The organism is Aliiroseovarius marinus, assembly GCF_004360145.1.
Lineage (GTDB): Bacteria > Pseudomonadota > Alphaproteobacteria > Rhodobacterales > Rhodobacteraceae > Aliiroseovarius > Aliiroseovarius marinus.
Genome location: NZ_SAIT01000011.1, coordinates 167966 through 223659, shown reverse-complemented (window position 1 = coordinate 223659; position 55694 = coordinate 167966). Strand labels below are relative to the sequence as shown.

Annotated in this window: 56 protein-coding genes, 1 tRNA gene and 1 riboswitch (2 of these 58 running past the window's edge); of the genes, 27 read left to right on the top strand and 30 right to left on the bottom strand. The window is 61.3% G+C overall.

The annotated features are described in order from the left end of the window. The 8 genes from aroA to miaB form a co-directional block, all read right to left on the bottom strand. Window positions 1-1153, bottom strand: the 5' portion of a protein-coding gene (aroA, locus tag EOL43_RS13090; RefSeq protein ID WP_133489315.1) for a 3-phosphoshikimate 1-carboxyvinyltransferase. Its footprint begins 200 nt before the window's first position; the window shows 1153 of its 1353 coding nt (coding positions 1-1153); it begins with the start codon at window positions 1151-1153; the stop codon falls past the left edge of the window. A gap of 126 nt (window positions 1154-1279) precedes the next feature. Continuing rightward, window positions 1280-2008, bottom strand: a complete 729-nt coding sequence (gene trmB / locus EOL43_RS13085) for a tRNA (guanine(46)-N(7))-methyltransferase TrmB (RefSeq protein WP_133489313.1) — start codon at window positions 2006-2008, stop codon at window positions 1280-1282. Window positions 2009-2081: 73 nt separating this feature from the next. Further along, window positions 2082-3248 (bottom strand): methionine adenosyltransferase, encoded by a 1167-nt coding sequence (gene metK, locus EOL43_RS13080; protein ID WP_133489311.1) that lies wholly within the window; start codon window positions 3246-3248, stop codon window positions 2082-2084. A 6-nt stretch (window positions 3249-3254) separates the two neighbouring features. Continuing rightward, a riboswitch (SAM-SAH riboswitch) is annotated at window positions 3255-3303 on the bottom strand. A gap of 39 nt (window positions 3304-3342) precedes the next feature. Next, entirely contained in the window at window positions 3343-4860 is a 1518-nt protein-coding gene (gene lnt / locus EOL43_RS13075) for an apolipoprotein N-acyltransferase (RefSeq protein WP_133489309.1), read from the bottom strand. Further along, entirely contained in the window at window positions 4853-5809 is a 957-nt protein-coding gene (locus EOL43_RS13070) for a hemolysin family protein (protein ID WP_133489307.1), read from the bottom strand. Before EOL43_RS13070 ends, lnt begins: the two co-directional genes overlap by 8 nt. A 32-nt stretch (window positions 5810-5841) precedes the next feature. Further along, window positions 5842-6336, bottom strand: coding sequence for an rRNA maturation RNase YbeY (ybeY, locus tag EOL43_RS13065; RefSeq protein ID WP_133489305.1), 495 nt, complete (start codon window positions 6334-6336; stop codon window positions 5842-5844). A gap of 1 nt (window position 6337) precedes the next feature. Beyond that, complete coding sequence (locus EOL43_RS13060; RefSeq protein ID WP_133489302.1) at window positions 6338-7387, bottom strand: PhoH family protein; 1050 nt, start codon at window positions 7385-7387, stop codon at window positions 6338-6340. Window positions 7388-7505: 118 nt separating this feature from the next. After that, window positions 7506-8831, bottom strand: a complete 1326-nt coding sequence (gene miaB, locus EOL43_RS13055; RefSeq protein WP_133489300.1) for a tRNA (N6-isopentenyl adenosine(37)-C2)-methylthiotransferase MiaB — start codon at window positions 8829-8831, stop codon at window positions 7506-7508. Window positions 8832-8992: 161 nt separating this feature from the next. Here miaB and EOL43_RS13050 point away from each other — a divergent pair, with 161 nt between their 5' ends. Both EOL43_RS13050 and EOL43_RS13045 read left to right on the top strand, forming a co-directional pair. Then, a complete protein-coding gene (locus tag EOL43_RS13050; protein ID WP_133489298.1) occupies window positions 8993-9853 on the top strand; it encodes a hypothetical protein in 861 nt (286 codons plus the stop codon). A gap of 111 nt (window positions 9854-9964) precedes the next feature. Further along, window positions 9965-10393 carry an FKBP-type peptidyl-prolyl cis-trans isomerase gene (locus tag EOL43_RS13045; protein WP_133489296.1) on the top strand — a complete coding sequence of 143 codons (429 nt, stop codon included), beginning with the start codon at window positions 9965-9967 and terminating at the stop codon, window positions 10391-10393. A 277-nt stretch (window positions 10394-10670) separates the two neighbouring features. Here EOL43_RS13045 and irrA read toward each other — a convergent pair whose 3' ends face one another. Continuing rightward, the gene (gene irrA / locus EOL43_RS13040; protein ID WP_133489295.1) at window positions 10671-11087 is read right to left on the bottom strand and encodes an iron response transcriptional regulator IrrA; all 417 of its coding nucleotides are present in this window, start codon (window positions 11085-11087) and stop codon (window positions 10671-10673) included. Window positions 11088-11273: 186 nt separating this feature from the next. Here irrA and fabA point away from each other — a divergent pair, with 186 nt between their 5' ends. From fabA to EOL43_RS12995, 9 genes are all read left to right on the top strand, one after another. Beyond that, complete coding sequence (fabA, locus tag EOL43_RS13035) at window positions 11274-11783, top strand: bifunctional 3-hydroxydecanoyl-ACP dehydratase/trans-2-decenoyl-ACP isomerase (RefSeq protein WP_133489293.1); 510 nt, start codon at window positions 11274-11276, stop codon at window positions 11781-11783. A gap of 216 nt (window positions 11784-11999) precedes the next feature. Further along, complete coding sequence (gene fabB / locus EOL43_RS13030) at window positions 12000-13229, top strand: beta-ketoacyl-ACP synthase I (RefSeq protein ID WP_133489291.1); 1230 nt, start codon at window positions 12000-12002, stop codon at window positions 13227-13229. Window positions 13230-13238: 9 nt separating this feature from the next. Next, entirely contained in the window at window positions 13239-14027 is a 789-nt protein-coding gene (locus tag EOL43_RS13025) for an enoyl-ACP reductase FabI (protein ID WP_133489289.1), read from the top strand. Between the two features lie 184 nt (window positions 14028-14211). Then, entirely contained in the window at window positions 14212-15039 is an 828-nt protein-coding gene (locus tag EOL43_RS13020) for an alpha/beta fold hydrolase (protein ID WP_133489287.1), read from the top strand. Next, a complete protein-coding gene (locus EOL43_RS13015) occupies window positions 15018-16007 on the top strand; it encodes a threonine ammonia-lyase (RefSeq protein WP_133489285.1) in 990 nt (329 codons plus the stop codon). Before EOL43_RS13020 ends, EOL43_RS13015 begins: the two co-directional genes overlap by 22 nt. A 12-nt stretch (window positions 16008-16019) precedes the next feature. After that, entirely contained in the window at window positions 16020-17225 is a 1206-nt protein-coding gene (locus EOL43_RS13010) for an endonuclease/exonuclease/phosphatase family protein (protein WP_133489283.1), read from the top strand. Beyond that, entirely contained in the window at window positions 17222-18019 is a 798-nt protein-coding gene (gene pcaD, locus EOL43_RS13005) for a 3-oxoadipate enol-lactonase (RefSeq protein ID WP_133489281.1), read from the top strand. Before EOL43_RS13010 ends, pcaD begins: the two co-directional genes overlap by 4 nt. Window positions 18020-18120: 101 nt before the next feature. Further along, window positions 18121-19212, top strand: coding sequence for a zinc-binding dehydrogenase (locus EOL43_RS13000; RefSeq protein WP_133489279.1), 1092 nt, complete (start codon window positions 18121-18123; stop codon window positions 19210-19212). A 4-nt stretch (window positions 19213-19216) separates the two neighbouring features. Next, window positions 19217-20461 (top strand): mandelate racemase/muconate lactonizing enzyme family protein, encoded by a 1245-nt coding sequence (locus EOL43_RS12995; RefSeq protein ID WP_133489277.1) that lies wholly within the window; start codon window positions 19217-19219, stop codon window positions 20459-20461. Here EOL43_RS12995 and EOL43_RS12990 read toward each other — a convergent pair whose 3' ends face one another. Then, on the bottom strand, window positions 20462-21451 hold the full coding sequence (locus EOL43_RS12990) for a Hint domain-containing protein (RefSeq protein WP_133489275.1): 990 nt from the start codon (window positions 21449-21451) through the stop codon (window positions 20462-20464). Between the two features lie 326 nt (window positions 21452-21777). On the opposite strand from EOL43_RS12990, the gene EOL43_RS12985 reads away from it, so the two are divergent. The 4 genes from EOL43_RS12985 (at window position 21778) to EOL43_RS12970 (ending at window position 26123) form a co-directional block, all read left to right on the top strand. After that, entirely contained in the window at window positions 21778-22737 is a 960-nt protein-coding gene (locus EOL43_RS12985; protein WP_133489273.1) for a dihydrodipicolinate synthase family protein, read from the top strand. A gap of 25 nt (window positions 22738-22762) precedes the next feature. Beyond that, a complete protein-coding gene (locus EOL43_RS12980) occupies window positions 22763-23785 on the top strand; it encodes a trans-3-hydroxy-L-proline dehydratase (RefSeq protein WP_133489271.1) in 1023 nt (340 codons plus the stop codon). Window positions 23786-23851: 66 nt separating this feature from the next. Beyond that, window positions 23852-24532, top strand: coding sequence for a GntR family transcriptional regulator (locus EOL43_RS12975; RefSeq protein WP_133489269.1), 681 nt, complete (start codon window positions 23852-23854; stop codon window positions 24530-24532). Window positions 24533-24614: 82 nt separating this feature from the next. Further along, window positions 24615-26123 carry an aldehyde dehydrogenase (NADP(+)) gene (locus EOL43_RS12970; protein WP_133489267.1) on the top strand — a complete coding sequence of 503 codons (1509 nt, stop codon included), beginning with the start codon at window positions 24615-24617 and terminating at the stop codon, window positions 26121-26123. Window positions 26124-26172: 49 nt separating this feature from the next. Here the strand turns inward: EOL43_RS12970 and EOL43_RS12965 are convergent, their stop codons facing one another. From EOL43_RS12965 to EOL43_RS12945, 5 genes are read right to left on the bottom strand one after another with little or no spacing between them, the layout of a single operon-like run. Then, complete coding sequence (locus tag EOL43_RS12965) at window positions 26173-27450, bottom strand: aspartate aminotransferase family protein (RefSeq protein WP_133489265.1); 1278 nt, start codon at window positions 27448-27450, stop codon at window positions 26173-26175. 3 nt (window positions 27451-27453) lie between these two features. Further along, a complete protein-coding gene (locus EOL43_RS12960) occupies window positions 27454-28557 on the bottom strand; it encodes a mandelate racemase/muconate lactonizing enzyme family protein (protein ID WP_133489263.1) in 1104 nt (367 codons plus the stop codon). Next, window positions 28554-29660, bottom strand: a complete 1107-nt coding sequence (locus EOL43_RS12955; protein WP_133489262.1) for a mandelate racemase/muconate lactonizing enzyme family protein — start codon at window positions 29658-29660, stop codon at window positions 28554-28556. Before EOL43_RS12955 ends, EOL43_RS12960 begins: the two co-directional genes overlap by 4 nt. Further along, entirely contained in the window at window positions 29657-30739 is a 1083-nt protein-coding gene (locus EOL43_RS12950) for an alcohol dehydrogenase family protein (protein WP_166636250.1), read from the bottom strand. Before EOL43_RS12950 ends, EOL43_RS12955 begins: the two co-directional genes overlap by 4 nt. Continuing rightward, window positions 30736-33171, bottom strand: a complete 2436-nt coding sequence (locus EOL43_RS12945) for an FAD-dependent oxidoreductase (RefSeq protein ID WP_166636249.1) — start codon at window positions 33169-33171, stop codon at window positions 30736-30738. Before EOL43_RS12945 ends, EOL43_RS12950 begins: the two co-directional genes overlap by 4 nt. A gap of 67 nt (window positions 33172-33238) precedes the next feature. On the opposite strand from EOL43_RS12945, the gene EOL43_RS12940 reads away from it, so the two are divergent. The 4 genes from EOL43_RS12940 to EOL43_RS12925 are packed head-to-tail and all read left to right on the top strand — an operon-like array spanning window position 33239 to window position 37086. Beyond that, window positions 33239-34126 carry a MurR/RpiR family transcriptional regulator gene (locus EOL43_RS12940; RefSeq protein WP_133489260.1) on the top strand — a complete coding sequence of 296 codons (888 nt, stop codon included), beginning with the start codon at window positions 33239-33241 and terminating at the stop codon, window positions 34124-34126. Continuing rightward, window positions 34123-35217: an aromatic ring-hydroxylating oxygenase subunit alpha gene (locus tag EOL43_RS12935; protein WP_133489258.1), complete on the top strand. Its 1095-nt coding sequence runs from the start codon at window positions 34123-34125 to the stop codon at window positions 35215-35217. The genes EOL43_RS12940 and EOL43_RS12935 overlap by 4 nt, the downstream gene beginning before the upstream one ends. 36 nt (window positions 35218-35253) lie before the next feature. Next, window positions 35254-36699: an aldehyde dehydrogenase family protein gene (locus EOL43_RS12930; RefSeq protein WP_133489256.1), complete on the top strand. Its 1446-nt coding sequence runs from the start codon at window positions 35254-35256 to the stop codon at window positions 36697-36699. Window positions 36700-36702: 3 nt separating this feature from the next. Further along, window positions 36703-37086 (top strand): carboxymuconolactone decarboxylase family protein, encoded by a 384-nt coding sequence (locus EOL43_RS12925; RefSeq protein ID WP_133489254.1) that lies wholly within the window; start codon window positions 36703-36705, stop codon window positions 37084-37086. Window positions 37087-37111: 25 nt separating this feature from the next. On the opposite strand, the gene EOL43_RS12920 is transcribed toward EOL43_RS12925, so the two are convergent. From EOL43_RS12920 to lepA, 7 genes are all read right to left on the bottom strand, one after another. Further along, the gene (locus tag EOL43_RS12920; protein WP_133489252.1) at window positions 37112-38071 is read right to left on the bottom strand and encodes an NAD(P)-dependent alcohol dehydrogenase; all 960 of its coding nucleotides are present in this window, start codon (window positions 38069-38071) and stop codon (window positions 37112-37114) included. A 126-nt stretch (window positions 38072-38197) separates the two neighbouring features. After that, window positions 38198-38274 (bottom strand) — tRNA-Arg (locus EOL43_RS12915). 54 nt (window positions 38275-38328) lie between these two features. Further along, a complete protein-coding gene (locus EOL43_RS12910; RefSeq protein ID WP_133489250.1) occupies window positions 38329-38508 on the bottom strand; it encodes a CTP synthetase in 180 nt (59 codons plus the stop codon). Window positions 38509-38577: 69 nt separating this feature from the next. Continuing rightward, the gene (locus tag EOL43_RS12905; RefSeq protein ID WP_133489248.1) at window positions 38578-38772 is read right to left on the bottom strand and encodes a CTP synthetase; all 195 of its coding nucleotides are present in this window, start codon (window positions 38770-38772) and stop codon (window positions 38578-38580) included. 46 nt (window positions 38773-38818) lie between these two features. Continuing rightward, entirely contained in the window at window positions 38819-39325 is a 507-nt protein-coding gene (locus EOL43_RS12900) for a PhnA domain-containing protein (RefSeq protein ID WP_133489246.1), read from the bottom strand. Between the two features lie 106 nt (window positions 39326-39431). Continuing rightward, on the bottom strand, window positions 39432-39884 hold the full coding sequence (locus tag EOL43_RS12895) for a hypothetical protein (RefSeq protein ID WP_133489244.1): 453 nt from the start codon (window positions 39882-39884) through the stop codon (window positions 39432-39434). 425 nt (window positions 39885-40309) lie between these two features. Further along, window positions 40310-42109, bottom strand: coding sequence for a translation elongation factor 4 (lepA, locus tag EOL43_RS12890; RefSeq protein WP_133489242.1), 1800 nt, complete (start codon window positions 42107-42109; stop codon window positions 40310-40312). 262 nt (window positions 42110-42371) lie between these two features. Here lepA and EOL43_RS12885 point away from each other — a divergent pair, with 262 nt between their 5' ends. Then, window positions 42372-42887: a hypothetical protein gene (locus EOL43_RS12885; RefSeq protein ID WP_133489240.1), complete on the top strand. Its 516-nt coding sequence runs from the start codon at window positions 42372-42374 to the stop codon at window positions 42885-42887. Window positions 42888-43022: 135 nt separating this feature from the next. Here the strand turns inward: EOL43_RS12885 and EOL43_RS12880 are convergent, their stop codons facing one another. Beyond that, window positions 43023-43478, bottom strand: coding sequence for an Lrp/AsnC family transcriptional regulator (locus tag EOL43_RS12880; RefSeq protein ID WP_133489239.1), 456 nt, complete (start codon window positions 43476-43478; stop codon window positions 43023-43025). A gap of 124 nt (window positions 43479-43602) precedes the next feature. Here EOL43_RS12880 and EOL43_RS12875 point away from each other — a divergent pair, with 124 nt between their 5' ends. Then, a complete protein-coding gene (locus EOL43_RS12875) occupies window positions 43603-44652 on the top strand; it encodes a Glu/Leu/Phe/Val family dehydrogenase (RefSeq protein ID WP_133489237.1) in 1050 nt (349 codons plus the stop codon). Between the two features lie 148 nt (window positions 44653-44800). Continuing rightward, a complete protein-coding gene (locus EOL43_RS12870) occupies window positions 44801-45106 on the top strand; it encodes a hypothetical protein (RefSeq protein WP_133489235.1) in 306 nt (101 codons plus the stop codon). Here EOL43_RS12870 and EOL43_RS12865 read toward each other — a convergent pair. After that, window positions 45103-45555: a low molecular weight protein-tyrosine-phosphatase gene (locus tag EOL43_RS12865; RefSeq protein ID WP_133489233.1), complete on the bottom strand. Its 453-nt coding sequence runs from the start codon at window positions 45553-45555 to the stop codon at window positions 45103-45105. The two genes, EOL43_RS12870 and EOL43_RS12865, sit on opposite strands and share 4 nt — an antisense overlap. Before the next feature lie 35 nt (window positions 45556-45590). After that, complete coding sequence (locus EOL43_RS12860; RefSeq protein WP_133489231.1) at window positions 45591-45824, bottom strand: YdeI/OmpD-associated family protein; 234 nt, start codon at window positions 45822-45824, stop codon at window positions 45591-45593. A gap of 104 nt (window positions 45825-45928) precedes the next feature. On the opposite strand from EOL43_RS12860, the gene EOL43_RS12855 reads away from it, so the two are divergent. After that, complete coding sequence (locus EOL43_RS12855; protein WP_133489229.1) at window positions 45929-46579, top strand: winged helix-turn-helix transcriptional regulator; 651 nt, start codon at window positions 45929-45931, stop codon at window positions 46577-46579. Then, the gene (locus EOL43_RS12850; RefSeq protein WP_133489228.1) at window positions 46576-47265 is read left to right on the top strand and encodes an NAD-dependent deacylase; all 690 of its coding nucleotides are present in this window, start codon (window positions 46576-46578) and stop codon (window positions 47263-47265) included. Before EOL43_RS12855 ends, EOL43_RS12850 begins: the two co-directional genes overlap by 4 nt. A 203-nt stretch (window positions 47266-47468) precedes the next feature. On the opposite strand, the gene EOL43_RS12845 is transcribed toward EOL43_RS12850, so the two are convergent. The 5 genes from EOL43_RS12845 to meaB all read right to left on the bottom strand — a co-directional run bounded on the left by EOL43_RS12845 (window position 47469) and on the right by meaB (window position 52098). Beyond that, window positions 47469-48002: a copper chaperone PCu(A)C gene (locus EOL43_RS12845; protein WP_420867519.1), complete on the bottom strand. Its 534-nt coding sequence runs from the start codon at window positions 48000-48002 to the stop codon at window positions 47469-47471. Between the two features lie 42 nt (window positions 48003-48044). Next, window positions 48045-48392: a hypothetical protein gene (locus EOL43_RS12840; RefSeq protein WP_133489226.1), complete on the bottom strand. Its 348-nt coding sequence runs from the start codon at window positions 48390-48392 to the stop codon at window positions 48045-48047. Between the two features lie 130 nt (window positions 48393-48522). Continuing rightward, on the bottom strand, window positions 48523-48810 hold the full coding sequence (gene rpmB, locus EOL43_RS12835) for a 50S ribosomal protein L28 (RefSeq protein WP_133489224.1): 288 nt from the start codon (window positions 48808-48810) through the stop codon (window positions 48523-48525). 202 nt (window positions 48811-49012) lie between these two features. Then, entirely contained in the window at window positions 49013-50842 is a 1830-nt protein-coding gene (locus tag EOL43_RS12830; RefSeq protein WP_133489222.1) for an ABC transporter ATP-binding protein, read from the bottom strand. Between the two features lie 281 nt (window positions 50843-51123). Further along, entirely contained in the window at window positions 51124-52098 is a 975-nt protein-coding gene (meaB, locus tag EOL43_RS12825; protein WP_133489220.1) for a methylmalonyl Co-A mutase-associated GTPase MeaB, read from the bottom strand. A gap of 131 nt (window positions 52099-52229) precedes the next feature. Here meaB and hrpB point away from each other — a divergent pair, with 131 nt between their 5' ends. From hrpB to EOL43_RS12810, 3 genes are all read left to right on the top strand, one after another. Next, the gene (hrpB, locus tag EOL43_RS12820; RefSeq protein ID WP_133489218.1) at window positions 52230-54683 is read left to right on the top strand and encodes an ATP-dependent helicase HrpB; all 2454 of its coding nucleotides are present in this window, start codon (window positions 52230-52232) and stop codon (window positions 54681-54683) included. 117 nt (window positions 54684-54800) lie between these two features. Further along, entirely contained in the window at window positions 54801-55259 is a 459-nt protein-coding gene (locus EOL43_RS12815) for an NUDIX hydrolase (RefSeq protein WP_133489215.1), read from the top strand. Between the two features lie 128 nt (window positions 55260-55387). Then, on the top strand, window positions 55388-55694 hold the start of the coding sequence (locus EOL43_RS12810) for an inorganic phosphate transporter (RefSeq protein WP_133489213.1). Its footprint extends 1175 nt past the window's final position; the window shows 307 of its 1482 coding nt (coding positions 1-307); it begins with the start codon at window positions 55388-55390; the stop codon falls past the right edge of the window.

Sequence of the window (55694 nt, the reverse complement as noted above, 5' to 3'; positions counted from 1 at the left end):
GGCCTTCAACGCTCCACCAATCTTCGCCTTCATCCACGGTCACGCCCGCCGCGCGCAGGCCCTTGGCCATCGCGTCAATCCGGTCGCTTTCCTTCACGCGCAGCTCGTGCACGCCGGGCATCTCGGTCTTGCCGGTGGCGAAGGACGCCACGACAGACAGGATCGGGTATTCGTCGATCATGCTGGCCGCGCGTTCCGGCGGCACCACGATGCCCTTCATATTGGGCGAGTATTTCGCACGCAGGTCAGCAACGGGTTCGCCACCTTCGGTGCGTTTGCTCTCGAATGTCAGATTGGCGCCCATTTCTTGCAGGGTGTAAAACAGGCCAGCCCGCGTTGGGTTCAGGCCGATATTCGGCACCAGCACCTCGGACCCTGGCACGATCAGCGCCGCGCAAACCGGGAAGGCGGCAGAGCTTGGATCGCGCGGGACGGTGATGGTTTGCGGTTTCAATTCCGGCTGGCCGGTCAGGGTGATTTTGTGGCCTTCGTCGGTCTCCTCGACGGTAATTTCGGCGCCAAAGCCAGCCAGCATACGTTCGGTATGGTCACGGGTGGCTTCTTTTTCGATCACCACGGTCTTGCCCGGCACGTTCAGGCCCGCCAGCAGCACGGCCGATTTCACCTGCGCCGAGGCCATCGGGGTGGTGTAGGTCACGGCAACGGGTTCACGCGCGCCGACGATGGTCATCGGGATGCGGCCACCTTCGCGGCCATAGCTTTGCGCACCAAAGAGCGCGATTGGGTCCGTCACGCGGCCCATCGGGCGCGAGCGCAGCGAGGCGTCGCCGGTGAAGGTCGCAGTGATCGGAGAGGTCGCCATCGCCCCCATGATCAGACGCACACCGGTTCCCGCGTTGCCGCAGTCGATCACGTCCTCGGGTTCCGCAAAGCCACCAACGCCGACGCCATTCACGCGCCATTCGCCATCGCCCAGACGTTCCACATCCGCACCGAAGGCCCGCATCGCGTCTGCCGTGCCCAGCACGTCTTCACCTTCCAGAAGGCCGGTAATGTGGGTCTCGCCCACAGCCATTGCGCCCAGGATCAGCGACCGGTGGCTGATCGACTTGTCCCCCGGCACATTGGCCGTGCCTTTCAGCGGGCCGGATTTGCGGGCGGTCATGGGGATGGCGGGGCCGTGGCCGGACATGGGCGTTCTCCTTTAGTCTTGCAGCCCTGATAGCGCAGACATTTTGGCGAGGCCAGTGGAAAGGGGCTTTGCCCCTCGCCCTGACGGGCTCACCCCAGGATAATTGCAACAAGAAAATGCGAAATGTCAGATCCGACGGAAGGTCAGATAGTGCGGCGTGCGGCCTTCGCGCAGCGCTTTCTGTTCGTAGCGGGTCGAGATCCAGTCGCTCCACGGGGTACGCCAATCGGCAGCACTTTCGCCCAGCCATTCAAAGCCCGCGCGCGGAACTTCTTCCAACGTTTGGCGGACATAGTCGGGGATGTCGGTGGCAACGCGGAATTCGGCGCCGGGTTTCAGAACCTTGTGGAAGGGTTCCAGATATTCGGGCGTCACAAAGCGGCGGCGGTGGTGGCGTTTCTTGGGCCACGGATCGGGGTAGAGCAGGAAGGCCTTGTCGATGCTCTCTGGCGGCAACACGTCAAACAGATCGCGCACATCGCCCGGATGCACGGCGACGTTCTCGCATCCCGCGTCACGGATTTTACCCAATAGCATGGCGACGCCGTTGATATAGGGTTCGCAGCCGATGATACCGATCTCGGGATAGGTTGCGGCCTGATGCACCATATGCTCGCCGCCGCCAAAGCCGGTTTCCAGCCAGACAGGTTTGTCGCCGAACAGCGCCTTCAGGTCCAAGGGGGTGCGGTCGGGGTTTTCGTCCCAGCCGACGGCGCCGGGGCTGAGCGCGGCCAAATCCTCGTCCAGATAGGTTTTCTGGCTGTCGCGCAGCCCTTTGCCTTTCAGACGGCCATAGAAATTGCGCCACGGCGCGCCCGAGCGGTGTTTGTTTTGCGATGCATCATCTTGGGTCATGGCCGCGCCTATGCCGTGCAAAAGGCGGGCGCGTCAAGTGACGGCCCGCCTTTTTGTGTTCATCTGTCTGGGATCAGACGGCTTTCTTCAGCGCCTCGACCAGATCGACCTTTTCCCAGCTAAAGCCGCCATCGGCCTCGGGCGCGCGACCGAAGTGGCCGTAAGCGGCGGTGCGCTGGAAGATCGGTTTGTTCAGGCCCAGATGCTCGCGAATGCCACGCGGGGTCAGGTCCATGACCTGCGCGACGGCGCGTTCAATGCCAGCCTCGTCCACTTCCCCGGTGCCGTGGGTGTCGACATAGATCGACAGCGGCTTGGCCACGCCGATGGCATAGGACAGCTGCAAGGTGCAGCGTTCGGCCATGCCAGCGGCCACGATGTTCTTCGCCAGATAGCGCGCAGCATAGGCCGCCGAGCGGTCCACCTTCGTCGGGTCCTTGCCCGAGAATGCACCGCCACCGTGGGGCGCCGCGCCTCCATAGGTGTCCACAATGATCTTGCGGCCAGTCAGACCCGCATCGCCATCCGGGCCACCGATGACGAACTTGCCGGTCGGGTTGACGTGCCATTCAGTGCCGCCGTTAATCCACTCGGTCGGAACGACTTCGCGAATATAGGGCTCGACCACGGCGCGCACGTCGTCGCTTGTCATGTCTTCGTCCAGATGCTGGGTGGACAGCACGATCGAGGTCACCTCGACCGGTTTGCCATCCTCATAGCGCAGCGAGAGCTGGGACTTCGCATCCGGGCCAAGCGTCGGCTCGGTGCCGTTTTTGCGGACCTCTGCCAGACGTTTCAGAATGGCGTGCGAATATTGGATCGGGGCGGGCATCAGCTCGGGCGTCTCATTGACCGCATAGCCGAACATGATCCCCTGGTCGCCTGCACCGTCACGGTCCACACCTTGGGCGATATGCGCCGACTGTTCGTGCAGGAAGTTCATGACGCGGCAGGTGTTCCAGTGGAATTGTTCTTGCTCGTATCCGATGTCACGGATGCAATCGCGCGCAATCTGACCGATCGAGCCCATCATCACCTTCAGGCGCTCTTCGTCGGACAATCCGACCTCGCCGCCGATGACAACCATGCCGCTGGTGGCGAAGGTCTCGCATGCCACGCGCGCGTTCGGTTCTTCGGTCAGGAACGCATCAAGCACCGCATCTGAAATACGGTCGCACACCTTGTCTGGGTGCCCCTCGGACACACTTTCCGAAGTGAATGTATAGTTCTGTCGTGACATGAAACATGCTCCATTTAGGTCTACCCGCCACGCCAGGAAGCCGTTGTGACGGTGGTCCGGATCGGTATCTGGCCTTTATCTGCAAAGGTCAATGTTAAAAGCGACGGCGCGTCCATGCGCCCCAGCCCGCGACGCCGATCAGCAACAGGAAAAGCGGCCAATCACCGACGCGGGCATATGGGGTTACGGGGCCGGCATCCGGCCGGATCACATCCAGATACCCCGATTGCCCAAGTGGCAGAGATTTTATCACGCGCCCATGTGCGTCAATCGCGGCGCTGATCCCGGTATTGGCCACGCGGATCACCGGCAGGCCGAATTCAATGGCGCGGAAACGGGCCTGGATAAGGTGCTGCTGCGGCCCCGAGAAATCGCCGAACCACGCGTCATTCGTGATTTGCAGGATCCAGTCGGGACGCTCAGGCGCATTGCGAATATCGCGCGGGAAAACAGCCTCGTAGCAGATCAGGGGCAGCACTTTGCCCAAAGCGCCCAGATCCAGCACGACCGGGCCCGGCCCCGCCGAGTAGCCTTGCCCGTATTGCGCCGCAAAAGCGCGGATGCCGATGCGGGCCATCGCATCGCCAAGCGGGACGTATTCACCGAAGGGCACAAGGTGATGCTTGTCATAGACTGGTTGCGCGATGCCGTCCGCGTTGACCTGTACCATGCTGTTAAAATAGCGCAGCTCCTCGGCCCGTTGGATGCCCATCAAGACTGGCGGGCCATCCGCGGCCTCGGCAATCAGCGGGAACAGAAGCTGAGCATGTCGCATCAGATACGGCACCGAGGTTTCGGGCCAGATGATCAGGTTCGGGAGAGCGCCCTCGGGCGGCGTGGCGGTCAGCTCCAACTGGCGGCGGACAAAACCCTCGGCATGGTCCGGATCCCATTTTTGGTGCTGCGGCGCGTTGGGTTGGATCAGGCGAAGTGTGATATCGCCCTTTGGGGGCGTAACCGCTATCGACAGCCCCGATGCAAAGGCAATAAGCAGCACCAAGCCAATGGCACCCAACACACTTGACCAGTTGCGGCGCACACACGCCGTGACAACTACTGCAGCCAACAAGGCTGTTAGCCATGACAGACCGACGACGCCTACTAGGCTTGCCATCTGTGCGTAAGACGTGTCGATCCACGCCAGTCCCGGCCCGCCCCACGGAAAGCCGGTGAAGAGCGCGCCACGCAACAACTCGGCCGCGGCAAGTCCTGCGGGCCAGATGAGCCACCCAAGGCGTCCGCCACCGACAAGCCACCGCGCCACGCCCCAGCCCAGCGCCCAGAGCAGTGCAAGCCCACCGGCCATGCCCAAAAGCGCGAAGGGGGCCATCCAGCCGTGACGCTCGGGTTCGACAAAGAACGGATTAACCAGCCAGCTCATCGTGACGGTGAAATAGCCCAGCCCGAACAGCCAACCTTGCAGAGCCGAGGCACGCGGCGACCGGCTGTGTCGCCAAAACAGGAACGCGACCAGAAGCCCCGCCAGCGTCGCCGCCCAAATCAGAAACGGCGCCTGCCCCAGCGCCGCAATAGCACCCGCTGCAAGCAACACAATGACCCGCACCCGAGGGCGCGCGGCCAGTCGTGCCACGTAAGCGTCAATGTCAGGCATTCGTCGCGGGCGCGTCATCCGCGCTGGCCTCAGCCACCTGATGCGGCGCAGGCATCGGGCCCGGCACGCGCAGGCGCAAGCGTTTGATGCGACGGGGGTCAGCGTCCACGACCTCGATCTCGGCACCGCCGGGATGGGCGATCACTTCGCCGCGCGCAGGCACCTGCCCGCACAGCACGAAGACCAACCCGCCAAGCGTCTCGATCTCGTCATCATCAGCTTCATCGTGCTGAAGGCGCACGCCAGTTTCAGCCTCGAACTCGTCCAAGGGCGTCTTGGCCTCGACCAGATAACAGCCGGGCTTTTCTTCGATCCACAGCTTGCCTTCTTCAAGGTCATGCTCGTCCTCAATCTCGCCAATTACCTGTTCGATCAGGTCTTCGATGGTCACAAGCCCGTCCACGCCGCCATACTCATCAATGACCAGCGCCATGTGGATCCGTTCAGTCTGCATCTTCTGCAAAAGCACCCCGATGGGCATCGAGGGCGGGACGAACAGCAGCGGACGGATCAAATTGCGTAAGACAAAGCGCGCGGTTTTCGCGCCGGATTTGCCGTTGAACCCATGGTTCAGCGCCAAGTCTTTCAAGTGAACCATCCCGATGGGGCTGTCCAACGTGCCGTCGAACACGGGCAACCGCGACAACCCGCTTTCGCGGAACACGTCCACAAGTTCATCTTTCAGAATATCCACCGGTGCCGATACGATCTCGGATTTCGGGATCATGACGTCTTCGACGCGCATCCGTCGAAGGTTGACCATACCCGGAGCAGCGTTGGGAAGCGCGCCATTTCCAGCGGGCGCGGCGCCAATGGGCGCGACCTGATCCTGTGTATCCGGGCTGCGCGCACCGAAAATGCGGCTAAAAAATCCCGGCCTGTGATGTCTTGTTTCATCCTGCAGCGCGCTCTGCGCTGCCTTAGAAGATCCGTCTGCGGTGTCGCCCATTTGTCCTTTTCCAGTTTCGCGCGAAATGCGCCTTACTCTTCATATGGGTTGGAAATGTTCATCTTGCCAAGGATTTCAACCTCCAAACCCTCCATAAGTGCCGCATCTTTGTCGTCTATGTGATCATAACCCAACAGATGGAGCACCCCATGCACCAAAAGATGGCTCACATGGGTTGAGAATTCCTTGCCCTGCTCATCCGCCTCGTGTTGGCAGGTTTCATAGGCAATGGCGATGTCGCCCAGTTCAGGATCTTCCGGCGGCAGTGGATCACCGCCGGCGTCTTCCGCGGCGCGTTCGTCTGACGGCCAAGACAGCACATTGGTCGGCGTCGGCTTGTCTCGGAAGTCGCGGTTCAGGTCGGCAATACGGGCGTCGTCACATGCCAGAAGGCTGATTTCGAAGCCATCGCCAAATGGGGGCGTCAGTTGAAGATGGTCGATCACAGCCTGCGCCGCGGCGTCCGCCAGTGCAGACAGACCCGCCTCTTCCCAGCGGGGATCTTCAAAAACAACATCTACAAGCATCTTATGTGTCGCGCGTCTGCTTCACAGCCCGCGCCATCGCCTTTTGCGAGGCCTCGTCATACGCCTCGATGATCTTGGCGACCAACGGGTGACGCACCACGTCTTTCGAGGTGAAATAGTTGAAGCTGATCTGGTCGATACCCTTGAGCAGCCCCTCGGCGTCACGCAGACCGCTGTCCACGCCACGCGGCAGATCGACCTGAGACCGGTCACCCGTGATCACCATCCGCGAGCCTTCGCCCAGACGGGTCAGGAACATCTTCATTTGCATGGTGGTTGCGTTCTGCGCTTCGTCCAGCACGACAAAGGCATTCGCCAAGGTGCGGCCACGCATAAAGGCCAGCGGCGCGATCTCGATCTTTTTCTCTTCGATCAGCTTGGTGACCTGCTTCGAGGGCAGGAAATCATTCAGCGCGTCATAAAGCGGCTGCATATACGGATCGACCTTGTCCTTCATGTCACCGGGCAGATAGCCCAGTTTCTCGCCCGCTTCGACGGCGGGACGCGACAGGATCAAGCGATCCACATGGCCGCCCAAGAACATGTTCACGCCCACCGCCACGGCCAGATAGGTCTTACCGGTGCCCGCCGGGCCAATCCCGAAAGCGAGTTCATTGTTGAACAGGCTTTGCACATAGGCCTTTTGCGCCTCTGTGCGCGGTTCGATGGTCTTCTTGCGGGTCTTGATCTCGACCGCGCTGCCTTTGAACATCTCCATCTGGTCGCCGTCGCGGGTGCCAGTGCCATCCTGCGAGCCGCCCATGCGGATCTCGGCGTCGATGTCACCAGGCTCGACCGCTTTGCCGCTTTCCAGCCGCGTATAAAGCGCGCTCAGCACCTCGCCCGCCTTTTCGCGTGCGTCCATTTCACCCATGACAATCAACTGATTGCCGCGTCGGATGATTTGCACGCCCAGATGGCTTTCGATGTGAGTAAGGTTGCGATCAAACTCGCCGCACAGATCAATCAGCAGGCGGTTGTCTGGAAATTCCAGCAGCACTTCGGGGGTTACTGGGGTCTCGGGTGCTGCGGTCAGGTCTGCTATTCCCAAATGGGGTCTCCTGTCAGGTCTATACCCTGATGGTGCCAAGAGCGGACGGCGCGCGCAAGCCCCATCCGCAAAATGTCATGTGATTGTCATCTCACTGCCTGCGCAGGCAGCACTCTGCTTATTCCACAAGCTCGCCGGCCAGCGAGTTCGGCCCGCTGTCGGTGATGCGCACGCGACGCAGATCGCCAACGGCCGCGTCACACTGAACGTGCACTGCGTGCAGGTGATCGGATTTTCCGACCATCTGGCCTTCGAGACGGCCTTTCTTTTCAAACAGTACGCCGACCTCTTGGCCGACCATGCTGTTTTGAATGGCACGTTGCTGTTCGGTGATCAGCGCTTGCAGACGATAGAGCCGCTCGGAGGCGACCGCATCATCCACCAGCGCGCGTTCCGCTGCCGGGGTGCCGGGGCGGGTCGAGTATTTGAAGCTGAAGGCCTGCCCATAGTTCACTTCGCGGATCAGGTTCATGGTGTCTTCAAAATCCTGATCATCCTCTTCCGGGAAGCCCACGATGAAGTCACCCGAGATCAGGATATCCGGGCGCGCCTCGCGAATCCGTTCGATCAGGCGCAGATAGCTTTCGGCAGTGTGGCTGCGGTTCATCCTCTTCAGGATCTTGTCCGAGCCCGACTGAACCGGCAGGTGCAGATAAGGCATCAACTTCTTGCAGGTGCCATGTGCCTCGATCAGGTCGTCGCTCATGTCATTGGGGTGCGAGGTGGTGAAGCGGATGCGCTCCAACCCGTCGATTTCGTCTAGCGCCCAGATCAGCTTGGCCAGCGACCAATCGCCATCCGGCCCAGCGCCATGATAGGCGTTGACGTTCTGGCCCAAGAGAGTGATTTCGCGCACGCCACGCTCAACCAGCTCGCGTGCTTCGCGCAGGATGCGTTCGACCGGGCGGCTGACTTCGGCCCCGCGGGTATAGGGCACCACGCAGAAGGCGCAGAACTTGTCGCAGCCTTCTTGAACCGTCAGGAATGCCGCCGGGGCGCGCTTGGCTTTGGTGCCGCGCAGCTTGGGCAAGTGTTCGAATTTGTCTTCCTCGGGGAAATCGGTGTCTAACGCCTTTTCGCCCTTGGCCACCTGCTCCATCATCGTAGGCAGACGGTGATAGGTCTGCGGACCAACCACCAGATCGACCATCGGCTGACGGCGCATGATTTCCTCACCCTCAGCCTGCGCGACACAGCCCGCCACGCCGATCTTCAGATCGGGCTTTTCGGCCTTCAAACCCTTGAAACGTCCCAGTTCCGAATAGACCTTCTCGGCGGCCTTTTCGCGGATGTGGCAGGTGTTCAGCAGGATCATATCCGCATCATCCGGCGTCTCGGTCTGCACATACCCATCCGCGCCCAGCGCTTCGGCCATGCGTTCACTGTCATAGACGTTCATCTGGCAGCCATAGGTGCGGATGAAGAGTTTTTTCTTGTCGGACATGGCGCGTTTCCCAAGGTTTTTAGCAGCACAAGCTCAAGTTCCCGCCTGTTACAGCAAAGGGATCAGGCCCGCAACGCTTGCAAAACAGGTTGATTTCATGAAATTTCTGTCGGCAATCGGCAAGACCTCGCAAATCAGCGGGACACCAACTGGGGCACATCATGCGGTATAGCGACCTTCATCAGTTCCTTCAGACCTCGGGGGCTGTCTTGGCCAAAGGCCCCGTCGCGATGATTTTCGTCGAGGATCTGGTCGAGGTCGACAGCACCATTCGCCACCATCAGGACGCCGGGTTCCGGGCGGTTTTGGTCTTTGCGCCGGATGCGCTGGACCTGCCCAATGATCTGGAAAAATCCATTCACCGCATCAGTTTCGACGCCACTGCGGCGGCTGTTGTGGACGCCATCAATCAGGTGATCGAGGCCGCCCCCGGCACGTGGCTGTATTACTGTTTCAATGCCGAATACCTGTTCCACCCGTTCTGCGAATCCCGCACCGTGGGCGAGCTGTTGGCCTTCCAAACCGAAGAGCGTCGCGATGCGGTGCTGAGCTATGTGGTGGATCTGTATGCCGACGACCTGGACCAGTTCCCGAATGCGGTGTCACTGGACCACGCTTGTTTGGACAAGTCCGGCTATTACGCGCATGGGCTCAAAGGTCCGGATGGCGACCCGCTGGACCGACAACTGGATTTCTTCGGCGGTCTGCGCTGGCGATTCGAGGAGCACGTCCCGGCAAACGGCCACAAGATCGACCGCGTGTCCCTGTTCAAAGCCAAACCTGGCCTGAAGCTGCGCCCAAACCACACGTTCAATGACGAGGAATACAACACCTATTCCTGCCCGTGGCACCACAACATCACCGTCACCGTCGCCAGCTTCCGCACCGCCAAGGCGCTGAAAACGAACGCTGGGTCGAAACACGACGTCCACAGCTTCAACTGGCACAACACCACGAAGTTCCAGTGGAATTCACAGCAGCTTCTGGATTTGGGGCTGATGGAACCGGGGCAGTGGTTCTAGGCGACGTTTCCATCCGGCGCGTTTTTCGTTAAACACCCCTATCCGACACGAGCACCCGCTGCGTTACCGCCTCGGCCTCGTCCATTCATTCCCAGACATCACGAGGTTCCTATGACCGAAGTCACGCAAGGCGCGAAGGTGCGCATTCATTATACTGGCACTCTGGAAGACGGCAGCGTTTTCGACAGTTCAGAAGGCCGCGATCCGTTGGAGTTCGAAGTGGGCTCGGGCATGATCATTCCCGGTCTTGATAAGGCGCTGCCCGGTATGAAGGTGGGCGACAAGAAAAAAGTCTCGATCGTGCCGGAAGAGGCGTATGGCCCGCGTCATGACGAAGCCGTTCTGGAAGTGCCGCGCGCTGACATTCCTGCTGAGATCCCGCTGGAAGTTGGCATTCAGCTGCAGATGAGCGGCCCGCAGGGTCAGCCCGTTCCGGTCACCGTTACCAACCTGACCGACGAGACCGTCACGCTGGACGCCAACCACGCGCTGGCCGGCAAGACCCTGATTTTTGATTTCGAGGTAGTTGGCATCGGCTAAAGCGTTTCCAGTTCCCATTAAAATGTTGGGCATCGCTTTTCGCGTTCGACCGAAGGGAGAGGCAGCGAACAAGCGATCCAATGTGAACTGAAAACGCTTGGCGCCTTCGCGAAACAACAGAGCCGCGCGTAACCGCGCGGCCTTCAGGGGCTTTGCCCCCTGTGCCCCTTCGGGTCACTCTGGGCTCCGCCCGTTCTCAGGCGAAACTGTCCCCCGGACAGTTTCCGGGAAGCCTTCGAACCCCAAGATATTTATGACAAGAAAATGCGGATGCAGATTAACTGCGGCGCAGGCGGATCACCACGTCGACTTTGGCGATCTCGGCCCCTTCGGGCGCTTCAGGCAGTTGCGCAATCTTCAGATCTTCGTCGGGCGCATCCATCAGCTCTTCTGTGTCTTCCCAGAAGAAATGCGGGTGGTTGGTGACGTTTGTGTCGAAATAGCTGCGCGCGCCGTTCACTGTAATCTCGCGCAGCAGGCCGGCGTCTGAGAAAACCCGCAGCGTATTATAGACCGTCGCAAGCGACACCTTGTCCGCCCCATCGCGCGTCGCCTCATACAGGCTTTCGGCGGTGACGTGACGGTGCTTTCCATCCCCGATCAGCAAATGCGCCAAGGCCAGACGCTGCCGCGTCGGGCGCAGCCCAGCGCTGGACAACCAGTCGGCTTCGGTGTGGCGATTTTCCTGCGTCATGATCCGGCTCTTCTGACTTCTAACGGATGTTTCCAAGCGAATATAAGGGCTCTGGGCGGCGAGCGCCAATAAAAACTGGTCTTTGCGCTTCAGATTGCCCTTGCGCGCCGTCGCCCGCTCTTGCGTCGGGCTTTGCGCGGGTGCTAGAGGGTGGTGGACTGAGAACACACAAGATATGGGGCGAAGATGGCGGACTATCCCACAAGCTTTGGCAAGGAAGACCTTTTGAAATGCGCAGCGGGCGAGCTGTTTGGCCCCGGCAATGCGCAGCTTCCGGCCCCGCCGATGCTGATGATGGACCGCATCACCGAGATTTCGGGCGATGGTGGCGCACACGGAAAAGGCCACGTTCTGGCCGAGTTCGACATCACCCCCGACCTGTGGTTCTTCGACTGCCACTTCCCCGGCAACCCGATCATGCCCGGTTGTCTGGGGCTGGACGGTCTGTGGCAGCTGACCGGATTTAACCTAGGCTGGCGCGGCTGGCAGGGGCGCGGCTATGCGTTGGGTGTTGGCGAAGTGAAGCTGACCGGCATGGTCCGCCCGGACCGCAAGATGTTGACCTACAAGATCGACTTCACCAAAGCGATCCAGACCCGCCGCCTGACCATGGGTGTTGCCGATGGGATCGTCGAGGCCGACGGCGAAGTGATCTATCAGGTGAAAGACATGAAGGTCGCGCTGAGCGAGAGCTAAGCCTAGGCTGAAGGGCACCGGGCACGACGCCATATCGACATCCGACAGACACATCTATCGACGGCGGCTCCACTTGGGCCGCCGTTTTGCGTTCAGTGTAAGACCTTGTCTATCTGGCCAAACCGTCAAGGCTGTTGGATCAGACACCCACCACCGCCTTGCACCACCCCCACCAATCCCCTACTAAGAATTGAACGTTTTCAAGGGAGGCCACGCATGCGTCGTGTCGTCGTTACCGGTCTGGGCATTGTCTCGGCCATCGGGAACAACAAGGACGAGGTTCTGGCCTCGCTCAAGGCTGGCAAGTCCGGCATCACCGCCAATCAAGACATGGTTGACCATGGCTTCCGCAGTCAGATCGCTGGCATGCCGGATATCGACATCAAAGAACATGTGGACAAGCGCACGCTGCGCTTCATGGGGCCGGGTGCCGCTTATGCGCATATCGCGATGAGCCAGGCGATCGAGGATGCCGGTCTTGGCGAAGATGACGTGGTGAACCCGCGTACCGGTCTTGTGGCTGGCTCGGGCGGTCCATCGACCAGCGCGATGTTTGCAGCCCACCAGACCGCGCTGAAATCCGGCGCGACCAAGCGGATCGGGCCGTTCGCGGTTCCGAAATGCATGGGCTCGACGATTTCTGCAAACCTTGCGACCGCTTTCAAGATCAAGGGCATCAACTATTCGATCACCTCGGCCTGCTCGACGTCTTTGCACTGCATCGGCAACGCGGCCGAGCAAATCATGATGGGCAAGCAGGACGTAATGTTCGCGGGTGGCGGCGAGGAACTGGACTGGACGCTCTCGTGCCTCTTTGACGCGATGGGTGCGATGTCGTCCAAGTACAACGACACGCCCGAGAAAGCCTCGCGCGCATTTGACGCCGACCGCGACGGGTTCGTGATCGGTGGCGGCGGTGCCATTCTGGTGCTGGAAGATCTGGAGCACGCAAAAGCCCGCGGCGCGAAGATCTATGCCGAGGTCACTGGCTATGGTGCGACCTCGGATGGTCACGACATGGTGGCTCCATCCGGCGAGGGCGGTGAACGTGCCATGCGACTGGCGATGGATATGCTGCCGGAAGGCCGCAAGGTGGGCTACATCAACGCCCACGGCACCTCGACCCCTGTCGGCGATGTGGGCGAAGTGGAAGCCGTGCGCCGCGTCTTTGGCGAAGGCTCGACACCTCCGATCAGCTCGACCAAGTCGATGACCGGCCACAGCCAAGGCGCCACCGGCGCGCAAGAGGCCGTTTATTGCCTGCTGATGCTGGACAACGACTTCATCGCGCCGTCGATCAACGTCGAAAACCTGGACCCTGCCATCAACGAAGGCGAAATCGCCACGACGCTGGTGGAAAACGCAGGACTGGACAGCGTGATGACCAACAGCTTCGGTTTTGGCGGCACCAACGGGTCGATGATCCTGAGCAAATACCAAGAGTGAGGAACTGACATGGCAGGGCTTATGCAAGGCAAACGCGGCCTCATCATGGGAGTTGCAAACCAGCGGTCCATCGCATGGGGTATTGCGCAGGCAATGGCCAATGAGGGCGCGGAACTGGCATTTTCCTATCAGGGCGAGGCGTTCGGTCAGCGCGTGGCCCCGCTGGCGGAATCAGTGGGCTCGGACATTCTGGTCGACATGGATGTGACGGACGACGACGCGCTGGACAAAGGGTTTGATGACCTGTGGTCCAAGTGGGACTCGATCGACTTTCTGGTCCACGCGATTGCCTATTCCGACAAGAACGAGCTGACGGGCCGTTTCGTCGATACATCACGTGCGAACTTCAAGCACTCGATGGACATCAGCTGCTATTCCTTGATCGAGGTCGCGCGCCGTGTGTCCCCCAAAATGACCAATGGCGGCACGATCCTGACGCTGACCTATGGCGGCTCGAACCGCGTGACGCCGTTCTACAACGTAATGGGCGTGGCGAAGGCGGCTCTGGAAGCTTCTGTGCGCTATCTGGCCAACGACCTTGGCCCGAACGGCATCCGCGTGAACGCGATCTCGCCCGGCCCGATGAAAACGCTGGCAGGAGCCGCCATCGGTGGCGCACGCAAGACCTTCCGCCATACGGAACAAAACGCGCCCCTCCGCAAGAACGCCACGCTGGAAGCCGTGGGCGGCACCGCCGTCTATCTGGCATCCGACTATGGCAACTGCACCACCGGCGAAATCATCACCGTCGACAGCGGCTTCCATGTACTAGGCATGCCACAGCCGGACAATCTGTGATCCGGCTCAAACACGACCCTTCAAAGGCTCCCGACTTGGGGGCCTTTTTTCTGCGCCCCCACTTCCTCTTGCCCAAAATACCTCGGGGTGAATGCGCGCAGCGCAGAGGGGCAGCGCCCCTCCCTCTGGACCCTCGTGACGATCTGGTGCTTACTGCACGCAACATCGCCAAGGGAAGACACGCATGCAGACATTCACCGCCAATGACGGACTGGAAATCGCCTATCGGGACGAGGGCGAAGGCCTTCCTGTTCTTGCCCTGTCGGGGCTGACGCGTAACTCGGACGATTTCAACTTCGTCGCGCCGCATTTGAAGGGCGTGCGCCTGATCCGCATGGATTATCGCGGGCGGGGGCAGTCGGACTGGGGCGATCACAAAACCTATACGGTGCCGCAGGAAGGGCTGGATGCGCTCTTTTTGATGAACCATCTAGGGATCGAGAAAGCCGCCATCCTTGGCACCTCACGCGGGGGGCTGATTGCGATGGGCCTTGCCGCCACGGTGAAGGACAAGCTGTTAGGCGTCTGCATGAACGATATCGGCCCCGAGCTTGCGCCGGGCGGACTTGAGAACATCATGGGCTATTTGGGCCGCAAACCGTCCGCCAAGACCATCGAAGAAGCCGCCGAGGCCCGCGCAAAGCTTATGGCCGATTTCGGCTTCAAGAACGTCCCGATGGAACGCTGGGTCGAGGAATGCCACAACCTGTTTGAACAGGACAACAAGGGTCTGACCAACCGTTACGACCCTGCCCTGCGCGACGCGGTTGAGGCGGCGGGCGCACAACCCGCCCCCGACCTCTGGCCCTTCTTTGACGCGATGGATGGTCTACCGCTGGCACTGATCCACGGCGAAAACTCGGACCTTCTGTCTGCCGAGACGGTCGCCGAAATGCGTAAGCGGCGCCCTGACATGGGCTATGCGAAAGTTCCCGATCGCGGTCATGTCCCGTTTCTGGACGAGCCCGAAAGCTTGGCCACCATCACTGAATGGTTGGAGAAAATGCGTTGAACATCAACGAGATCCGCAATGCCGCCCGCCGCAACGCGGGACACGTCCGGCGCACACCGCTTCTGACCTCACCTTTTCTGGACGAGATCGCCGGGCGGCAGGTCTATGTGAAACCCGAGTGCCTGCAGCACACGGGCAGCTTCAAATATCGCGGCGCGCATAACGCGATTTCCCAGCTGACCGCAGATCAACGCGAGATGGGCGTGATCGCCTTTTCATCCGGCAACCACGCGCAGGGCATTGCGCTGGCAGCGCGCCAGAACCAGACGCCGTCTACGATCGTGATGCCCTCGGACGCACCGCAGCTGAAGATCGACAACACCCGCGCGTTGGGCGCGCGGGTCGTACTGTATGACCGTGCGACAGAAAACCGGGACGAGATCGGTGCGCGGCTGGCGCAAGAAAACGACCTGACCCTGATCAAGCCGTTCGACAACGAAGCGGTTATCGCAGGCCAAGGCACCGTTGGGCTTGAAATTGCCAACCAAGCGCGTGACGAAGGCATCCGCGACGCGCAGGTACTGGTGCCCTGTGGTGGTGGTGGCCTGACGGCAGGCATCGCCTTGGCGCTGGATCACGAAGCCCCCGGCCTGAAGGTGCGCCCCGTCGAACCCAAGGGGTTTGACGACGTCGCGCGGTCCCTTGAAGCTGGCGCGATCCGACGCAATGCGCAGCTGACCGGATCTATTTGCGACGCGATCATCACACCGTCACCCGGCGAATTGACCTTCCCCATCATGCAGCGCCTGTGCGGCACCGGGTTGACCGTCTCGGACGAGGATTGCCTGCGCGCCATGGCCCATGCCTTCACCCGCCTGAAGTTGGTGATCGAACCCGGCGCGGCCGTCGCACTGGCTGCGGCGCTCTTCCAACCGCTCGAGATCAAGGGGGATACGGTGATTGTCGTTGTGTCCGGCGGCAATGTCGACGCCCCCGTCTTTATCGATGCCCTGAACCGCTTCGCCTAACCGGAGACCCTTATGACTGATTTCACGATTGCCTCGTTCAACGTCAAAAACCTGATTGGCGCAGACCAGGAGTTTTACAAGTTCCTCAGCTATACCCCCGAAGAATACGCGTGGAAGCGCGACTGGATGGCGGACCAGATGTTGACGCTGGACGCCGACATCATCGCCTTTCAGGAAATCTTCGAGGAAGACGCCCTGCTGGATGTGATAGGCGAGGCCAACACACGTGCCCACGAGCTGAATGCGGCGACCATCCCGGATGAAACCAAGCGCTATCACCGCAAGGCGATCTTTCGAAAACTGGCGGTGACGCCGTGGCCCAAGGACGGGCTGGTCTTTGCCCCGAACTCGGCCGATGGCGGCCCCGGCGAACGCCGTCCCGGCGTCGCGATCCTATCGCGCTTTGGCTTTGTGGGTGAGCCCGAGATTATTCAGGATCTACCCGAGCCCGTGACCATCCCCTTCCCTGCCCTGCGCGGGGACGAGGGCGACGCGGGATCATATACGCTCACCCGCCTGTCGCGGCCAATCCTGAAGGTGCGTGTGCCCGTCGGGGATCAGGTCATCACGCTGTTCAATTGTCACCTAAAATCCAAACTGGGCGAGTTCATCCAGCCCAAAGGCGCCCCCTACGCGCCCGAGGCCGACCTGACCCGCTATGACCCCGTGGGCCGCGCCCTTGGCTCTGCCCGCTCTGCCATGCGCCGGATGGCCGAGGCATGGGTGCTGCGCAAGCTGGTGGTCGCCGAGATCAAGGCCGGTCACCCCGTCGCGGTGATGGGGGATTTCAACGACGGCGAACACGCCGTTAGCTCGGAAATCATCGCCGGTGAGGTGCCGTTCAAAAACTATTCGTGGATGCTGCGCCACGATGCCAAGACCGACCGCGACCGCTATAGCCGCGAGGAAAACAAGCAGATTACCGCGGCGGTCGAGGCCTTCCGCCTGCACTCCGCCGAGAAGCTGTTTGTGCGGAAATCATTGCGCGACATGGTCTATACCTCGGCCTTCGGGGGCGTGTTTGAAAGCATCGACCAGATCTTCCTCAGCCGCCATTTCCATCCGGACAATGCAAGACGGATCGCCGACATGACCTATTTCAGCGTGCTGAATGACCACATCACTGATGGCTCTCACCCCGAGGCACCTTACAACAAGCTTGCCTCGGACCACGGGCAGATCATGGCGCATTTGACGCTGCTTGGGGACGAGGAATGATCGTCATCCCCAATGACAAGGGCGTGGCGCTGAACGTCGCCGACAGCGGCCCGAAAGACGGACCTGCCGTGGTGTTCGCCCATGCGCTGGGATCGGACCTGACCATGTGGGACGCCGTCGTCGACGCCCTGCCCGACCGCTTGCGCCTGATCCGCATGGACATGCGTGGGCATGGTCAAAGCCCCTGCCCCGACGGCCCCTATCCGATGGGAGATCTGGTCGGCGATGCGGCCCGCGCACTGGACAATCTGGGCGTGAAAGAGTGTGTCTTTGTCGGGTTGTCCATCGGTGGCATCATCGCACAAGGGCTGGCGGCGGAGCGGCTGGATTTGGTCCGCGGGATGGTGATCTCGAACACCGCCGCGAAGATTGGAACGCCGTGGATTTGGGACGCGCGGATCAAGAAGGTGCGCGACAGCGGGATCGACGCGGTGGTCGATGCCAATATCGACCGCTGGTTTTCCCGCGCCACCAAACGCGATCATCCGGAACTTCTGGACGACGCCCGCGCCCGCATGCGTGCCACCCCGCTTCAGGGCTATCTGGGCTGCATGGAGGCCATCGCCGACACAGACCTATACGAAAGCACCGCCCGCCTGGGGCTGCCGACACTGGCCATTGCCGGGACCGAGGACGGATCAACCCCCGCCGACATGGTGCGCGAGACCGCCGGGCTGATCCCCGGATCGCGGTTCGAACTGATCCGCGGCACCGGGCACATGTCTCCGGTCGAGAAGCCTGCCGAGTACGCAGCACTTCTGACGGACTTCTTGCGCTCCATCGGGCATTTCTAGGAAACGCCGCGTCGTTTTCCGCCCTTCCTGTCGCAGTTTTGTTGGCAAGCCCGCGTTTTCCGCGCAAGCTTTCAGAAAACACAACACCAACAGGAGCCGCCATGGACCGGATCAAAGCCGCCGTCTGTCACGAATTCGGGAAACCGCTGGTCATAGAAGAGATCGCCATCCGCCCGCCAGAAGGCAGCGAAGTCGAGGTGACACTGGATGCTGTCGCCATTTGCCACAGCGACATTTCCTATGCGGATGGCGCGTGGGGTGGATCCCTGCCCGCCGTCTATGGGCATGAGGCCGCCGGGCGGATCACCAATGTCGGGGACCACGTGAAAGGTCTGTCCGTGGGCGACCCGGTCGTCGTGACCCTGATCCGCGCCTGCCAGACCTGCCCCAGCTGCGCCTCGGGTACGCCGACCGCCTGCGCGACGCCCTATGATGGGGATCACGGGCCGATCACCGATGTGGATGGTGGCAAGATGCATCAGGCGATGGCCACCGGAGCGTTCGCCGAACGGGTCGTGGTCGAACAAAGCCAAGTGGTGAAACTGCCCGAGGATATGGCGATGGATGTCGCCTCTTTGCTGGCGTGCGGCGTCATCACCGGGGTCGGTGCTGCGGTAAATGCGGGCGGCGTGCGGGCGGGCGATGTGGTCGTGGTGATCGGCGCGGGCGGCGTGGGCTTGAACGCCATTCAGGGCGCGCGCATCGCCGGGGCCTCGCGCATCATCGCGGTGGACATGTCGGAAGAGAAGCTGGATGTCGCCGTGGAATTCGGCGCGACGGACGGTGTACTTGCCACGTCCGATAAACCTTGGAAAGCCGCGATGCAGGCGGCAGGACGCGGAGCCGACGCCGTGCTTGTCACCGTGGGCGCGATCCCGGCCTATGACAGCGCCCCGCGCTATCTGGCCCCCGGCGGCAAGGTGGTGATGGTTGGGATGCCTCATTCCGGCGACATGTCCAGCTATGAACCCGTGGTTCTGGCGGCCCTTGGTCAGGGCATGGTCGGCTCGAAGATGGGCGACGTGGTCATCCAGCGCGACATCCCGTGGATGATCGACCTCTACCAACAGGGCCGGCTGAAACTGGACGAACTGATCTCGGGCCGCTGGTCCTTTGACCAGATCAACGAGGCGATTGCCGACACCAAAACCGGCGCGGCACGGCGCAACGTCATTCTATTCGACAAGGTCTAATTCCATGCGTCTGAAGGATCTCGACATCATCGTCACCGCACCCCCGGCCCCCGGCTGGGGCGGGCGGTATTGGATCTTCGTGAAAGTCACGACCGATGACGGGATCACCGGCTGGGGCGAGGTCTATGCCAGCGCCGTTGGCCCCAACACCATGCGCGCGGTGATCGAGGATGTGTTCGCCCGCCACATGCAGGGCGAAAACCCCGAAAACATCGAGCTGATGTTCCGCCGCGCCTATTCCGCGGGGTTCACGCAACGCCCCGACCCCACGGTGATGGGCGCGTTTTCGGGGTTGGAAATCGCCTGCTGGGACATTTTGGGCAAGGCGCGGAATCGGCCCGTCTGGGCGCTTTTGGGTGGGATGATGAACGAGCGCCTACGCTCTTACACCTACCTTTATCCCAACCCCGGCCACGCGCTGCCTGAGTTTTGGACGTCGCCAGAGATGGCCGCAGAGGCCGCAGCAACCCGCGTCGAGCAGGGCTTTACCGCGCTGAAATTCGACCCCGCGGGGCCGTATACGATCCGCTCGGGCCATATGCCGTCGATGAAGGACATCTCGCGATCCGAAGCGTTCTGCAAAGCGATCCGCGAGGCCGTCGGCGACCGCGCTGACCTTCTTTTCGGCACACACGGCCAGTTCACCACCGGCGGCGCAATCCGCATGGCGGAAGCCATCGCCCCCTACCAGCCGCTCTGGTTCGAGGAACCCATCCCGCCCGACAACATCGCAGAAATGGCCAAAGTCGCGCGCGCCAGTTCCGTTCCTGTCGCGACCGGAGAGCGCCTGTCCACCAAGGCCGAGTTCGCAGAAGTCCTACGCCAAGGGGCGGCATCGATCCTGCAACCCGCGCTTGGCCGTGCAGGCGGGATTTGGGAAGCCAAGAAGATCGCGGCCATTGCCGAGGTCCACAACGCCCTGATCGCTCCGCACCTTTATGCGGGCCCCATCGAGTGGGCGGCGAACGTGCAGCTGGGCGCCTCGATCCCCAACCTCTTGATGGTCGAGACCATCGAACAGGGCGGCGACTTTCACCTCGCCCTGATCGGCCACACGATCCGCTGGGAAGAGGGCTTCGTGATCCCGCCCGACGCGCCGGGGCTGGGCATCGCCCCCGATGAAGACCTAATGCGCGCGCATCCCTATACCGGCGACGGGTTGCATCTGGAAATGCAGGAAGACCCCTGCAGCTATACCGAAGAGAACTGCTTTGAAGGTGGTGCGCCTGCCCCAAAAGACGACCGCTGATTAGCAGTGCGACAAGAGCGGCTTTCCGTTCTTCAGATGCCGCGCCACCAGCTTTTTCTGGCGCTTCCCATCGGGCGCGAAAATGGCGAACTCGGGGGTATAGTCTCGGTCCGCAAGCTCGGGGAATAGCGCCAACACCTCGTCCCGCGCCTCATCGCTGATCGCCTTCAGCGCCTCGGGACCAGTATAGAGGCTTTCGCTGGGTGCGCCCTCGGCATAGACCACCTGATGGTCGTCAAACAGCATGTGGTAGTAGGTGACCTCGGACACGGATTGATCCACGTAAATGCCCGGAAGCTCGGTCAGCTTGATCGCGTGGACCAACACATCTGAGGTCCCGAACATCCGCCGCGCGATGGGGGATTGGACCAACATCCGATGCTGGCGAGACACCAACAAATCGCGCTTGGGCAGGCCAGCGCCCAGTGCTCCGGCCGTGATGCGGATTGGGAAGAGCTTGGGATTGGCAGCGAGCTGCATCCTGGAAACCGGGCTTTGCCCGATCCATCGCACAGCCTTGACCCCGTCCGCCGTCAGAACCAGTTCACCAGCGCACATACGCTCGATTGCAACCGGGCCGCACGGAGTCTCGATCAGCGTTCCGGCAGTGAAGCATGTGACTTCGGGCGGCCCGACGACTTCGGCCCACTCAAATCCGGTTTCAAACTCGACAAACCCAGCCGTACTGAGGACGATCGAACCGTCATCGAAAGCCGATCCCCACTTAGGCACAAAGATATAGCTGGACCCCGTATACCACGCGTACAGTTCCTCGGTATGGGTTACACCATTCGAGTCCACGAAGGTCAGCTCATAGGTGCCTCCGCGCGGATTGGTATAGGTCGTCCCGTTGATGGTGATTTTTTCACTGAAGTCATCGGTGAGATACGGCGACATAAAGGGGTCATCGTCTTCAATCGTGACCGGCACAAGCGTGGTTGGAGTTCCGGTGCCGGTAAAGACCCATCCGTTGGTGCTATAGGTGGCCATCGAACCCCTCTAACACCAACGCCGACAGCGCGGCCTTGCTTAACCCAGGGATTAAGGGACGGGGGCGCTTGATCCTGACATTCGTCATCATGGCTCTGTCAGCTTTCACTCTCTAGGCGCACCGGGCGGAGGCGCGGGCATCAATCTCCTTTAAGGGAATTTTACTCTTATTAACTTCTCTTTCAAGTAGTATTGCCAGAAAGGGCAATTCCGCATGCGTACACGATGGCAGAAAGGCCTATTGCTGCCGCCCACACATTTTTCTGGATTTTGGATACATTATCCCGTAGTGGTGACCCTAGCCCTAGATTGCAAAGGAATCCCTCATGTCGAAAACCGTGTTCGCAGGTACGATGCCTGCCCTGATGACCCCCTGCAAAGCCGACCGCACCCCGGACTACGATGCGCTGGTCCGTAAAGGTCACGAAATGATCGCGGCAGGCATGTCCGCCGTTGTGTATTGCGGCTCGATGGGCGACTGGCCGCTGCTGACCGATGAAGAGCGGATGACGGGCGTCGAGCGCCTGGTCGACGCTGGCATTCCGGTGGTTGTCGGGACCGGCGCGATCAACTCGAAATCCGCCGTGGCGCATGCGGCACACGCCCAGAAAGTTGGCGCCGTCGGTCTGATGGTCATCCCGCGCGTCCTGTCTCGCGGGTCGTCAATGGCCGCGCAGAAGAACCATTTCAAAGCCATTCTGTCCGCCGCACCCGACGTGCCCGCCATCATCTATAACAGCCCTGTCTATGGCTTCGCGACCAAGGCGGATCTGTTCTTTGCCCTGCGCGCCGAGCACCCCAACCTGATCGGCTTCAAGGAGTTCGGTGGCAAGGACGACCTGCGCTATGCAGCCGAACACATCACCAGCCAGGATGACGACGTGACCCTAATGGTCGGCGTCGATACCGAGGTCTATCATGGCTTCGTCAACTGCGGCGCGACGGGTTCGATCACCGGGATCGGCACCGCACTTCCGAAAGAGGCCCTGCTGCTGGCGGCCCTGTCCCAAAAAGCTGCCGAGGGTCACGCCGAAGCACGCAAACGCGCGCAGGAACTGGAAGATGCCTTTGCGGTGCTCGCCAGCTTTGATGAGGGCACAGATCTGGTGCTCTACTACAAGCACCTGTTGGTTCTGAATGGCGAAGACGAGTACCGCCTGCATTTCAACGAGACCGACGAACTGTCCCACGCCCAGCGCAACTATTGCGAACAGCAATACACCCTGTTCCAGACGTGGTTTGCGGACTGGTCGAAACAGGGTGGCGTGATCGCCGAGTGCATGTAAGCTCTGACAAAACACGAGGTTCCAGATGCGCAGCAGCAAGACCATTCATGTTGTCTCGGCCCATGCCGAAGGCGAGGTCGGTGACGTCATCGTCGGCGGCGTAGCCCCACCCCCGGGCGACTCGGTGTGGGAGCAACGCAATTTCATTGCCGAAGACCAGACCCTGCGCAACTTCGTCCTGAACGAACCACGTGGCGGCGTGTTTCGCCATGTGAACCTGCTGGTTCCGCCCAAGCATCCCGACGCCGATGCTGCGTGGATCATTATGGAGCCAGAAGACACGCCGCCCATGTCTGGCTCGAACTCGATCTGTGTGTCGACCGTTCTGCTGGACAGTGGCATCCTGCCCATGTCTGAGCCCGAAACACACCTGACGCTGGAAGCCCCCGGCGGGTTGGTCCGCGTACGTGCCGAATGCCGAAACGGCAAGGCCGAGCGGATCTATGTTCAGAACGTCGCCAGCTTCGCCGACAAGCTGGACGCGATGATCGAGGTCGAAGGGATCGGCACCCTACGCGTTGACACCGCCTTTGGCGGCGACAGCTTCGTGATCGTGGATGCCGCCGACCTTGGCTTTGCCCTGACCCCGGACGAGGCCCGCGACCTTGCCCGCACCGGGGCGAAGATCACCGATGCGGCCAACGAGCAGCTGGGCTTCAACCACCCGCAAACTGACTGGAACCACATCTCTTTCTGCCAAATCGCTGGCCCGCTGACCCGCGAAGGCGACGTGCTGACCGGCAAGAACACCGTGGCCATCAAACCCGGAAAGCTAGACCGCTCCCCCTGTGGCACAGGCGCCTCGGCCCGCATGGCGATGCTGCTGGCGAAAGGGCAGATGCAGGCGTTAGATCGCTATCACGCCCGATCTGTCATCGACAGCGAGTTCCGCTGCCGCATCGTCGACACGTTCGACCTGAACGGACGCCCCGCCATCACCCCCGAAATCTCGGGCCGGGGGTGGATCACCGGGACACACCAGCACATGCTGGACCCCGACGACCCGTGGCCCGGTGGCTATCGGCTCAGCGATACGTGGGGGGCCTAACCTGCCCCTTGCACATCCCGCACCTGCACACCAAAATGCCCGACAACCAAAAACCGGGATCACCCTATGACCGCCAAACGCAAGATCGCACGCCAAAGCCTTCCGGATGTCATCGCCAATGACCTGCGCGAGCGCATTCTGAGCGGCGAGTTGGCCGAGGGCGAGGTGATCCGGCAAGAGGCCTTGGCCGACGAATACGACGTCTCACGCATGCCCATCCGCGAGGCGTTGAAGCGGCTGGATTCCGAGGGTCTGGTGCATTTGACCAACAATCGCGGCGCCTCGGTTGTGAAGCATTCCATCGCCGAAATTGCCGAGATTTTCGACCTGCGCATCCTGATTGAGGTTGATCTGTTCAAACGCGCCATCCCCAACATGACGAAGGCCGATTTCGCCCGGTGCGAGGGTATTCTGGACAAGATGGACGCCTCGTATGACGCGGATGACGTGACCCAGTGGGGCGCGTTGAACTTCGACTATCACACGGCGCTCTATGCTGCTGCCGGTCGCAACTTGACGAACGAGCTGTTGCACCGCGTGAACCTGCAATCGGACCGCTATGTACGGATGCATCTGAGCATCAGCGGCAAGCGCGAGTCCGCCAAGGACGAACACCGCCGCCTTCTAAGCTTCGCCAAGGCCGGGGATATTGACGCGGCCGCGGCCCTTCTGACCCACCACATCAGCCACACCAAATCCGAGCTTCTGGGCGTGATCGCCGAGCTTCGGGACGCCGAAGCCACCTGATCCGCCAACGGCAGCACCAGACAGCACTCCTTATATCCGTAATTTTTGGATACATTATCCATACAATAAGCAAGAGGCCCGCATGACCTTCATCCCTCACGGAAAACACCTGATCGCCGGCGCTTGGGTCGCGGGCGATGCGACCTTCCCATCCAGCCCCGCGCATGGGCTGTCGCATCAGTTCTCGCTGGGCACGCCTGCGGATGTCGACGCCGCCGCCAATGCCGCGGAAGAGGCGTTTGAAAGCTACGGCTATTCCACCCGCGCCCAGCGCGCCGCCTTTCTGAATGCCATCGCGGACCAAATCGAGGCCCGCGCCGACGCGATCACCCAGATCGGCACGCAAGAAACCGGCCTGCCCGAAGCCCGCCTGCAGGGCGAACGGGGTCGCACCACCGGCCAATTGCGCCTGTTCGCCGATCACATCCTTCAAGGGGCCTATCTGGACCGCCGCCATGATGCCGCTCTGCCTGACCGTGCGCCCCTGCCCCGTCCCGATCTGAAGATGATCCAGCGCCCCATCGGCCCGGTCGCCGTCTTCGGTGCGTCAAACTTCCCGCTCGCCTTTTCGACCGCCGGGGGCGACACCGCATCTGCTTTGGCCGCAGGTTGCCCCGTCGTGGTCAAAGGCCACCCCGCCCACCCCGGCACGGCCGAGATCATCGCCGACGCGATCCACGCGGCCATCGCGGACTGCGGCCTGCATCCCGGCGTGTTCAGCCTTGTGCAGGATGGTGGCCGCGAGGTCGGGGCCGCCTTGGTCCAGCACCCTCTGATCAAGGCCGTGGGCTTTACCGGCAGCCTTGCCGGGGGCCGCGCGCTGTTTGACCTTTGCGCTGCCCGCCCTGAACCCATACCGTTCTTTGGCGAGCTCGGATCGGTGAACCCGATGTTCATCCTGCCTGACGCCGCCGCCGCACGTGGCGCAGAGCTGGGCGCGGGTTGGGTTGGATCGCTGACCATGGGTGCGGGGCAGTTTTGCACCAATCCCGGCATCGCGGTGATCCGCGAAGATCAGGCGCAGCCTTTCCTGGACGCTGCCACCGCCGGGCTGGCAGAGGTCGGCGCGCAAACCATGCTGACAGATGGCATCGCCAGCGCTTATCGCGACGGGCAGGCGCGGATCGCTGCGACCACTGGGGTGCAAGAGGTGCTGACCTCGATGTGTGATCAGCGGCAGGCGACACCCTATCTGTTCCAGACCAGCGTGCAGAATTGGCTCGCGAATGAGACGCTGGGCGAAGAGGTCTTCGGCCCGCTGGGGCTCGTCGTTCTAGCCAAGGACACGGGCGAGATGCAGCAGATGGCCCGCGCCCTAGACGGCCAGCTGACCTGCACCCTGCATATGGACGACGGCGACACAGACGACGCCCGTGCCTTGATGCCTATTCTGGAGCGCAAAGCAGGCCGCATTCTGGCCAATGGCTTCCCCACGGGTGTCGAGGTCGCTGACGCGATGGTACATGGCGGCCCCTACCCGGCTTCAACCAATTTCGGCGCAACGGCAGTGGGCACGCTTGCCATTCGCCGCTTCCTGCGTCCGGTCTGCTATCAGAACCTGCCTGCGGCGCTGCTGCCCGAGGACCTGTAATTTTCGCTCTGCCGCGCCCAACAGGCGGCGCGGCAGTATTCCCCTCAGCTTAGGCCGCGCTAATCGCCTGCACCGCTGCCTGAACGGCAATCCGGGTCTGCTCCAGATCCGCTTCCGTGTCTGCCAGCGACGGGTACAGCTTGCCCGGAGACTTGAAGATGCCATGACGTCGCAGCGTCGCGTTGTAGGTCGCGTTGCGCTGTGGGTCATCATGTTTTGCGGTGCGGTAGTCCCGGCAGGCGCCGCTTGTGAAGAAGATGTCGAACAGGGTCTCATCCCCACAAATCTGGTGCGGAATATCCGCCGCGCTTAGCGCCTCGCTTTGCATGTCTTGCAGTTGCTTCCCGATGGCACGCAGGCGACCGTAGTTGCCTTCGCGCCGCAGGATCTCCATCGTTTTCAGCCCTGCGACCGAGGCGATGGGGTTCCCCGACAACGTGCCCAGTTGCATCAGCCACTTGTCCGCGCCGACGACGGACTTGTCGAAATGCTGCATGATCTCGGCGCTGGCGCCAAGCGCAGCCAAGGGGAAGCCGCCGCCGATGATCTTGCCCAAGGTGCAGATATCAGGCGTCACGCCATAGCGTTCCTGCGCGCCGCCATAGGCCAGACGGAAGCCTGTGACGATCTCGTCAAAAATCAGCAAAACGCTGTGCTTGTCACACAGATCGCGCAGCCCTTGCAGATAGCCCGGGTCGGCGGGAATGATCCGTTGCAACGGCTCGACGATGATCGCGGCGACGTCGTTGTGCTCGGTCAACAGCGCCTCGACCGCGGCCAGATCGTTGAACGGCGCGATTAGCATCTGGTCGGCGACCCCTTGCGGGATGCCTGCGCTGTCCGGCACGGCTTGGGGAAAGTTGACGCGCGCCTCGGGCGCAAGGCTCATCTGTGCCTCAGCGCTCATCCCGTGATAGCCGCCTTCAAACTTCAGGATCTTGTCGCGCCCGGTATAGGCACGGGCAAGGCGGATGGCGTACATGTCGGCCTCGCCCCCCGAGGCGACGAACCGGACCTGTTCACAACAGGGCACCGCGTCGACGATCGCCTCGGCCAGTTCGATGCCTTTTGCGTTGTTCGCAAAGAAGGTCATGCCAAGGGGGAGCTGTTCAAGCACGGCTTCGATCACCTCGGGGTGGCCATGGCCCAAAAGCATCGGGCCAGAGCCGATCAGATAGTCGATATACTCGTTCCCATTCTCGTCCCAGACATGGCTTCCTTCTCCGCGCGCGATGACAATGCCGGGGTCGAAATTTCCAAAGCCGCCGGCGGGCAATACGGTGCGGGCGCGGGCGATCCAATCAGCTTGAGAGGTCAGTTTCTGCATGGGTCACTCCAGTTCAAGAATGGGGGTTCCAAGGATGTCCGGGTCGGGCGTCACCCCAAGCCCCGGACCTTCTGGCGGGGCGATACGTCCATCCTTGCGGGTCGGGCAATCGGGCGCAATGCGCGGGCCGACATAGGACGACAGATCGCAGGTATTCAAAAGCGCGCTTTGCGGGGTCGAGGCGGCGAAATGCAGCGACGCCGCCGTCACGATGTCCGATCCCCACGTGCATTCAGCGCAGATTTCCGCCCCCAGATGCACGGTCAGATCACGCGCGCGGCGCATGGCGGACAGCCCGCCGAACTTCGACAGTTTCAAGGCCACCGCGTCCAACACACCAAGTTCGTGCGCACGCATCAGCGACGCCAGATCGAAGGCGCCCTCGTCGATCTTCATGGGCAGGCCAGTTGCCTGCCGAACCGCGGCACAATCTTCCAGCGTTTTGCAGGGCTGCTCCAACATTACGTCCAGATGGGCCACAGCGCGCCCCGTCCGCGTGGCCTGCAACTTGGTCGCCCCGCAGTTCCAGTCGCCGTAGACCAAGGGACCGTCCCCCACAGCCTCGCGCACTTTGGCCAGACGCTCTGCATCGGCCTCCCAATCGCCATCCGCGCCCAGTTTGACCTGAAACTGTCGGATGCCCGTGGCATACGCCTCGCGCGCAATCCGCGCCATGTCGTCGGGCGCGATGCAGGTGATCGAATGATAGAGCGGCATGTCAGCATGGGTACGCCCGCCAAGCAACGCATAAAGCGGCTGCTCGGTTGCCTTTCCGAACAGATCCCACAGCGCCATGTCGACGATGGATTTCGCGTGGAAATGCCCTTGCAGAAACGCATCCAGTTTACGCATTGAGGCATCCACACCGAAGGGCGAGACACCAAGGATTTCCGGTGCCATTTCCTGAACCGCGCTGGGGACGCCCCCCGCGAAAGCGGGCAGGTAATGCGGGATCGGACAGACCTCGCCCCAGCCTTTCAGGCCGGTGTCGGTTTCCAGACACAGGACATGACTTTTGACCGTGTCGCAGGTTTTGCCTTCGGCCATGTAGTAGGTTTCATGGCTGGTCAGATCGACCGACCACAGAGATATTCTTGTAACTTTCATGAGTACACCGCCACTGGATCGCCCAGTGCCTCTTCTTCTGGATGAACCCCAAGGCCCGGAGCTTCGGGCAGGTGCAGATGCCCGTCAATGTTGCGCGGCCCCCGCCCGCCTGCGATGTCGATTGTCAGCATATCCTGACAGGCCCAGACCGCGTGGCAATTGGCGTCGGGAATGGTTGCGGCCAAATGCAACGCTTCGGTGTCCGCCAAAACCGATCCACCAGTGGCCATGACAAACATGTCGATGCCGTGGGCCAAAGCGATGTCGCGCATGCGGGCTGCTTTGGTCAAGCCTCCGACACGGTTCAACTTGATGCCGAAAATCTCGGCCAGTCCATCGCGAGCAATGCGCGCGGCGTCTTGCAATGTAACCAGTGTTTCATCCACCGACACGGGCGCGGCATGTTTGCCGCTGATCGCCGCGATGTCATCAAGCGTCTCGCAGGGCTGCTCGAACATCACGTTCAGGTCCTCGCAGGCGCGCATCACGCGCAGCGCCTGTTGCCGCGTCCAGCCGCGATTGACGTCGTAAAGTACGATCTCTCCGTCACGGCGGATGCTTTCCACATCGCGCACACGGGCGATGTCACGCGCCACGTCTCCGCCGATCTTGACGGAATGGGCGACATAGCCTCGTTGCCTGTAGCGTTCCATAACCTCGCGGGTTTCTTCGACAGTCTTCGCCCCCACGGACGAGGCAATCGGGCGCGGCGTGCGTGACCCGCCACCCATCAGATCGGCAATCGGAAGGCCAGCCGCCTGACCCGCAATGTCCCAGCATGCCATATCAATTGGGCTTTTTGTATAAAGGTGGCCCGGAAGGGCAAGGTCCATGGCGCGCTCGACCTCGAGCACGCAGCGCGGGTCAAGGCCCAGGACAAACGGGGCCATCGTCTGGATGCCTGCGCGAATGCCCGGACCGTGGGCGGGCACATAGGTGTGCCCCCACGGGGTTCCTTCACCCCAGCCAGTGATACCGGCGTCGGTTTCAACTTTGACCAGCGTGGCGTCCAGCACCTCGAATTTCAGCCTACCGGCAGACAGCCAGTAGGGATGCTCCAGTGGAAGGTCGACTTGGAAAACTGAAATGCGCGTGATCTTCATGGTGTCACCACGATGTTGCCGGCATGTGTCTTTGCGATGAACGCGGCCTGTGCATCGCGCAGTTTCTTTAGGGGATAAGAGGCGGCCAAAAGCGGCTTGATCTCGTCCCGTTCAATATAGCGGATGAGGTTGGGCATGACTTCAGGCGGGATCACGGTCGATCCCGTAAAGGTCAGATCGCGCAGATATAAGGTGCGCAGATCCAAATCGACCATGGGCCCCGCAATTGCCCCGGAACACGTATACCGCCCGCCGCGCTCAAGAATGTCGATGAGGGTTGGCCAATAGGGCCCCCCTACAACATCCGCAACGACGCTGATCTTTTCATCGCCAAGCGCCGCACGCAGATTTTCGGGTGCGCGCGGCAAGATCATATCGGGTCCAAGGGCTGCGACGTCGGCCTGCTTTGCCTCGGACGCCATGGCGATCACGCGCGCGCCGCGACGCTTGGCCAATTGCACCAGCGCACCACCCACGCCACCCGACGCGCCGGGGACCAGCACCGTGTCCTTGGAGGTGACATTTGCGCGGGTCAGCATGCCCTCGGCAGTCGAATAGGAGCACGAGAACGTCGCAAGTTCCGCATCCGAAAGCTCGGACCGCACCGCCAAAGCATTGCGCGCAGGTGTGGTGGTGTATTCGGCAAACCCGCCGTCTCGCTCGGATCCGAAATAGCCGGTCTTGTTGATGTCAGTCGGGTCCTCGGGATCGCGCAGCCAATTGTCGGTGATCACACGCTCTCCGATCCTGCCCGGATCCACACCTTCGCCAACGGCGACGATTTCACCGCAGACGTCAGCACCTTGAATGCGTGGAAAGGTGATCGGTGCGCCGCCCCATGTGGGGTCATCTTTGCCGACCTCGTCAAACGCACCTCCGGTTGTCGCGTCGGTCACGGTCTTGGAATACCAGCCCGAGCGCGTGTTCACGTCGGTGTTGTTCAGCCCGCAGGCCCCCACGCGGATCAGCACTTCGCCCGGCGCCGGGTCAGGACGAGGCCAATCCTTATGCAACACCATCTGATCGAGGTCGCCATGGCCCATCGTGACCATGGCCGTCATTGTTTTGGGCAAGGTCATGACACATCCATCCTTGGCTTCAGGCTTTCGGGATCATAGGCGGGTTCGCCCAGCACGCGCGCCGCGCGGGGGGTGCCGTGGATCACGACCTCAAGCGCCGTGCCGGGGGTGGCCGCGTTGGGCTTGATATAGGCAAAGGCCAGGATCTTCCCGACCGTCGGCCCGAAAGCGACCGAGGCGGTCGAGCCAACCAGCTGCCCGTCCAGCATCACCGCCTCGCCGCCGTGACCGTCTGCCTTGCCGTCCGGCTCGATTTCCAGATAGGCGCAGACCCATGGCAGGTCGGTGTTCAGGGTCTTGTCTCGACCCAGATAGTCCTTGTCCGTCCGGGCAAAACGCAGCACGTCAGCTTCGGCCAGCGTGACTTCGTTGGTCAACTCACCTGCGCCCTTAAAGCCCTTCTCCATCCGCATCGCGTTCATCGCAAAGCTGCCGTAGTCGGCGATGCCATGTGCCTCGCCCGCGTTCCAAAGCGCGGAGTAGACATCCAGACAGGCGGCGTGCGGCATGTGGAATTCCCACCCAAGCTCGCCCGCATAGGACATGCGGAAGGCCCAGATTTTGTGGCCCGCGACGGTGATTTCCTGCGCCGACAGCCAGCGGAAGCCCGCGTTTGACAGATCGGCATCGGTGCAGGCTGCCAAGACGTCACGCGACTTTGGCCCGTTCAGCGACAGGGCGCTCCAATCCGAGGACAGGGCGGTGATCGTCACGTCTTCATCCGCGCGCTGATGGTTCAGATGATCCAGCAGACGCTGTTCAAAGAAGGCCGCGCAGACCAGATAGAAGCGATCCTCGCCCATCCGCACAATCGTCGTTTCCAGCTCGATCCGCCCCGCGCGATTCAGCATGTGGGTCAGTGTGATCGACCCCACTTTCTGCGGCATTCGGTTCGCAGTTAGCCGGTCAAGCAGCGCGTAAGCATCCGGCCCTTCGATCAGCACCTTGGTGAAGGCGGTCACATCCATGATGCCGACGCCGTCGCGCACTGCTTTCACCTCGGCCGCGAGCATGTCGTCAACGGGGGAGCGGTTGAAGGAATAGTGGTCGCGCTGCTCAATCCCCTTAGCAAAGAAGCGCGGGCGCTCAAAGCCATAGACCTCTTCATGCACGGCACCTTTGGATTTCAGAAGGTCATACAGGGGGGACGGCTTGATCGGACGCCCCGCCAAGCGGTTGAAATGCGGGAAGGGGATTTCGTGGCGCAGGCAGTAATCCTCCTCGGCCTTCACCACCTGCCAGTCCTTCGTGGCGTAGCTGCCGAAGCGACGCGGATCAAACTCGCGCATCGAGATGTCCGCCGCCCCATGCACCATCCACCGCGCCAGTTCGCGCGTCAGGCCGGGGCCCCAACCGATGCCGATCTGCGTGCCGCAGCAGCACCAATAGTTCTGCACGCCGGGCGCCGGACCGATCAGCGGGTTGCCATCTGGCGGGTGGCTGATCGCGCCATGCACATCGCGCTGAATGCCCAGCTCGGCAAAGATCGGCATGCGGTTCAGGCTTTCTTCGAGATACGGCATGACGCGATCATAATCCGCGTCGAACAGCCAGTTTTCGTATTCCCACGGGCATTCGTCGTGCCAGACCGAATTCGGGTTCTCTTTCTCGTAAATCCCGATCAGGCCCTTCTTTTGCTCCATCCGGATATAGCCCGAGACCTTCTTGTCATCGCGGATAACCGGCAGTTCGGTTTCAAGATTCTGGAACTCGGGCACCTCGTCGGTCACGAAATAATGGTGCGTCATCGAGGTCATGGGCAGTTGCAGCCCCGACCATTCACCCATCTGCCGCGCATAGGTGCCGCCCGCATTGACGACATGCTCGCAGGTGATCGTGCCTTTCTCGGTCTCGACGACCCATTCGCCGCTGTCGGCCTGCGTGATGTTGGTGGCGCGGCATTGGCGGATGATCCGCACACCCTTTTGACGCGCGCCAGCGGCCATCGCCATCGTGACGTTGGTCGGATCGACGTGCCCGTCATCGGGTGTGTGCAGCGCGCCCAGAACACCGTCGAGGTTATAGAAGGGATGCAACTCGGCCACCTTATCTGGGCCGACCAGTTCAATGTTGAACCCCAGCGAGCGGCCCACCGACAGCGTATGCCGCAGCCAGTCCATTTCGTCTTCCGTATAGGCCAGACGGAACGACCCGCAGCCGTGCCATGTCACAGGCTGGCCCGTCTCGGCCTCCAACCCGCCGGAATAGAGACCAATATTGTAGTCCACGCATTTCCCAAGCCCGAAGGACGAGGTCGAATGCGTGATCTGCCCAGCGGCGTGCCACGTGCTGCCCGAGGTCAGCTCGGCTTTTTCAAGCAGCACCGTATCTTCACCCCAGCCTTCATGCCCGAGATGATAGGCTAGCCCGACGCCCATGACGCCTCCGCCGACGATGACCACGCGTGCGTGGGATGGAAACTCAACAGCCACGACAACATCCTTTTCGAGTCGTTTTTCCTCTCGACAGGCTAAGCAAACAAAAATACCATCGTCAATCATGAATGGGACAAATGTATCAAACACGATTCTCGAACGTCTGGCCGATGAGCTGTCCGCGCTGACGCCCGAGGCACGCAAGGCGGCCACTTACGTCTTGGAAAACCCCCGCGATGTGGGGGTGTCCACCGTGCGCGAAATCGCCGAGGCTGCGAATGTGAAACCCAACACCGTGGTGCGCATGGCGCGGCAGGTGGGCTTTGAAGGCTATGAAGATTTCCGCGCGCCCTTCCGCGATGCCATCCGTCGCGGCGCGGCGGACTTCCCCGACCGTGCGCGCTGGCTTCAGGACATTCGCAAGTCTGACGATCTGGGCGGGCTATATGCGGACATGGTGCAAGACGTTCTGCGCAATGTGGAAGAGACCTTCGCAGGCATCTCGACCGACGATCTGAAAGCCGCGGCCGAGGCAATCTGGTCCTCGCGCAACGTGTTCACCCTTGGCGTGGGCGTCAACAATTCGATCGCGCGCAACTTCACCTATCTGGCCTCGACCGGCATGAAGGAATTCCACGCCATCCCGCGTCCGGGCTCGACCCCCGTGGATGATCTGGCATGGGCCGATGAAAGCGACGTGTTGATCGCGATCACCTGCAAACCCTATCGGACCGAAGTGGTCAAAGCCGTCGAAATCGCGCGGGAACAAGGCATGGTCATCGTCGCCCTGTCCGACAGCCCCGCCAGCCCGATCCTGCGTCTGGCGGATCATGGCTTCGTCGTTTCGGTCGACACGCCCCAGTTCTTCCCGTCCTCGGTCAGCATCATTGCGCTGCTCGAGACGCTCTTGTCCTTCGTCATCGCCGTCGCCAGCGACGAGATCGTCGAGCGGGTCGAGAAATTCCACAACCGTCGCCACCAGTTGGGACTGTATCACGAGGAGAAGACATGACCGAACCCATCAGGTCTTTGGCCGCGCGCTATTACACCGACCCCGAGATTTACGCGCAGGAAATGTCTGGCCTGCTCGCTCGGACGTGGCAGTTCGCGGGCCATGCCAGCCAACTGCCCAATGTCGGCGACTATTTCACCTTCGAGATCGCGGGCCAAAGCCTGTTCTCGATCCGTGGCCGGGACGAGGTGATCCGCACCTTCTATAACGTCTGCCAACACCGCGCGCACGAGATGGTCACCGGCACCGGCAACACCCGCGTGGTGGTCTGCCCCTATCACGCCTGGACCTACGAGCTGACCGGCCATCTGCGGGCAGGGCCGAACATCAAATCCGTGCCGGGTTTTGACCGGTCCGAGATCTGCCTAACAGAAGTGCGGACCGAGGATTTCCACGGCTTTCTCTTCGTCAATCTGGATGACGACGCCGTGCCAATGGACAACTGGTTCCCCGGCGTGCGGGAAGAAATCGCCGCCTTCGTCCCAAACGTCGATGACCTCGCCCCGCTGGAATGGGTCGAAGTGCCGGAGAATTGCAACTGGAAGGTCTCGGTCGAGAATTATTCCGAGTGCTATCACTGCCCGATGAACCACGCGACCTTCGCCGAGGGTGTGATCAAGCCGGAAACCTATGACATCCAACCGGATGCGGGGGGCGGATACGTTCTACGCCATACGACCGAATGTCAGTCGATGGACAAGATGACCTATCCCGTAGACCTCTCGGTGCCCCACGCGGGGGATTATCAAAGCTGGTTCCTGTGGCCCATGTTCTCGTTCCAATGCTATCCGGGCAACGTCTTGAACACCTATCACTGGCGCGCGGATGGGCCTGAAAACTGCACGGTCTGGCGCGGCTGGTACACGCCCGAGGGTGCCGAAAGCGATGTGATCCGCGGGCTTGCCGTGCAAGATCGCGACACCACGGTTGAAGAGGACATCCGGCTGGTGGAAAGTGTGCAGCGCGGGTTGAAATCGCGCGGCTATCGCCCCGGCCCTCTGGTGCTGGATCCTGCCTGCGGTGTCAGCTCGGAACATTCGATTGCCGCGTTGCATCAGTGGATGCGCGAGGCGGTCGATGGCCCGGAATAGGAACGCGCGACGCGCCCAAACAGGACGAAACCCAAGATGAAGACCTATTGGCAAAACTACATTGACGGCGCATGGGTCGACGGCGGCGCGGGGCGGATCGACGTGATCAACCCCGGCACCGGCGAAAGGCTGGCCGAGCAGGCGCTGGCCGATGCGGGCGACGTGGACCGCGCCGTTATGGCTGCGCGCCGTGTGCATCTGTCGGGCGCCCTGTCCGATCTGCGCCCGGTCGAGCGCGGGCGCATGGTGCAGGCGATGGGCCGCTACCTTATGGATCATATCGACGAAATCGCCGAGGTTCTGACGCTGGAACAGGGCAAGCCGCTGTGGGAAGCCCGGATCGAGGTCGAAGGCGCGGCACGCTATTTCGAATACTATGGCAATCAGGCCGAAACCGTCGAAGGCCGCTCGATCCCGCTGGGCAAGGGCTATTTCGACTTCACGACCTACGAGCCCTTCGGCGTCTCAGCCCAGATCATCCCGTGGAATTATCCCGTGGAAATGACCGCGCGGTCGCTGTCGGCAGCCTTGGCCACCGGCAACGCCTGTGTGATCAAGACGCCGGAACTGACGCCCCTCAGCAACGCATGGTTCGCCTCCGCTGCCGAGGCTGTGGGTCTGCCCAAAGGCGCCGTGAATATCCTGTGCGGTTTGGGCCACGAAGCCGGTGCCGCCCTGTCGGCCCACCCCGAGGTGAACCAGATCGTCTTCACCGGCTCGGTGCCCACAGGCATTGCCATTGCCACCTCCGCCGCCAAGAATGTCGTGCCTTGCGTGCTCGAGCTTGGCGGGAAATCCGCCGCCATCGTCCACGATGACGCCGATCTGGACGCGTTCGAAAATGACGTCCGTTGGGGCATCTACTTCAACGCCGGTCAGGTGTGTTCCGCCATGAGCCGCGTGATTGTGCATGACAGCGTCCATGACGAGTTGGTCGAGCGTATGGTCGGTGTCGCCCAGTCGCTCTCCGTCAAACCCGGCATCGACCAGCCGGAATACGGGGCAACGATGGGCGCAATGGTGTCCGACGCGCAGCGGGATAGGGCCGCAGGCATGATCCAAGCCGCGGAAGCGGACGGGGCCACGGTCGCCACGGGTGGCCGCAAGATGAACATCCCCGGTGCGTTTCTGGAACCCACCATCCTGACGGGTGTCACGCCCGACATGGCCATCGCCAATGACGAGGTCTTCGGGCCCGTGCTCTCTGTCCTGAAATTCCGCGACGACGACGAGGCAATCCAGATTGCCAATGGCACGCCCTATGGGCTGGTCGGCGGCGTCTTCACAAGCGACCTCGACCGCGCCACGACGGCCGCCCGCCAGATCCGCGCAGGTCAGGTGTTCGTCAATGAATGGTATGCAGGCGGCGTCGAAACGCCCTTCGGTGGCTACGGCAAATCCGGCTATGGTCGTGAAAAAGGGCGCGAGGCGCTGTGGAACTATGTGCAGACAAAAAATGTCGCAATCAAATTGAAGGGCTAAGAGATGAGCACGTTTGACGAAGACCTGTTCCTGAAGGGACTAGAGCAGCGCAAGGGCACCTTGGGTGCGGAATATGTCGAGAAAAACCTTGCCGCCGCAGACGATTTCACCCGCCCGTTTCAGGAAGCCATGACCGCGTGGTGCTGGGGCTTTGGCTGGGGCGACGACGTGATCGACGCCAAGACCCGCTCGATGATGAACCTGTCGATGATCGGCGCGTTGGGCAAGATGCACGAATGGGAGCTGCACTGCCGCGGTGCCATCAACAACGGCGTCACCAAAGAGGAAATCCGCGCGATCATCCACGTGATCGGGATCTATTGCGGCGTACCACAGGCGCTGGAGTGCTTCCGTGCGGCGCGCAAGGTGCTGGAAGAAACTTCTTAACTGGCAACACGTCGGGCAGGGTCACTCACGCAAGGCTTGGCTTAATGACGATCTTGCCCAACACTTGGCCTTTCCCCGTCCGCTCCAAAGCCTCTGGGACGGAGGCGAGGGGAAGCACGGCGTCCACATGCGGGGCGATCCGCCCCTGCACCGCATACTCGGCCACGCGGCGCGTCAGCTCCTGCCCAGACGGCACCAGAAGCATCCCAATGGATTTACCGTGCGACAGGAGCTTCCCGCCGAAAACGATCGACAGAAGCGTGGGTACGTCGCCGCCCAGCGCCTTGTAAGCCCCGCCTTCGGCAAGCGCGCGAGAGATCTCGCGCGGGCCGCGGGTCGCAACCATATCAAGGATCCGATCCCACGTCTGGCCCGTCTCGGTGAAGTTCACCTTGGCATAGTCGATCACCTCGTCCGCACCCAAACTGGCAAGCCACGCGGTTTTGCCAGCGTTGTCCACGGCTGTCACATGCGCCCCAGCGGCCTTTGCCAGCTGCAATGTCATCGTGCCCGACCCGCCGCCCGCTCCGTTGATCAGCATCCGGTCCCCTTCCAACAGGCCCTCAGCGCCCGCTACGGCAATACCGCCCGCCTGCGGCAGGCAGGCCGCAATGTCATCCGAAAGGGCGTCAGGAACGGTTACAGTTTCGCCCGCAGGCACACAGGCATATTCTGCAAACCCGCCGCGCGTCATGACATAATCCCCCATGACCCGCTGCCCGATCTCGAACCCGCTGACGCCCTCGCCCAGCTTGTCGACGATGCCAACAATATCTGATCCCAGAACCGACACCTTAGGCTTGAACAACCCGCCAACAGTCCGCACCCATGCAGGCGAGCCGGTCAGGTACTCCCAATCCGACAAGTTCACCGCGCAGGCCAGAACCTTGACCCGGATCCCTCCCTTCGCGGGTTCGGGCGTGTCGATATCCGTCAGCCGCAGCTGCTCGGGACTGCCATAGCGGTCATAGATGACGGCTTTCATCCTGCGGCTCCTTCCATAATGCGCACAGCTCAACCGTCCCCGTAACGGGGTATCAACAGGCTAGCACGATTGGTGGCACCGAACAATGACGGGGACCCGAAGGGCGTTTATGACGCGATTGGATGATGGCGATCCCTGAAGGACTCGAACCCTCAACCTGCTGATTAGAAGTCAGCTGCTCTATCCAGTTGAGCTAAGGGACCGCTGGACGAAGCATTACCCCCGCCGGCGGTCCATTTTCAACCTGAAAACGTGGCTTAGCCGTTGATCTGCTTGGCGACGACCCAAGATACGGGGGCGGCGACAAGGAAACCGGCGATCGCGGCGTAGATGATCGGCTGGGCGGTATCCATGCCCACGGTCAAGGCGGCGACGATCAGGATGCCAGCCAGCGTGGCGCCTAGAAGGATGTAGATGACGGCGGCAAGACGTAACATGTTAATCTCCTTGCAGAATATTTGCAGGAGGACCTTCTGCCCGTCCAACCTAGGGCGCTTTGATCCGGATCAATCGCCCGCCATCGCACGCGCGACATAGTAACTCACCGGCAGGCCGATCACGAAGCCCACGGCGGCCGCGCCCAGAAGCGGCCACAGTCCCGAAACACCGTTCACCAGTGCAATCACCACCAGCACCGAAGCGATGGTCGAGCCGATGATGCCGTAAAACGTGGCGACGATTTTCCAAAGCGGTGCGCGCATGGCGGGTCTCCTTTCCGGGCGGCATAGCCGACGGGGCCCGCGCTGGCTATTTCTTCTTCACAAACTGCGTCAGAATGACAATGCGCTGCCCTTCCACGCGGCCCTCGATATGCGCGGGATTGTCGGCGACAAGGCTGATCCCCCGCACCGCCGTGCCGCGCTTCGCGGTGAAGCCTGCGCCCTTCACGGGCAGATCCTTGATCAACACCACGTTGTCCCCCGCGTTCAGCGTCACCCCATTGCTGTCCTTGTGCAGCGAGGCCGCAGCCACATTGTCGACCCACGCCTGCGTGTCCTCGTCCAGATAGACCTGATCCAGTAAATCCCGCGCCCACGCAGCATCGAGCCGCTTGAGCATCCGCACCGAGAGCACCTGAACCGCCGCATCCTCGGACCACATCGAGGACGCCAGCCCGCGCCAGTGGTTCTCGTCCGGCGTGCCGTCGATCTGAGCGGCACAGGTGGCGCAGATATCAGCCGAGGCGTCAGCGGGTCCGCCGGGAACGGGGAAAGAAGAAAGAGGCGCGTCTGCGGCGCAGAGGGGGCAAGGCATAGGGGCTCCGATGTTGGATGAGGGAGCTATAGGGGGGATTGGGAGGGGGAGTCACGCAGAAGTTTTCGTGAGGGGAGTATCGCCTCCAAGTTGACTTCAAACGAAGCTAGATCTTGAAACCCGAGACCCCATACTCGTACTTGTCCGCGCCAGCAGGCCGCATCCAGAACCACCTGAACCTCGTGACAATGTTTTCTTCATCGCAAGGGTTGGGCGTATCATTGTGCTTACAATACTCAAGAAAGAGTGAGTACTCGATCGCCAACACCTTGGGGAATAACAAAAGGTCTCCTACCTCCCATCCTGCGACCCAAACGTCGTAAAAGAATAACGGCATCTTACCAGGTTCACCTACCCAGTCTTGCGGGATCGCTGTGAATTCCTCGTCGTCATATAGCAAACCATGTGTATAGATTGGTGGGCCTAGTTTCGTGCGTATTTCGGTATAGCTGTCTTGAGTAAAATCTGACGACCACGCTTCCGGCTCGGGGTTGAAAAAGTAGAGCGAAAAATCAATCGCCAAGCTCACAATCAAAGCCGAGAACAGAGCTGCTCTCATAGATCAACACCTTCACGCACAATTATCATTCAACCTCAATCAGACAATCAAACCCATCGAGTGATTTATGAACCAGTTTTTTGAAAGCGGTCGTCATGGGCACAGTTCACCCGAATGCAAGCTGCTGTTCAATCAGGAATTGCATGTCAGATTCTAAACAAAGGACATCGCCTGACCCTGGGTGGGCGGAACGCCCTCCCGTGGGGAGGGTCGGGCGTTGTCTGCCAACCGGCAGACGATTGCACGCAATCGTCGAGAGGTCGGTCTATCGACCGGACGGAAGGGTGTTGGGGTGGACCGACGGGTTAGCGCTCCGGGTGGGGGGCTAAGGGGACGGAGTTGTGAGGGGGTGCGCACGCGATTTGCTTCGCAATTCGCTGCCGCGCACGGAATGAAAAAGGCCGCTTGCGCGGCCATTTTCATTCTCAATCGTCCATCTTCAGCGCGTTGATAAACGCTTCTTGTGGGATATCCACCTTACCGAACTGGCGCATCTTCTTCTTACCCGCTTTCTGCTTCTCCAGCAGTTTCTTCTTCCGGGTCGCGTCGCCGCCATAGCATTTCGCGGTCACGTCTTTGCGCATCGCCGACAGCGTCTCGCGGGCGATGACTTTGCCGCCGATGGCCGCTTGGATCGGGATTTTGAACATGTGGCGCGGGATCAGGTCTTTCAGCTTCTCGCACATGGCGCGGCCACGCTGTTGCGCGCGGTCGCGGTGCACCATGGTGGATAGCGCGTCCACCGGCTCGTCATTCACCAGAACGGACATTTTCACAAGGAAGTCCTCGCGATAGCCGATCATCTGGTAGTCGAAGCTGGCATAGCCTTTGGTGACCGATTTCAGGCGGTCATAGAAGTCGAACACAACCTCGTTCAGCGGCAGGTCATAGACGACCATCGCGCGGGACCCGGCATAGGTCAGGTCCATCTGGATACCGCGGCGGTCTTGGCACAGCTTCAGCACGTCGCCCAGATATTCGTCGGGCACAAGGATGGTTGCCTTGATGCGCGGCTCCTCCAAGTGATCAACGGTCGACAGGTCGGGCATGTCGGCGGGGTTGTGCAGTTCCATCATCGAGCCGTCTTTCAGGTAGACGTGATAGATGACCGAGGGGGCGGTGGTGATTAGCTCGATGTTGTACTCACGCTCGATCCGGTCGCGGATGACTTCGAGATGCAGAAGACCAAGGAAACCACAGCGGAAACCAAAGCCCAGCGCGGCCGAGGTCTCCATCTCATAGCTGAACGACGCGTCGTTTAGGGCGAGCTTTTCGATCGAGTCGCGCAGGTCTTCGAATTCGGCGCTATCGACCGGGAACAGGCCACAGAACACCACGGGTTGCGCGGGCTTAAAGCCGGGCAGCGCGTCTTCGGTGCCTTTCTTCTCGTGCGTGATCGTGTCACCCACGCGGGTGTCGCGCACCTGTTTGATCGAGGCGGTCAGGAAGCCGATTTCGCCGGGGCCAAGCACGTCGATGGGCTTCATCTCGGGCGTGAAGACGCCGACGCGGTCCACGGGATAGACCGCATTGGTCGACATCATCCGGATCCGCTCGCCCTTTTTCAGCTTGCCGTCGATCACGCGGATCAGAACGATCACGCCCAGATAGGCGTCGTACCAGCTGTCCACCAGCATCGCTTTCAGCGGCGCATCGGGGTCGCCTTGCGGGGCGGGCAATTCGTTAACGATGGCTTCCAGCGTCTCGCGGATGCCCTGCCCGGTTTTCGCGGACACCTGAATGGCACCCGAGGCATCGATGCCGATCACATCCTCGATCTGTTCAGCCACGCGGTCACAGTCGGAGGCAGGCAGGTCAATTTTGTTCAGAACCGGCACGATCTCGTGATCCGCGTCGATGGCCTGATAGACATTGGCCAGCGTCTGCGCTTCCACCCCTTGGGTCGAGTCCACCACCAGCAGCGAGCCCTCAACGGCTTTCATCGAGCGGCTGACTTCATACGCGAAGTCCACGTGGCCGGGGGTGTCGATCAGGTTGAGGATATATTCCTGCCCATCATCCGCCGTATAGGCGATCCGCACGGTGTTCGCCTTGATGGTAATCCCGCGCTCACGCTCGATATCCATACTGTCGAGCATCTGCTCTTTCATGTCCCGGTCGGCAACGGTGTTCGTCTCTTGGATGAGACGATCAGCCAACGTGGATTTACCGTGGTCAATATGCGCCACGATCGAGAAATTGCGGATGTGTTTCAGGTCGGTCATAGTTCAGCGTATTAAAGGGATTTTGGGGGCGGTCAAGCGTGATCGGCCTTGAGGGTAGTTGAAGGCAAATCAACAATTATTAATCCGGCAGGCATTCCAGCAGAGAGCCCCGCATCCTTTCCTGCGAAAAGGGTGGCGAATTTTAACTGTCGACCCGATAGCTTGTTCGACGCACGTCCGCACAATTAATGACATGCTGCCACAATAATGCCCGTTTCCGTCTTCAATGTTGACGCGCATCGATATTTCGAAAGGTCTTTAGATGAAATACCTTAAGCTCAGCTTCTTAATTGCTGCCCTATTGGCACCGACATCCCTATTTGCAGAAGACATCATCTTTCCATCCGAACCGCGACTGAAGGATCTTCCGAAAGCAAACCACAAAGGTGAACGGCTTGGGATGCTGGCACTCTTTGCCACCTCGGTAAGCAGAATGGCCTCAGGTGAGAAGATCGTCATGCACGGATTTATTACGGGTAGCCCAGATGGGACGTCCAGCTTCTTCTATTGGAATGACAAGCTGAACATGGAATGCCATGGGACCACGGAACGCATGGAAGACAAGTCTGGCAAAGGCGATTTGATCTGCACAGAAAATGGCAAAACATTCATCAGCGATACTCTTGTGATTCCTGCCAAGAAATACATGCGGCTCAAAGGTGTTTCGACCCACAAAAATGTAGACACCTCTGGCAGAACGGTTTGGACCGTCATCAAGTGGCAAGCCAGAAGCAAGTTCCCAGATCCTCAACCGCTAATTGACGCCTTTCAAAGCTAACCCCTGTTACCAAGTGCCACCCAACGGAGTGGAGCTTTGTGTGATGCACTCGCTAACAGGTCAGCACTGTCTGGTTGTCCGACCGGACGAAATGGTTTGAAATTTCAACCCTGCGTGACCGCACTCCCAGTCGCTTCACCCCATCGGCATCACATTCCGCTTCACCATGGTCCGCAACGTAAAGCTCGACCGCATCCGCGCGATGCCGTCGACGCGCATCAGTTTTTCCTCCATGAAGCGATCGAAGGCGGTCAGATCGGCGACGGCGACGCGTAGAAGGATGTCTCGGTTGCCGCTCATCAAGTGGCATTCCATCACCTCATCCATGCGCGATACGGCGCGTTCGAATTTGGTGACGGCCTCGCCCATTTGGCTTTCCAATTCGACCGAGATGAAGACCGTCACGGGCAGGCCGAGCTTGGCTTGATCGACGCGGGCGCCATAGCCGGTGATCACGCCGGCCTCTTCCAGCGCGGTGATGCGGCGGGCGCAGGGTGTGGGGGACAGGCCGACGGAATCAGCAAGCTCCCCCAGCTTCTGGCGGCCGTTCTCTTGTAGGGCGGCGATGATGCGGCGGTCGATTGCGTCCATTGGATTTCTCTCGTTTTCACGTCTTTTTCATTAGATAATCTCTAACATCTCACGAGTCGACGCCTTTTTTTGGTGATATTCCCCCAAGTCGCGTTGTTAGCCTGTTAATAACATGGAGGACATCATGAACATCACACAAGTGGCATCGCACACCCACGAAAGCGTTTACCGCGTCGAAGCAGCCGAGTTTGGGCTGGTCGGATTTATCGCCATCCACTCGACCGCGCTTGGCCCGGCGGCGGGCGGTTTGCGGATGAAGCCTTACGGGTCCGAGGACGAAGCGCTGACCGATGCGCTGCGTTTGTCCGAGGGCATGACCTATAAGAACGCGGCGGCGGGCCTGCCCTTGGGCGGCGGGAAATCTGTGATCATGGGTGATCCCGCAACGCTGAAGACACCCGAACTGCTGCGCGCCTTCGGGAAAGCCGTTGAGGCCTGTGAGGGCCGGTATTGGACCGCCGAAGACATGGGCATGACGCCGGCGGACATGGCCGACGTGGCCAAGGAATCGCGCTATGTGGCCGGGCTGGCGGACGGCAAATTCGCGTCAGGCGATCCGTCTCCGATCACCGCGCGTGGGATCTTCAACGCAATCCGTCAGGTGTCGGAACACGCGCTGGGCGATGCGTCACTGAAAGGCCGCGTGATCTCGGTGCAGGGCTTGGGGCATGTCGGGTGGAACCTGTGCCACCGCCTGAAAGCTGCGGGCGCCGAGTTGATTGTCACCGACATTGATCCCGACCGCGTCAAGGCTGCTGTCGCCTCGCTGGGGGCAACCCCCGTTGCGCTGGACGAGATCTATGCGGCCGAAGCCGACATTTTTGCCCCCTGCGCGATCGGCGGTATTTTGAATGCCGAGACCATTCCGATGCTGAAGGTGAAGGCCGTGGCAGGTGGTGCCAACAACCAGCTGGCCACCCCCCAAGACGCCGAGTTGATGCATGGTCGCGGGATCCTTTATGCCCCCGACTACGTTGCAAACGGCGGCGGCATCATCAATGCCGCGACCGAAATCCTCGGCATCGAAAACCAAACCGACTGGGTGGATGAGAAGCTGCGCGCCTTGGACAACACCATGGGCGACATCCTGACAAGCGCGAAAGATGCTGATGTCAGCCCAGCCGTGGTGGCGCAAGATGTGGTCACCCGCTCGATGACGCCGCGCGCCGCCTAACGCGAAAGGCGCCGTCCGGTTCCTTGACCGGTCGGCGTCAGAAACCCGCGCATTGAGGCGCGGGGTAAATTGCATCTGGCACGTTCTGCCGATATCCTGAGTGCAAATCGGGCAACAGACCCAAACAGGCACATATTTAGGTGATGGTATGAAACGAGCAGTTCTTGCAGTGACCTTGGCGACCGCGATGCTATCAGGCCCATCGGCCTATGGCGGAACCATCGAACGCGCATGCCTAAAGGCGGATCGTCCCAATGCCACGCGCTCTCTGTGTCGCTGCATCCAGCGCGTTGCTGATGCAACCCTCAGCGGCGGGGAACGCTCGAAAGTGGCGAAGTTCTTTAGCGATCCGCACAAAAGCCAATCCACGCGCCAGTCCGACCGCCGTTCGGACGAGCAGTTCTGGAAAAAATACAAGAAATTCGGCGAACTGGTGTCGCAAAACTGCAGCTAAGACAACCGCGCGATCAGTCCAAGTGACGCGGCCTGCACCAGATCCAACGTCTGGTCGAAATCACGTGTGTAATACGGGTCAGGCACGTGATCCATGCCAGTCTCGGGTGCGAAATCCGTGAAGATCTGGACCGGGGTCTGCGACCCCGCAGGACGCAGTCGTTCGATGTTCTCAAGATTGCTGTCATCCATTCCGATAATCAGGTCGAACGCGTCAAAGTCACGGGCGGTAAACTGGCGTGCGCGCAGGTCGGACAGATCGAACCCGCGCGTTTTGGCTGCGGATTGCATCGGCCCGTAAGGCGGGCTGCCCACATGCCAGTCCATGGTCCCGGCGCTGTCGGTTTCAACCTTCAACCCCGCCTCAGAGGCAAGCGCACGAAACACGCCCTCGGCACTTGGGGAACGGCAGATGTTGCCAAGGCAAACGAAAAGAACACGCGTAGTCATGGGGTGGTTGTAGCGGCGCGGCGGCGGGCTGTCACCTATGCGTCCTTGCGCCAAACCATTTTCATGTACAGACGCCCGCCCCGCAGCTCGTCACACATTTGGTCAATGCGCTTCTGCCGCGTCTCAGGACGTTTCGCTTGGGCAATCCAGCCAAGATAGTCGTTCCGCTGATAGGGCGGGCGCGCGTCATAGGCGGGCCGCAGCCCGTCGGCGCCCAGGCGGGTCGCAATATCATCTGGCATCGGTTGGATCGGGCGTTTCAAGCTCATGCCATCAGGATGCATACGCCCTTGCATCGGGTCAACGGGCGCTGTTTCGCTTAAGGTGCAGATCGCATCTTGCGGCCCCCTTTGCACTGGGTCAAAAGCAGCACATGTCGCGTGCAAAACCTTACTCTCTGAACTGTCCGATTTCCCTGTCGCTTGACCTCTTGGGCAACCGCTGGGCGCTGCATGTCCTGCGCGAGCTGCACGCCGGTCCGTCCGGCTTTGGCAAGCTGCGTGATGGGTTGCCGGGGATCGCGACGAACATGCTGTCCGCGCGTCTGGCCGAACTGGTCGAGGCCGGGCTGGTCTCGAAATCCGGGCGCGTCTATGCGCTGACCGAGCGCGGGGAAGCGACACGCGGGATCCTGTTTGAACTCGCCCGTTTCGGCCGCGACATTCCGGCGCCCGAAAATGCCGCCCCCACCAACGCGCCGTCGTCGCGGGTTGCCGTATTGGCGGGCGCAATTGAACGTGCGGCGGGGCCTCTGGACGAATTGCGGGCCGAGATTTGGCTGGATGACGCTCCGTTTTCATTGACCGTGTCACAAGGGCGGGCCGCGATGGTCGCAGGGCCGATGCCACTGGCACCGGTGCGGTTGGGATTTGCGTGGGCCGACCTTGAAGCGGTCGCGCAGGGCAACCAACGCGTTGCCAACTTCGCCGCCCAAGGTGAGATCGCCGCGCAGGATCCCTTGCAAGTGGCCGCGCTGCTTGATCTGTTGCAGAAAGCAATGGACATTTATGGCGGCTTCAAATGACACATATCCTGATCCTGACCGGCGCGGGCATTTCGGCTGAAAGCGGGTTGGGAACGTTTCGCGACGTGGACGGGCTTTGGACAAAGTATGATCTGGAAGACGTGGCCACGCCCGAGGGTTTCGCTCGCGATCCCGCGCTGGTGCATGCGTTCTATAACGCCCGGCGTGCCAATTGCCTCGATGCGACTCCTAATGCCGCCCATGACGCCTTGGGCCGCTTGCAAGCCCAGCATGTAGGCCAAGTAACGCTGGTTACGCAGAATGTCGACGACCTGCATGAACGCGGTGGCGCGACGGATGTGATCCATATGCATGGTGAATTGGCCGGGGCACTCTGCGCGCAATGCGATCACCGTTGGCCCGCCCCGCGCGAGATGTCACCGTCCGCCCCCTGCCCTAGCTGCAATGCCACGCGCACCCGCCCTGACATCGTGTGGTTCGGCGAGATGCCCTATCAGATGGACATGATCTATGCCGCATTGGGAGAGGCGGACCTGTTCGTCGCCATCGGCACCTCGGGCACCGTTTATCCTGCCGCCGGGTTCGTCGGAGAGGCGCGTGCCATGGGCATCCCGACGCTGGAACTGAATCTGGAACCATCGGACACAGCGGGCATTTTCGACGAGGCACGCTTTGGTCCGGCGACCCAAATTGTCCCAGCGTGGGTGGACGAGGTGCTGGGCTAACCTGCTTCGGTGGCTCGCTTCGCGAGCCTGACGGGGCTTTGCCCCTCGCCCCTGCGGGGCTTACCCCAAGGTATTTAGGGCAAGAGGAAATAGGAAAGGCCGCAGCGCATCGCTACGGCCATCCGGGGTTGACGAGACCCCTTTAGGGGCACGGGGCTGGGGACGCATTATCGCCCCGCGCCCTCAATTCTGAAGGGCTGCCCTTAGTTCGACTTGCCGTCGCCCATTGTCATGGTGCCGTGACCCTCACCCATTTTGCCGTCTTCAGGCTTGCCGTGCTGCATGCCGCCAGCCATCGGGTTGCGCTTCAGGTCGATCGGAATCTCGACAGTCATTTCGCCGGCTTTTTCAAAGACCAGCGTGACGGTCACGGTTTCACCATCTACGAAGGGTTCGTTCAGACCCATGAACATGACGTGGTCTCCACCACGTTTCAGGGCGTGCATGCCGCCTGCTGCGATCGGGAAGCCTTCTTCGACCTCCATCATCTTCATCACGCCGTCACCCATATCTTTGTGGGTGTGCAGCTCGACGCGCTTCGAGGCATCGGATTTTGCGGCGATCAGGCGGTCATCTTCGGTGCCGTGGTTCATGATCTGGAAGAAGGCGGCACCGGCCTTGGCGTTCATGCCCGAGGCACGCGCATAGGCGTCGTTGATCATGATGTCACCCGCGAAAGCAGGCATGGAAAGAAGGGCAGCTGCACTGGCAGCCAGAACGGTTTTCATATGGAACATAGTCTTGTCCTTAGGTCTTTGGGTTGGTCTTGATGGAAGGGATCAGACCAGCGCCGGGGGACCTCGGGCAGACGGGGACAGTTCATCCCGGCCCGGCATGGCGACAGCACGCGAAGGGACGATGCGCGCGATCACCCGTGTTTCGGGCATATCAAGGGATGGAAGCGAGAATGCGGCCGCGAAGATCGACGTGCCATCGGGACACAGGTGCACCGATTCGATGGGCTCACCATCGGGGCCAAGCGTGATGGTGGTCATGCCGGTGCCAGTACACAGCACCATCTCGAACGCACCATTCATATCGGGGTTTTCACCACGGGCATCCGCCAGCGCAAAGCTGGTGATGGTCAGCGCAAAGGCCAGAACATATGCAAATACCGCACGGATCATGCCACTTAGCTATGCCTCTTTTTCAGGGGCGACAAGTGACAAAATGTAACAGGTGCAGAACACGCGAAAACCGCCCGCAGCCAAGGGCCGGGGCGGTTCAAAATCTGGTCGATCCAGAAAAGCGCAGGGCTTAGGCGGCTGCCTGAGCTTTCGCGATTTCTTTCTTGATCTTCAGGGCGTTGGCCGACAGTTCGTCGTTCTTGGCTTTTGCCAGGAACGCATCCAGACCACCACGGTGGTCAACCGAACGCAGGGCGGCAGCCGAGATGCGCAGTTTGAACGCGCGGCCCAGTGCTTCCGACTGAAGCGTCACGTCGTTCAGGTTCGGCAGAAACCGGCGGCGGGTTCTGTTTTTGGCGTGGCTGACATTGTTGCCAGTCATCGGGCCTTTTCCGGTCAGTTCGCAAACTCGCGACATGGCTCTTATCCTTGCTCTCTCGGGCCAGATTGGTGAGAAGTTCAGCGCGCCCTCGCGCCGCTCACGTCCAGCCGGTCAATACAAACGGGCGCCGCAACGGCAGCGCCCCGAATTCCGTCCGCGGTGAATAGACGCCTTATCGGGGGACGTCAAGTGAGTCGCGGCGCAGTGGGGCAGGAATTTTCTGCCCCACCACAATTGTTTACTCTTCGGCCAGGAAACCGCCCGATTGGCGTTCCCACAGACCGGCATAGATGCCCTTGGCGGCCAGAAGTTCATCGTGACTGCCGTCTTCTATCACTCGGCCCTGATCCAGCACCACGATCCGGTCCATCTGGGCAATTGTCGACAGGCGGTGCGCGATGGCGATCACAGTCTTGCCCTCCATCATACCATAGAGGGTTTTCTGGATCGCGGCCTCGACCTCGCTATCCAAGGCCGATGTGGCCTCGTCCAGCACCAGAATGGGCGCGTTCTTCAGCATCACACGCGCGATGGCGATCCGTTGGCGCTGACCACCAGACAGTTTCACACCACGCTCGCCCACATGGGCGTCATAGCCGGTGCGCCCTTTCGGGTCTTCGAGCGTCTGGATAAACGCATGCGCCTCGGCGCGTTCGGCGGCGGCGATCATCTCGGCCTCACTGGCCGAGGGGCGACCGTAAAGCAGGTTCGCACGCACCGAACGGTGCAGAAGCGAGCTGTCTTGCGTGACCATGCCGATCTGCGCACGCAGGCTGTCTTGGGTAACGCCCGCCACGTCCTGACCGTCGATCAGGATGCGCCCACCTTCGGGATCGCGGAAGCGCAGAAGCAGGTTCACAAGGCTCGACTTACCCGCGCCCGAGCGCCCGACCAGCCCGACCTTTTCGCCCGGATGCACCGACAGGGTGACGTTGTCCAACCCGCCCGAGCCTTTGCCATAGTGATGGGTCAGCCCATCAAACTGGATCTCGCCCTTGGTCAAGGCCAGCGCGGGGGCGTTCGGCGCATCGGTTACTTCATGCTCGACCGCGATCGAACGCAGCCCTTCGCGGATCACGCCTGCATGTTCGAACAGCCGCACCGTGACCCACATGATCCAGCCGGACATGCCGTTCAGACGGATGGTCAGAGCGGATGCCGCGGCGACCTCGCCCACCGTTACGACACCACGCGTCCAGAACCAGATCGAGGTACCCAGAACGCCGGTGATCAGCAGCCCGTTCAGCACGTTCAGACCAAAGCTCAGTTCCGTCATCAGGCGCAGGAAGCGCTGGAACCGCAAGCGGTGGCGCTTGAGGGCGGACAGCACATAGCGTTCCTCGCTTTCGCCTTGGCTGAACAGCTTGACGCTTTCGATATTGGCATAGGCATCCACGATCCGCCCAGATAGAAGCGAGCGCGCGTCGGACCATTTTTCTGACGCCGATGCCACGCGCAGCGCGATCCAGCGTGTGTAGATCACGTACAGCACCAGCCAAATCAGCAGCGGTGCGGCCAGTCTTGGGTCGATCTGGCTGAGGATCAGGGCCGCCGCGATCACATAGGTCAGCGCGTACCAGATGCCCTCGAACGCCATATAGGTGCCATCCTCGACCGCGCCGCCCAGTTGCATCACGCGGTTGGACAGCCGTCCGGCAAAGTCGTTCTGGAAGAACCCCATGCTTTGCCCTAGCAGGTGTTTATGCGCGCGCCAGCGGACCTGATCGTGCAGGTTTCCGACGAGGGTTTGCTCAAGCAATAGGTGGTTCAGGCCGATGGTGGCTGGGCGTAGGAACAGAATGAACAGGGCCGCCAACAGCAGCTCGACCCCATGGGAGGCGAAGAAGCTGTCGGTGGTGCTGCCATCCATCAGGTCGATCACCCGGCCCGAATAGAAGATCAGGCTGGTTTCGATCAGGGCGACGATGACGCCCGACATGGCCATGAACGCCATCAGCCTGCCGAAGCCGTCATATTGCGACTTCAGATAGGGCCACAATTTGGCGGGCGGGGTGTCGTCCGAGGACGGACGGAACGGGTCGATCAGGTTTTCAAAGAAACGGAACATGGTGGCGCCTCATGCGCTGGAAGAAATAGAAATAGGGAAACGGGGCTGACGACAGCCCGACAGGACCGGCGTTCTACGCGTGGTATGGGGTCCTGACTGTTCGCATCCGGCAATTCCTTCTTGGTGTCCGTGCAGCGACGCTATCCGAAATGTTAGCGGTGATCAACCTTTGGTTTCAGGCAGGAATTCGGTGGCTCGTTTCACGAGCCTGAAGGGGCGTTGCCCCTCGCCCCTGCGGGGCTCACCCCAAGGTATTTGGGGCAATAGGAAGGGGGGAGCTGTTAAAGCTTCAGGTGCGCTAGCATATCCTCGGCCGCGCGGGTGGCGGAGAGGGTGCCTTGGGCGACCTGCGTGCCGAGGCTTTCGATCCGGGCGCGGGTGTCGGGGTTTTCCAGCACGGACAGCAGACCGATGCGCAGGTCCTCTTCGAACCAATGGCGCGCCTGAGCTGCGCGGCGTTTGTCCCAATGGCCGTGTTCGCGGCGCCAGTTGGTCAGTTCGGTCATGGTGTCCCATGCCTCTGGCAGGCCATCATGGGTGACGGCCGAGACCATCAGCGCCTTGGGGAAGCCTTCGGGATCGTAGACGCGTTTGCGCAGAAGACGCAGTGCACCGGCATAGTCGGCACAGGTGCGCATCGCGGTTTCTTTCAGGGGGCCGTCGGCCTTGTTCACCAAGATCAGGTCGGCAATCTCCATGATGCCGCGTTTCACGCCTTGCAGCTCGTCGCCACCGGCGGGGGCCAGCAGCAGCAGGAACAGGTCCGACATCTCGGCCACCATGGTTTCGGACTGGCCGACGCCAACAGTTTCGATCAGCACAATGTCAAAGCCCGCGGCTTCACACAGCGCCACGGCTTCGCGGGTCCGGCGCGCCACGCCGCCCATTTGCGCCTGCGAGGGCGAAGGGCGGATGAAGGCGTTCTTCTCGCGGCTGAGGCTTTCCATGCGGGTTTTATCGCCCAGAATGGAGCCACCCGACCGGGCCGAGCTTGGGTCGACGGCCAGCACAGCCACCTTCAGGCCCTTCTCGATCAAGAACATGCCGAAGGCTTCGATGAATGTGGATTTGCCAACGCCGGGGGTGCCGGACAGACCGATGCGCAGGGCTTGGCGGCCTTCTGGCGCGGTGGCCTCGAGCAGTTCGACCGCCTGCGCGCGGTGGTCAGCGCGGCCGCTTTCCACCAACGTGATGGCGCGTGCCAAGGCACGGCGTTCGCCTGCAATCACCCGTTTGGCCAGATCCTGAATGTCCATGTCGCCTCCCTTTTCCGGGTCTGTTCATGCCGTGCGGAAACGCCCCTGTCCAGAGCCTCGAAGGATGTTAGCGCCGATGTGGGATGTGATCTGGGCTAGACCCGAGGTGCAGAGCGTCGGATAAGGACGGAATGACGGTCAAATTGCCCATACACGATGCCATTCCACCGCTGCTTCAGGCACTGCGGGATCAGGGCCGCGCGGTGCTGATGGCGCCGCCCGGTGCGGGTAAGACGACTGTGGTGCCGCTTGAGATGCTGAAGGCGGGCGCGTTTGAGGGACGGCTGATCATGTTGGAACCTCGCCGCCTTGCCGCGCGGGGTGCCGCCGAGCGGATGGCGCAGACACTGGGCGAGCGGGCGGGCGAAACCGTGGGCTATCGCATTCGCGGCGAGGCGAAAGTGTCGAAATCCACCCGGATCGAGGTCGTGACCGAGGGCATCCTGACGCGGATGCTACAATCGGACCCCTCGCTTGAGGGCGTAGGCGCGGTGATATTTGACGAATTTCACGAGCGTTCGCTGAACGCAGACCTTGGGCTGGCGCTGACATGGGAAGCGATGGGCGCGCTGCGCGATGATCTGAAACTGGTCGTCATGTCGGCCACGTTGGATGCGGACCCGGTGGCACGACTGTTGGACGGCGCGCCGATTGTGCGGTCCGAAGGACGGGCCTTTCCGGTCGAGACGCGGCATCTGGGGCGGCCGCTGGCAAAGGGCGTGCGCCTGCCGGAGGCGACTGCCGATCTGGTGATGACGGCCTTGGCTAACACCGAAGGCGGCGTGCTGGTCTTCCTGCCAGGCGAGGGTGAAATTCGGCGCTGCGAGGGCGCGCTGAAAGGGCGCCTGCCCGCCGGCTGTCACCTGCACACGCTGTTCGGCGCGATGGATTTTGCAGCCCAACGCGCTGCCATTCAACCCGCGAAAGAGGGTCGCAAGATCGTGCTGGCGACCGCGATTGCCGAGACCTCGCTAACCATTCAGGACATCCGCGTGGTGGTGGATGCGGGACAGGCGCGGCGTGCTCGGTTCGATCCGGGTTCGGGGATGTCCAGGCTGGTGACCGAGCGCGTGTCAAAGGCCGAGGCTGAACAGCGGCGGGGCCGTGCGGGGCGTGTGGCGCCGGGCACCTGCTATCGGCTGTGGACCAAGGGCGAGGACGGCGGGATGCCGCCCTTCGCGCCTGCCGAGATCGAAACCGCCGACCTTGCCCCCTTGGCGTTGGAGCTGGCCGGTTGGGGCAGCCCGGATGGCGCAGGGCTGGCGTTTCTGACGCCGCCCAATGCGGGCGTGCTCTCGGAGGCGCAAGCGCTATTGCGCGGATTGGGCGCGCTGGATGATAGCGGGCGGATCACGGATCACGGAGCGCAGCTGTCTCGCCTACCGTTGCATCCGCGTCTTGGACATATGCTGCTGACGGCTGGACCCGACGCAGCCGATCTGGCCGCCCTTTGGAGCGACCGGGATCCCCTGCCCCGTGGGGCCGCGATGGATCTGGCTCTGCGGCTTGAGGCCATCCGCGATCCAAAAGGCTTTGCCGCCCGGCGTGGCATTCAAGCAAATCGGGGCGGCATCGAGCGCATCCGGACCGAGGCCAAGCGTCTGCGTCGGATGGCGGGCGATGCGCGCCCGGATTTCAGCCCCGCGCAGATGGCGGCGCTGGCCTATCCCGACCGCGTGGCGCTGCGCCGCCCCGGGGACATTCCGCGTTTCGTCATGTCGGGCGGCAAAGGGGCGGTGATGGATGAAAGCGACGCGCTGGCCGGATCGCGCTTGCTGGTCATCACCGACACAGACGGCAACCCGCGCGAGGCGCGGGTGCGGCAGGCGATCCAGATCAGCGAAGGCGAGCTGCGCGAGCTGTTCGCGGATCAGATCGCTTGGATCGACAGCTGTGCGTGGTCCAAGCGCGATGGGCGTGTGATTGCGCGGCGGCAGGAATGTCTGGGCGCAGTCGTGCTGGATGACCGCATCTGGAAAGACGCCCCGCGGGATGACGTGGCCCGCGCAATGCTGGACGGGGTGCGCGATTTGGGGCTGCGGCCCTCGGACGCCGCCAAACGCTTCATCGCACGGGTCGAACTGCTGCGCGCAGGCGGAGACAGCTTACCCGATATGACCGAGCCCGCTTTGATGGCCGCGCTGGACGACTGGCTCCTACCGCATCTGGGCGGCGTCAAAACCACTGCCGACTGGAAGAAGTTCGAGATCCTCGACGCCTTGCGCGCGATGCTCGATTGGCACCAGATGTCACGACTGGATGCCGAGGCCCCTGCCCATTTCATCACGCCCTTGGGGCACAAGACGCCCATCGACTATTCCGGCGACACGCCCGAAATCAGCCTGCGCCTGCAGGAAATGTTCGGTGTCACCCGCCACCCCACCGTGGGCAGGACGCCCCTGCGTGTCACGCTTCTGTCGCCTGCCCGCCGTCCGGTGCAGACCACGACGGACATTCCGAATTTCTGGGCCACCAGCTATGCCGATGTGCGCAAGGACATGCGCGGGCGCTACCCAAAACACCCCTGGCCCGAGGATCCGACAGTCGCGGACCCGACCCTCCGCGCCAAACCGCGGGGTACATAGCCACGTAAACCAGCCTTAAACATATGATCACGGCCCGTTTACTTGCAATTTAGTCGCAAACAGCTATTTAACAGCCGCAACAACTTAAAGAACGAGCAAAAACACCACAGGCACCCTATGTCGTCGCTTTTGAAACAAGCTTGGGACGAAGTCCTATCGCCAATGCTGAAACGCCCCAGCCGCTCTCAGGTTGCGGCGCTGTGCTATCGTGGGCAAGGCGATGATAAAGAAGTGCTGCTGGTGACCTCGCGCGGGACGGGTCGCTGGATCCTGCCCAAGGGCTGGCCGATGGATGGCAAGCACGATGCCGAAGCCGCCGCGCAGGAAGCGTGGGAAGAGGCCGGCGTCAAGAAGGGCCAATTGGATCGCGCACCGATCGGCGAATACAGCTATGCCAAGGAACTGGACGATGGTGGTCTGGCGCATTGTTCTGCCCGCGTGTTCCCTCTGAAGGTCAAAACGCTGGAAAACGACTTCCCCGAAGCGGACGAGCGCACGCGTGCGTGGGTGTCGCCGGTAGAGGCCGCCGAGATGGTGCAGGAAAAAGGTTTGCGCAAACTGTTGCGTGATTTCTGATTTCCCAGCGCCACATGGCATTTCCATCACAGAATCTGTTGCAATCGCAGCCCTGACAAGCTAGCGCGGGCGCTGAATTGTAACGGCTACGTAACAGCCGTGTAACAAGCAGCTTGCGAGGATGGGACATGAGCGGCGAGAACAGCGGCAACCAGTGGAAGACACTGGACAAGGACCTGAACAAGATCAGCCAAGTCGAATACGCAACCCAACTGGTGGCGCGTCCGCTGGTGGGCATGGGCGTGGCGTTGGCCTTTATCGTGGTCGCAGCCTTGGGTGCGGCGGTGTTCTTCGGCCAAACCCCGACCTCTTTGGTTGTCGTCATCGCCGCCGCGTTTGGCGCCTATATGGCCCTGAACATCGGCGCGAATGACGTTGCCAACAACATGGGCCCTGCGGTGGGCGCAAACGCGCTGACCATGGGCGGCGCGATCG

Bases quoted from the DNA above. Each gene is read 5' to 3' on its own strand.
- EOL43_RS12815 (WP_133489215.1), top strand. From the start codon at position 54,801: ATGTCGTCGCTTTTGAAACAAGCTTGGGACGAAGTCCTATCGCCAATG.
- EOL43_RS12925 (WP_133489254.1), top strand. From the start codon at position 36,703: ATGAGCACGTTTGACGAAGACCTGTTCCTGAAGGGACTAGAGCAGCGC.
- EOL43_RS12985 (WP_133489273.1), top strand. From the start codon at position 21,778: ATGTCGAAAACCGTGTTCGCAGGTACGATGCCTGCCCTGATGACCCCC.
- miaB (WP_133489300.1), bottom strand. From the start codon at position 8,831: ATGTCCGACAAGAAAAAACTCTTCATCCGCACCTATGGCTGCCAGATG.
- EOL43_RS12955 (WP_133489262.1), bottom strand. From the start codon at position 29,660: ATGAAGATCACGCGCATTTCAGTTTTCCAAGTCGACCTTCCACTGGAG.
- EOL43_RS12990 (WP_133489275.1), bottom strand. From the start codon at position 21,451: ATGGCCACCTATAGCACCAACGGATGGGTCTTTACCGGCACCGGAACT.
- lepA (WP_133489242.1), bottom strand. From the start codon at position 42,109: ATGACCGACCTGAAACACATCCGCAATTTCTCGATCGTGGCGCATATT.
- EOL43_RS13070 (WP_133489307.1), bottom strand. From the start codon at position 5,809: ATGGGCGACACCGCAGACGGATCTTCTAAGGCAGCGCAGAGCGCGCTG.
- EOL43_RS12980 (WP_133489271.1), top strand. From the start codon at position 22,763: ATGCGCAGCAGCAAGACCATTCATGTTGTCTCGGCCCATGCCGAAGGC.
- EOL43_RS12870 (WP_133489235.1), top strand. From the start codon at position 44,801: ATGAAACGAGCAGTTCTTGCAGTGACCTTGGCGACCGCGATGCTATCA.
- EOL43_RS13015 (WP_133489285.1), top strand. From the start codon at position 15,018: ATGGTTGGAGAAAATGCGTTGAACATCAACGAGATCCGCAATGCCGCC.
- EOL43_RS12830 (WP_133489222.1), bottom strand. From the start codon at position 50,842: ATGTTCCGTTTCTTTGAAAACCTGATCGACCCGTTCCGTCCGTCCTCG.
- EOL43_RS12895 (WP_133489244.1), bottom strand. From the start codon at position 39,884: ATGAGAGCAGCTCTGTTCTCGGCTTTGATTGTGAGCTTGGCGATTGAT.
- fabB (WP_133489291.1), top strand. From the start codon at position 12,000: ATGCGTCGTGTCGTCGTTACCGGTCTGGGCATTGTCTCGGCCATCGGG.
- hrpB (WP_133489218.1), top strand. From the start codon at position 52,230: ATGACGGTCAAATTGCCCATACACGATGCCATTCCACCGCTGCTTCAG.
- EOL43_RS13000 (WP_133489279.1), top strand. From the start codon at position 18,121: ATGGACCGGATCAAAGCCGCCGTCTGTCACGAATTCGGGAAACCGCTG.
- EOL43_RS12910 (WP_133489250.1), bottom strand. From the start codon at position 38,508: ATGTTACGTCTTGCCGCCGTCATCTACATCCTTCTAGGCGCCACGCTG.
- fabA (WP_133489293.1), top strand. From the start codon at position 11,274: ATGGCGGACTATCCCACAAGCTTTGGCAAGGAAGACCTTTTGAAATGC.
- EOL43_RS12940 (WP_133489260.1), top strand. From the start codon at position 33,239: ATGAATGGGACAAATGTATCAAACACGATTCTCGAACGTCTGGCCGAT.
- EOL43_RS12875 (WP_133489237.1), top strand. From the start codon at position 43,603: ATGAACATCACACAAGTGGCATCGCACACCCACGAAAGCGTTTACCGC.
- EOL43_RS12920 (WP_133489252.1), bottom strand. From the start codon at position 38,071: ATGAAAGCCGTCATCTATGACCGCTATGGCAGTCCCGAGCAGCTGCGG.
- EOL43_RS12960 (WP_133489263.1), bottom strand. From the start codon at position 28,557: ATGAAAGTTACAAGAATATCTCTGTGGTCGGTCGATCTGACCAGCCAT.
- lnt (WP_133489309.1), bottom strand. From the start codon at position 4,860: ATGCCTGACATTGACGCTTACGTGGCACGACTGGCCGCGCGCCCTCGG.
- EOL43_RS12885 (WP_133489240.1), top strand. From the start codon at position 42,372: ATGAAATACCTTAAGCTCAGCTTCTTAATTGCTGCCCTATTGGCACCG.
- EOL43_RS12930 (WP_133489256.1), top strand. From the start codon at position 35,254: ATGAAGACCTATTGGCAAAACTACATTGACGGCGCATGGGTCGACGGC.
- EOL43_RS12880 (WP_133489239.1), bottom strand. From the start codon at position 43,478: ATGGACGCAATCGACCGCCGCATCATCGCCGCCCTACAAGAGAACGGC.
- EOL43_RS12935 (WP_133489258.1), top strand. From the start codon at position 34,123: ATGACCGAACCCATCAGGTCTTTGGCCGCGCGCTATTACACCGACCCC.
- EOL43_RS12900 (WP_133489246.1), bottom strand. From the start codon at position 39,325: ATGCCTTGCCCCCTCTGCGCCGCAGACGCGCCTCTTTCTTCTTTCCCC.
- EOL43_RS12850 (WP_133489228.1), top strand. From the start codon at position 46,576: ATGACACATATCCTGATCCTGACCGGCGCGGGCATTTCGGCTGAAAGC.
- EOL43_RS12865 (WP_133489233.1), bottom strand. From the start codon at position 45,555: ATGACTACGCGTGTTCTTTTCGTTTGCCTTGGCAACATCTGCCGTTCC.
- EOL43_RS13050 (WP_133489298.1), top strand. From the start codon at position 8,993: ATGCGGTATAGCGACCTTCATCAGTTCCTTCAGACCTCGGGGGCTGTC.
- EOL43_RS12950 (WP_166636250.1), bottom strand. From the start codon at position 30,739: ATGACCTTGCCCAAAACAATGACGGCCATGGTCACGATGGGCCATGGC.
- EOL43_RS12995 (WP_133489277.1), top strand. From the start codon at position 19,217: ATGCGTCTGAAGGATCTCGACATCATCGTCACCGCACCCCCGGCCCCC.
- rpmB (WP_133489224.1), bottom strand. From the start codon at position 48,810: ATGTCGCGAGTTTGCGAACTGACCGGAAAAGGCCCGATGACTGGCAAC.
- EOL43_RS12860 (WP_133489231.1), bottom strand. From the start codon at position 45,824: ATGAGCTTGAAACGCCCGATCCAACCGATGCCAGATGATATTGCGACC.
- EOL43_RS12840 (WP_133489226.1), bottom strand. From the start codon at position 48,392: ATGATCCGTGCGGTATTTGCATATGTTCTGGCCTTTGCGCTGACCATC.
- EOL43_RS12845 (WP_420867519.1), bottom strand. From the start codon at position 48,002: ATGTTCCATATGAAAACCGTTCTGGCTGCCAGTGCAGCTGCCCTTCTT.
- trmB (WP_133489313.1), bottom strand. From the start codon at position 2,008: ATGACCCAAGATGATGCATCGCAAAACAAACACCGCTCGGGCGCGCCG.
- EOL43_RS13045 (WP_133489296.1), top strand. From the start codon at position 9,965: ATGACCGAAGTCACGCAAGGCGCGAAGGTGCGCATTCATTATACTGGC.
- EOL43_RS13010 (WP_133489283.1), top strand. From the start codon at position 16,020: ATGACTGATTTCACGATTGCCTCGTTCAACGTCAAAAACCTGATTGGC.
- metK (WP_133489311.1), bottom strand. From the start codon at position 3,248: ATGTCACGACAGAACTATACATTCACTTCGGAAAGTGTGTCCGAGGGG.
- EOL43_RS12970 (WP_133489267.1), top strand. From the start codon at position 24,615: ATGACCTTCATCCCTCACGGAAAACACCTGATCGCCGGCGCTTGGGTC.
- pcaD (WP_133489281.1), top strand. From the start codon at position 17,222: ATGATCGTCATCCCCAATGACAAGGGCGTGGCGCTGAACGTCGCCGAC.
- EOL43_RS12965 (WP_133489265.1), bottom strand. From the start codon at position 27,450: ATGCAGAAACTGACCTCTCAAGCTGATTGGATCGCCCGCGCCCGCACC.
- ybeY (WP_133489305.1), bottom strand. From the start codon at position 6,336: ATGCTTGTAGATGTTGTTTTTGAAGATCCCCGCTGGGAAGAGGCGGGT.
- irrA (WP_133489295.1), bottom strand. From the start codon at position 11,087: ATGACGCAGGAAAATCGCCACACCGAAGCCGACTGGTTGTCCAGCGCT.
- EOL43_RS12905 (WP_133489248.1), bottom strand. From the start codon at position 38,772: ATGCGCGCACCGCTTTGGAAAATCGTCGCCACGTTTTACGGCATCATC.
- EOL43_RS12975 (WP_133489269.1), top strand. From the start codon at position 23,852: ATGACCGCCAAACGCAAGATCGCACGCCAAAGCCTTCCGGATGTCATC.
- EOL43_RS13025 (WP_133489289.1), top strand. From the start codon at position 13,239: ATGGCAGGGCTTATGCAAGGCAAACGCGGCCTCATCATGGGAGTTGCA.
- meaB (WP_133489220.1), bottom strand. From the start codon at position 52,098: ATGGACATTCAGGATCTGGCCAAACGGGTGATTGCAGGCGAACGCCGT.
- EOL43_RS13020 (WP_133489287.1), top strand. From the start codon at position 14,212: ATGCAGACATTCACCGCCAATGACGGACTGGAAATCGCCTATCGGGAC.
- EOL43_RS12855 (WP_133489229.1), top strand. From the start codon at position 45,929: ATGTCGCGTGCAAAACCTTACTCTCTGAACTGTCCGATTTCCCTGTCG.